The sequence below is a fragment of the Streptosporangium sp. NPDC049644 genome (assembly GCF_040675205.1).
Lineage (GTDB): Bacteria > Actinomycetota > Actinomycetes > Streptosporangiales > Streptosporangiaceae > Streptosporangium > Streptosporangium fukuiense.
The window spans coordinates 1-56,922 of sequence record NZ_JBFAOJ010000054.1 but is presented as its reverse complement, the minus strand read 5'-3'; the positions used below and the strand labels follow the sequence as shown (position 1 = coordinate 56,922).

Here is a 56,922-nt window from a genome sequence, read left to right as displayed (position 1 = left end):
CAGGACATCGTCGAGTCGGCCTCCCGGTTCCTGGCGGACGCCTCGGCCCTGGAGATCATCCGCTGGGCGGCGGCGACCTTCGGCGACCGGCTCTGCCTGACCGCCTCCATGGCCGACGCCCTGCTGATCGACCTGGTCAGCCGGGTCAAGCCCGGCGTGGACGTGCTGTTCATCGACACCGGTTACCACTTCGCCGAGACGATCGGCACCCGTGACGCGGTCCAGCAGGTCTACGACGTGAACGTGATCAACGTGCAGCCGTCCCGGACCGTCGCGGAGCAGGAGCGCGACCTGGGGCCGCGCCTGTTCGGACGCAACCCCGACCTCTGCTGCTACCTGCGCAAGGTCGAGCCGCTCAACCGCGCGCTGGAGCCCTACCTGGCCTGGGTCTCCGGCATCCGCCGCGACGAGGCGGTCACCCGCGCCGGTGTCAAGGTCGTGGAGTGGGACGCCAAGCGCCAGATGGTCAAGATCAACCCGATCGCCGGCTGGACGCAGGACGACGTCGACAACTACATGGCCGACAACGGGGTGCTGATCAACCCGCTGCACTACGACAACTACCCCTCGATCGGCTGCGCCCCCTGCACCCGCCAGGTCGCCCCTGGGGAGGACCCGCGCAGCGGTCGCTGGGCCGGCATGGGCAAGACCGAGTGCGGGCTGCACGTATGACGTGGCGCTCCCCCGGCGCCGCTTCCGTGACACCGCTGATCGCGGTGGCGCACGGGTCCCGTGACCCACGCGCCGCCGCGACCGTGGAGGACCTGCTCGACCTGGTACGGATTGCGCGCCCGGAACTCCTCGTGCGCACCGCCTACCTCGACCACGCCGCCCCGACGCTCCCCGCGGCGCTGTCGGGTCTGACCGAGGCGGTGGTGCTGCCGCTGCTGCTCACCGAGGCCTACCACAGCCGGGTCGACATCCCCGGTGTGCTGGCCGAGGCGACGGCCCGCCGGCCCCTGCTGCGCGTGCACGCGGGCGCCACCTTGGGCCCGCACCCGCTGCTGGTCACCGCGCTGGAGCGGCGCCTGGCCGAGGCGGGGGTGGAGCCCGGCGAGCCCGGCACCGCCGTGGTGCTGGTCTCGGCCGGCTCCAGCGACCCGCGGGCCAACGCGACGATCGCCCGGATCGCCGGAGACTGGACGAGGCGGCGTGGCTGGCGGTCGGTGAGCGCCGCCTACGCCTCGGCCGCCGGTCCCACCCCGAAGGAGGCGGTGCTGCGCCTGCGGCGCTCCGGGGCCGCCAGGATCGTCATCGCCCCCTACCTGCTGGCCCCCGGCCACTTCGCCGACAAGATCCGCCGCGAGACCCTGGCCGCGGGCGCCGACGTCGTCGCCGACGTGCTGGGTGCCGCCCCGGAGCTCGCGGCGGTACTGCTCGAACGCTACGACCGGGCCGCGCACCGGCGAAGGGCGCTCGCCACCGCCTGATCCCGCCTGATCCCGCCGGGTCAGGAGGGGCTCGGGGACACGGTGGCCTCGCCCTCGCAGCGCAGCAGGACCATCTTCCCGGTTCTCGGGTCCACCTGGCGCACGTTGTCCCGGCAGACGGGGAAGATCACCTCCCGCACACTGAGCGACCACTTCAGCGGGAAGGGTTTCGCTTCGGTGAGCTGTGCCTCCCAGCCCTCGAAGTAGTCGTCCATCCCTTCGAGCAGCGTGTTCATCGTCTTGCCCGTGCTGTCGATCTCGCCGGGCAGTACGGCCGCGGACACCACCCGCTCACCGGTCACCGGACTCTTCTGTTTCCTGATCGTCGTGGCGCTCCGGTCCTCCTGGGAGATCACCATGGGGAATCCGTCGGGGCCGGTTCCGCAGAGCTGCCTTCTGGGCGGGCCGTCGTCGATCCAGACGACCGCCCGCCGCAGCGGTCCTGAACAGTAGACGTTCACCGTCATCGAACCGCTTCCGGACCCGAGCCGTAGTTCCTCACGTGTCCCGCCGGTCCCGAAATTGCGGGTCATCACCTCACGCACGGGATACGGTTCTCCCAACGGCTGTGACGTGGTCGGCATGTCGGCGGACGGCCGGGCCATGACTCCGGTCCAGACATCGGTGCCGTTCGCGGTGCCCCTGCCGGGGAGGACGTTGAGTGCCACCGCCACGGTGAGGGCGGCCGCGCCGGCCGCGCCCCAGCGGCGGCGCCTGATCGTGCGGACCCGCCGGTGGACGTCGGCGACGGCCACGCCCCCGTTGTGATCCTCACCCCTGTCCCCGGCCAGGATCTCGCGCAGTTCGGACTCGGTGATCGTCATCTCAGCTCCCCGTGGTGATCGCGGCGGTCGCGGGATCGACCCGCAGTCTGCGCAGTGCCCGGCTGGCCTGGCTGCGCACGGTCGGCACCGAGCACCCGAGGATCTCGGCGATCTGCTGGTCGGGCAGGTCTGCGAAGTAACGCAGCACGATCACGGCCCGCTGCCTGCCGGGAAGCCCGGCCAGGACCTGCCTGACCGCCTCCCGGCCGGCCACCGCGTCCTCGGCGGCCTTGTCCGGTGTCTCGGGGAGGTCCGCGCTCGGCACCTCCCCCCGCCACCTGCGCCGCCACCAGCTGGCATGGGTGTTGGCCAGGATGCGGTAGACGTAGGGATCCGGATCGTCGCCCACTCTCCGCCAGGCGAGCCACGCCTTGGCCAGGGCCGTCTGCAGCAGGTCCTCCGCCGTGCCCCAGTCGCGGCACAGCAGGTAGGCGGTCCGCAGCAGGCGGGCCGAGCACTGCTCCACGTAGCGCTCGAAGTCGGCCCGGTCTCGCATCGGGGGGTCCTCACTGCTCGGTGTATGTCATCGAGCACTACGCTCTGGACGCCCCGAGACGTTGCACGCGTCCGGAAACTCACCCGCCGGGGCGCGGGAAGGGATCCCCGACGGGGACGGAGGCGGCCGGGCGCACGGCCACGCGGCGCGGCGGGCCCCAGGGTGGCGCTGAGTGGCGCGGTCCGGGTACGGAGCGGCCCGAGGCGCGCTCGGTCGTGCCGCGGCCCGGGAGTGACCCGGCGCCGGGCGGCGCGGGCAGATGAGAGACCGCTGAGAGACCGCGCGAGTGGGGGGACGTCCGTCAGTGGCCGGGCAGCCGGGGAGGGCGAGGAGGACGGGGAGGGTGCGCTGAGCTCCAGGGCTGGGGGGGCGGGTGGATCTGGTGGCGGTGTGCCTCACCGGGCAGTTCGCCGCGCATCTGGTCCCACTGCTCCCGCCAGGCGGCCCACTTCTTCTTGAGGGGCTTGGCCCGCGAGTCTCCGACCACCTTGATGTCCCCCATGAGGACATAGGCCTTGACCCGGACGATCGGCACGTTCGTGCCCGGGGGCGCCTCGATCACCTGGACCTTCTTGTCCCCCATGATGGCGATGCCGTCGAGCTCGACGTCCACGCCGTCCGGGACGATGATCTTCACATCGCCCATGATCGCGGTGGCCATGATGTCGACCACTCCGGTGCGGACCTCGGCCTGGCGCAGGTCCAGCACGACGTCGCCCATCACGGCGACGGCGCCGAGCGGCTTGTCGATCCGCCAGGTGCCACGCCGCTTGGAGCTGCCCATCACCGCCACGAACCAGCGGCGCGCCGCGCCGCCCCGCTCGGCCTCGGCCGGAGGGTAGGCGGGGGCGGGCACCGGATGGCCACCTGGCAGGTCCGCGGTGAGCACGGCCAGTTCGGCCTGGGTGAGGGCGGTGTAGGCCGCCTCGGTGCGCTCGGTCAGCTCACCGAGGGTCAGCCGTCCCTCGACGGAGGCGACCCGCAGCCATTCGACGGCGGCCTCCCGCTCGGCGTCCGAGACCCGCATTTCCCCAGGATCATTCATGACTCACAACATATCGCGAGTTGTCTGAATAGAGGATCCCCAGAAGGTAGGAAGCATGGTGCGTCCGCACCTGCCGGCGCCCCCTCACCGGGCACCCCGTCCACCATACGGCGACGCGGGGCACCGTGCCGGGCGTCACGGCCGCTGTACGGCCTCCTCCCCGAGGCAGGCAATAGGATCCGTAGGCATGTACCGAGAACTCCTGGACGCGGTGACGGGTAACGACGCCGAGCGGGTCGAGCGGCTGCTGCAGAACGGGACGAGCGCCGACCCCGGCGGCGCGGAAGAGCCCACCGCCCTGTACCTGGCATCGGGCGCGGGGCGCGTGGCCATCGTGCGCGCACTGCTGTCCCACGGAGCCGACCCCAACCGGATCAGCGGCGGACAGGACGCGGGGCTGCCGCTGTGCGCCGCCTCGGCCTGGGACCGCGTCGAGACCGTGGAGGCGCTGCTGGCCGCCGGGGCCGACGTGTCCGGGCGGGAGTCCGACGGGTGGACCGCCCTGCTCTGGGCCGCCGCCAACGGGCGGGCCGACGCCGTCCGTACGCTGCTCGCGGCCGGGGCGGACGCCGAGGACGCCAACGAGGGTGGCGACACCGCGCTCACCCTGGCCACCCGGCGCGGCGCCCTGGGCGTCGTGCGCACGCTGCTGGAGGCCGGCGCCGAGGCCGACCGGCCCGACGGCGACGGCGACACGCCGCTGTCCATCGCCTACGACTGGCTCGGCACCCAGCTGGAGAGCGCGCTTCTCGAGCAGCTCACCGAGCAGGCCCCCGAGGGCTCGCAGTTCGTCGTGGGCCGCAGCCGGGCCACGGACGGCACCGACCTGGTGACCGTCGCGGCGGCCGGCCCGGACGGGACCCGGGTGGCCGAGCTCACCTGCCAGCGCGGGCACGCGGCCGTCGCGACCCTGCTGGAGGACGCGACGGGCGAGCGGTTGCCCTTCGACGAGATGGTCGAGCGGGCGATGCCCTACCGCGACATCGACGAGGAGGCCGAGACCTGGTGGACCGTGGCGAGCTCGCTGAGCCGGCGCGGCGACGGCGAGACCTTCGACGCGGCGGCGCGACTGTGCGCGAGCGAGGATCCGCGCAAGCGGGAGTTCGCCGTCGACGTGCTCGCCGAGTTCGGCTTCACCGAGGACGAGAAGCCCTTCCTGGAGGAGACGCTGCCGATCCTGCGGCGGATGGCGGCCACCGAGGGCGACGAGCGGGTGCTGCGCTCGGTGCTCGGCGCGCTCGGTCACCACGCCGACCCGCGCGCCCTGCCCGAGGTGCTGGAGATCGTCACCTCCGACGGCTGGACCCGCACCCAGGCCGACCCCGCCGCGCTGGCCGCCGTCCTGCCGTCCGGCCACGCCGAGGGGCTCGCACTGCTCATCTCGATGACCGAGGACCCCGACGCGGAGGTACGCGACTGGGCGACCATGGGCCTGGCGGGTCTGGCACAGGACAGTGAGCCGATCCGCGACGCGCTGGCCGCCAGGCTCGACGACGAGGATCTGAACACTGTCGCCGAGGCCACCCGCGGCCTTGCCACCCGGGGGGACGCCCGCGCCCAGCGGGGCGCCGACCGCGTGCTCGCCGAGAGCGACGAGGACGACGACTACGTCCGCGACCTGGTCAAGAACCTCTGAGCCATGAGCCGTGCGCGCGACTCCGCACGGCCGGCGCCGGAGCGGAGGACGCGTACGGCGGGAGGCCGTTTCGGGAGGCCGTCCCCGCCAACTCCACGCGAAAGTCGGACATAGCACCACAATTAAGTGCGCCAATACTCCGGAGGGATGTTGAGATAGGCACAGGAGCCGGCGACGGGCCGGATGAGTTCACCGGAGGCCCCACGTGACCCATGACGTCTTCAACCAGGCAGATCCGCTCACCGGGCACGACGTGTCCGCCGACGCCGCCCTCATGGACGGCGTGGACCGGGAGGGCGCGGGATGGGCCACGGGGGAACTGCGCAGGCTCGGTCTCCTCGCCGGTTCCGAGCAGGCCCAGGAGTGGGGACGGCTGGCGAACGAGCATCCGCCCGTGCTGCGCACCCATGACAGGTACGGGCGGCGGATCGACGAGGTGGAGTTCCACCCCGCCTGGCATGAGCTGATGACCGTCGCCGTCGGCAACGGCATGCACGCCACCCCGTGGACGAGCGCCAGGCCGGGCGCGCACGTGGCCCGCGCCGCCAAGTTCTATCTCTGGAGCCAGGTCGAGGCGGGGCACGGCTGCCCGATCTCGATGACCTACGCGTCGATCGCCGCGCTGCGCCACAGCCCGGTGCTCGCCGCCGAGTGGGAGCCGCTGCTGGCCTCGCGGAGCTACGACTTCGGGCTGCGCCCGCCGCTGGGCAAGCGCGGCGTGCTCGCCGGGATGGCGATGACCGAGAAGCAGGGTGGCTCAGACGTGCGGGCCGGCACCACCCGCGCCGAGCCGCTGAGCGACGGAAGCTACCTGCTGACCGGGCACAAGTGGTTCAACTCCGCCCCGATGTGCGACGTGTTCCTGGTTCTCGCCCAGGCCCCCGGCGGGCTGTCGTGCTTCCTGCTCCCCCGGATCCTGCCGGACGGCACCCGCAACGCCGTCCGGCTGATGCGGCTGAAGGACAAGCTGGGCAACCGGTCCAACGCCAGCGCCGAGGTGGAGTACCACGGCGCGACGGCCCATCTGGTGGGCGAGGAGGGCCGGGGCGTGCGGACCATCCTGGAGATGGTCAACATGACCCGGCTGGACTGCGTGATCGGCTCCGCGGCCGGCATGCGGTACGGCGTCACGCAGGCGGTCCACCACGCCGGGCACCGCGCCGCGTTCGGCAGGAAGCTCGCCGACCAGCCGCTGATGCGCAACGTGCTGGCCGACCTGTCCCTGGAGTCGGAGGCGGCGACCGTCCTGATGACGCGGCTGGCCGGCGCCACCGACCGGGCCATCGCCGGGGACCGGGCCGAGGCCGCGCTGCGCCGCACCGCGCTGGCCGTGAGCAAGTACTGGATCTGCAAGCGCGCTCCGGTGCACGCGGCCGAGGCGCTGGAGTGCCTGGGCGGCAACGGCTACGTCGAGGAGTCGCAGATGCCCCGGCTGTTCCGCGAGTCGCCGCTCAACGGCATCTGGGAGGGCTCTGGGAACGTCGCGGCACTGGACGTGCTGCGCGCCCTGGGGCGCGAGCCCGAGGCGCAGGAGGCGTTCTTCGCCGAGGTCTCGCTCGCCTCCGGCGCCGACCGTCACCTGGACGCCGCCGTCGACCGTCTGCGCAAGTCCCTGGACGACACGACGGACATCGAGGCCCGCGCCCGGCGCGTCGCCGAGGACATGGCCCTGGTACTGCAGGGGTCGCTGCTCGTCCGGCTGGCGCCGACGGCCGTCGCCGACGCCTTCTGCGTCTCCCGGCTGTCCGGCGACGCGGGCCGCGCCTTCGGCACGCTTCCCCCCGGCCTGGACCTGGACGTCCTCGTCGAGCGCGCCTCCTACTGACCCGCCTCCGGCGTGCGTCGCGGGGCCGTTCGGGCATTGCCTCCGGGGAGGCGAGTAGGGTCGGTCCTGGTTGACTCTTCATGATCGAAAGGATGATCGCCATGGCGACGACACGTACCGCGACGACCCAGTGGAAGGGCTCGCTGATGGAGGGCGCGGGCAGCGTCTCCCTCGACTCCTCCGGGGTGGGCACGTTCGACGTGTCCTGGCCCTCGCGCGCCGAGCAGGCAAACGGCAAGACCTCTCCGGAGGAGCTCATCGCGGCCGCGCACTCCTCGTGCTTCTCGATGGCCCTGTCCCACGGGCTGGCCCAGGCGGGCACCCCGCCGCAGACCGTGGAGACCAAGGCCGACGTGACCTTCCAGCCAGGTGAGGGCATCACCGGGATCGTCATCTCGGTCCGCGCCCAGGTCGACGGCCTGACCGCCGAGCAGTTCCAGGAGGCGGCCGAGAAGGCCAAGGCGAACTGCCCGGTGAGCAAGGCCCTCGCGGGCACCACGATCAGCCTCAACGCCGAACTGCTGAGCTGATCACGGCCGACCGTCCACGGTCGTGTCCGGTCACGACCCACCGGCCATGATCGGGCTGATCGCGGCCGGCCCGCTCACCGGGTGGTCACCGCCCGGTTGATCACCGCGTCCGCGTGACCACGCGTGCCCCACGGGCACGCGTGGTCACGAAACGGCCACGGACCGCGTACGGACGACACGCCGAGAGACTAGGACAAAGCTCCTCAACACCGCCATAAGGTGACAAGGGCGAGAACACCCTGCACAAGGGGGCCCGACCAGAGGAGAATAGGGTCACATGCGCGAAGTCTGGCCAGGAGAGTCCTATCCGCTTGGCGGCACCTGGGATGGTGTGGGCGCCAACTTCTCCCTGTTCTCCGAAGCCGCCGAACGAGTCGAGCTCTGTCTTTTCGGAGACGACGGGCACGAGGAGCGCGTCGAGCTGACCGAGGTCGACGGGTTCGTCTGGCACGGCTACCTCCCGGGGATCATGCCGGGACAGCGGTACGGCTACCGCGTCCACGGTCCCTACAACCCCTCCCATGGGAACCGGTGCAACCCCTCCAAGCTGCTCCTCGATCCCTACGCCAAGGCCGTCGAGGGCGACCTGAGATGGAACGAGGCGCTCTTCTCCTACCGATTCACCGACCCCGGCAGTCGCAACGACACCGACACCGCCCCCTTCATGCCGAAGAACGTGGTGGTCAACCCGTTCTTCGAGTGGGGAAACGACAGGCCGCCCCGGACCCCGTACCACCAGACCGTGATCTACGAGGCGCATGTCCGCGGGCTCACCATGCGCCACCCCTCGGTGCCCGCAGAAAAGCGCGGCACCTACGCGGGACTGGGCCACCCCGCGGTCATCGACCACCTGCTGGGCCTGGGCGTCACCGCGGTGGAGCTGATGCCGGTGCACCAGTACGTGCCCGAGCACGCGATGGTCGCCAGGGGCCTGACCAACTACTGGGGTTACAACACGATCGCCTACCTGGCCCCGCACGCCGCCTACTCCGCCTCGGGCCAGCGCGGCGAGCAGGTGCAGGAGTTCAAGGCGATGGTACGGGCGCTGCACGAGGCGGGGATCGAGGTCATCCTCGACGTGGTCTACAACCACACCGCCGAGGGTGACCACATGGGGCCCACGCTGAGCTTCCGCGGCATCGACAACAGGGCGTACTACCGCCTGCACGACGGCGACCGGCGCTACTACCTCGACTACACCGGCTGCGGGAACTCCCTCAACGTCCGCTCGCCGCACGCCCTCCAGCTGATCATGGACTCGCTGCGCTACTGGGTCCTGGAGATGCACGTGGACGGCTTCAGGTTCGACCTGGCCTCCGCCCTCGCCCGCGAGCTGCACGACGTCGACCGGCTGAGCGCCTTCTTCGACCTGATCCAGCAGGACCCGGTGATCTCCCAGGTGAAACTGATCGCCGAACCGTGGGACGTGGGGCCCGGCGGCTACCAGGTCGGCAACTTCCCGCCGCTCTGGATGGAGTGGAACGGCAAGTACCGCGACAGCGTCCGCGACTTCTGGCGCGGCAGCGGGTCCGCGCTGCCCGAGTTCGCCTCCCGGCTGACCGGCTCCGCCGACCTCTACGCCACCTCGGGACGCCGCCCCGTGGCCTCCATCAACTTCGTCACCTGCCACGACGGGTTCACCCTGACCGACCTGGTCTCCTACGACCACAAGCACAACGAGGCCAACAAGGAGAACAACCGCGACGGCACCGACGACAACCGGTCGTGGAACTGCGGGGTCGAGGGTCCCGCGGAGGACCCGGAGATCGTGAGCCTGCGCAGGCGCCAGCGCCGCAACTTCCTGGTCACCCTGTTCATCTCCCAGGGCGTGCCGATGCTGCTGGCCGGTGACGAGTTCGGCCGGACCCAGGGCGGCAACAACAACGCCTACTGCCAGGACAACGAGATCTCCTGGGTCGACTGGTCACTGGCCTCCGAGGAGGCGGGCCTCCTCGACTTCGTCAGGAGCCTCTCCAGGCTGCGGCGCGAGCATCCCGTGTTCCAGCGGCGCCGCTTCTTCCACGGCCACAAGGCCGACGACGGCACCCGCGACATCGTCTGGCTCACCCCGGCGGGAGAGGAGATGTCGGCGAGCGACTGGCACACCGGCTACGCCAAGTCACTGGCCGTCTTCCTGAACGGCGACGCCATCACCGAGCCGGGCACCCGCGGCGAGCGGATCACGGACGACTCGTTCCTGCTCCTGATCAACGCCCACCACGAGGAGATGATCTTCACCCTCCCCGGGGCGAAGTACGGCAAGCGGTGGCGGCGGGTGCTGGACACCGCCGAGGAGGGGGCGGAGCTCCTCTCGTCCTCGCAGGAGTCCTGGCCGGCCGAGAGCGTGGTGGAGGTGACCGCCCGCTCGGTGCAGATCCTGCACTGCGAGCGGGCGTAGGGCCGGCCGCTCGCGGCCTTCAGGCCCCTGACGCGATCGCGGCGGTGAGCAGGACGAGCACGAACGTCGCCACACCGGCCGCGCCGTGCAGCACGACCGCCACCATGGGGAAGCGCTGCTCGGCGCCGCGGGCGTGGCGTCCGCCGCCCAGCCAGCGGGTGAACATGGTGAAGCCCAGCAGCGCGGAGAGCGCGAGGACTCCGAAGGACAGCCAGGCGAAGGTCGGCTCCAGGGTGCGTACGTACACGATCCAGCTGGCCAGGGCGGACACCGCCAGGGCCGGATGGGCGAAGATGAGCAGCGCGGGAAAGCGGGTGACCTTGGTCGCCTGCTGGCGGAGCCCTCCCCCGGAGAGCCACAGGTACAGCAGGTAGATCCCGACCATCGCGGTGATCAACCATGTCACGATCGTGACCAGCCCCACACAGCCCTCCCGTGTCTCCCGGAACGAATCATGTACCGGGAGCCGTCCCGAGTCACCCCAGCCCTCGGATCCAGTATCGAACGCCCCGGGAGAACTCACAGGTCGTTTCCATGCGAAGGTAGGAGAATGCGCCTCATTCACCCCGAGACCTCGGCCGAGGTCGACCTCGTCCGCGCCTATGCCTACCCGGCCGGTCCCTGCCTGCGGATCAACATGGTCGCCAGCGCCGACGGCGGCACCTGGGTGCGGGGGCTGTCGGGCGGGCTGTCCGGCAGGGGTGACCGCCAGGTCTTCTGGACGTTGCGCGGGCTGGCCGACGTCGTCCTGGCCGGTGCGGCGACCGTGCGGGCCGAGGGGTACGGCCCGGCACGGCCCAGGCCGTCGTGGCAGGGGCTGCGCGAGGGCCGCCCGGCCGCCCCGCCGGTGGCGGTGATCACTCGCGGGCTCGACCTCGACCTGTCGGGCCCCCTGTTCACCGAGGCGGAACCGTACGCCCGGACCATCGTCATCACCTGTGAGGCCGCCCCCAAGGAGCGCCGCGAGGAGGCCGCCGGGCGCGCCGAGGTGATCGTGGCCGGGGGCGAGCGGGTGGATCCGGTGCTGGCGCTGGAGGCGCTCCGCGAGCGCGGCCTGAGCCGGGTGCTCTGCGAGGGCGGCCCGAAGACCAATGCCCAGCTGGCCGCCGCGGACCTGGTCGACGAGCTCTGTCTCACGGTGAGCCCGCTGCTGATCGGCGGGGACGCCGCCCGTGCCCTCGACGGCCCTCCCTCCCTCACCCACCTGCGCCTGGCCCACGTGCTGGAGGACGAGGGGTTTCTCTTCACCCGGTATGTCCGGCGAGACGAGAAGGCCGGAGCCCTCTAACGCCGGAGGTCCCGGCGTTCCATGATTCGTGTGGACATACCTCTAGAGAAACGATATATCTCGACCATGGAACGATCATCCTCCTCCGGTGACGAATTGCGCGCCTCACTCGAGGCCCGCCGGGACCTCGGACCGGAATACGAAGACTCCCTCGTCGAGGGTTTCCTGGAGAAGATGGACCGGGAGATCGACAAGCGGGTGGACGACCGGCTCGCCGCCCGCAAGGAGAGCCCCGCGGTCCGTCCCTCCGTGGACGCCGGGCAGCGGCTGGCGCTGGCGATCGTCTCCCTGGCGACCGGGATACCCGCGACGATCGGGCTGGCCTTCTCCGGCCTGGGCGACTCGATCCTCGCGTTCATCCTGGTGCTCGTGTGGGTCGGCATCATCAGCGTGAACATGTCGTTCGCCCTGGCACGGCGGCGCCAGGGCTGACCGTCCGCCTCCCGCTTCCACTTCCATGTCAAGCAAGCGTACGCTTGGGCAAGTTTCCGGTACGGCTGACGCGGGAGTGACGAGTGGACGAGTACCGCAATCTGATCGGCGGCCGCCTGGTGGCCGCGGCCGACGGCCGCACGCTGGACTCCGTCAACCCCGCCACCGGCGAGGTCTGGGCCCGCGTCCCGGCGAGCGGCAGGGCCGACGCGGAGGCCGCCGTCGCGGCGGCGCGCGCGGCCTTCCCCTCCTGGTCCGCCATGCCCGCACTCGGCCGGGCGCACTTCCTGCGCGGGGTGTCGGAAGTCTTCGCCCGGCACGCCGAGGAACTGGCCAGGATCGAGACCACGGACAACGGGCGCATCCTGCGGGACACCCTGAAGAAGGACCTGCCCGGCATGACCCACCTGTGGCAGATCGCCGCCGGGCAGGTGCTCGACGCGGTCAAGGGCGAGACGGTGATCCTCGGCCCGGACAGCCTGGGTCTCACCCGGCGCGAGCCGTACGGGGTGGCGCTCTGCGTCATCCCGTGGAACTCCCCCGTCTCGACGTTCTCCGCCAAGGCGGCCTACGCGCTGGCCGCGGGGAACACCGTGATCGTCAAGCCCGCCGAGCAGGCCTGCGCCTCGGTGCTGCGCCTGGGCGAGCTGCTGGCCGAGGTGCTCCCGCCCGGCGTGCTCAACATCGTCAGCGGCCTCGGCGAGGACGTCGGCGACCCGCTGGTCAGGCACCGCGGGGTCAACAAGATCAGCCTCACCGGCTCCACCCAGACCGGGCAGGCGATCACCCGGGCCTCGGCCGACCACCTCAAGCCGCTGACCTTCGAGCTGGGCGGCAAGTCACCGAACATCGTGTTCTCCGACGCCGACCTGGACGCCGCCGCCCAGGGGGTGACCGTCAACTCGGTCTACACCGGCAACGCCGGACAGGTCTGCGTGGCCGGGTCCCGCATCCTGATCCACCGGCCGGTCTGGGACGAGATGATCGGGCGGATCACCGCGATCGCCTCGCACGTCCGGCTGGGCGACCCGCTCGACATGGCCACCACGATGGGCCCGATCGTCTCGGCCGGGCAGTACGAGCGGGTCGCCTCCTACCTGGAGATCGCCGAGAAGGAGGGCGCCGAGCTGGTGTTCGGCGGCCAGACGGGGGCCGACGTGGTCCCGTCCATGCCCGGTGGCTACTGGGTGGCCCCCACCCTCTTCACCACCTCCGACAACGCGCTGCGCGTCTGCCAGGAAGAGATCTTCGGCCCGGTGGCCGTGGCCATCCCCTTCGACACCGAGCAGGAGGCTCTGACGATCTCCAACGACTCCCCCTACGGACTCGCCGCCGGCGTGTGGACCCGCGACCTCGGCCGCGCCCACAGGTTCGTCCGCGACCTGCAGAGCGGCACCGTCTGGGTCAACACCTTCCGCCAGATGCCCCCGGGACTGCCCTTCGGCGGCGTCAAGGACTCCGGGTACGGGCACGACGCCGTACTGGAGTACACCAGGGAGAAGGCCGCGATCATCCACATCTGACGGGCGAGCCCCGCCCTTTACCAGAAACCGAATATGGTTCTAGAGTCTGGGGCATGGGAATCGCGATCACCGAGGAGCACCTGGCGCTGGCCGTCTCCGTGCACGGCTTCGCCGGACGGAACATCACGGCGCGCGGCATGGAGCACGAGCCGTTCCGCGCCGCGCTGGCCGCGCAGGGCCTGCTCGGGCTTCATCTGCCCGAGACGTGCGGAGGGCAGGGCGGCGGCCTGCGGGAGCTGGTGGTCGCCCTGGAGGCGCTCGGCGAGCACTGCACGCCGGGCTCCCACCTGCCCACGGTCCTGGCCTCGGCCGTCATCGCCCGCGCCGCCCACGCGCCGTCCCCCCACCACGACCTGCTGCGCGCGCTGGCGGACGGCACGCTGACCGCCGCGATCGCCCTGCCCGGCGGTGCCCGTACGGCCACGACGAGCGCGGCGGACGCGACCGGACCGGCCGCCGTGACCGTGCTCGGCTCCGCTGATGCCGGGGTGTTCGTGGTCCCGCTTCCCGACGGCCGGTGGGCCGCGCTCGACCCCGGGGACTGCTCGGCCAAGGCGGCCGACGGCATCGACCTGACGCGGCCGCTGGCGGCGGTGACGGTGACGGCCGTACCCCAGGAGCGTGTGCTGGGCGGCGTGACCTCCCGCCTCGTCTCGGACCTGGCCGCCGTCCTGCTCGGGGCGGAGGCCTGCGGGGTGGCGGCGTGGGCGGTGTCCACCGCCGCCGAGTACGCCCGGGTACGGGAGCAGTTCGGACGCCCGATCGGCCAGTTCCAGGGGGTGAAGCACAGGTGCGCGGCCATGCTCGTCGCCCTCGAACAGGCCCGCGCCGCCGTCTGGGACGCCGCCCGTGCCCTCGACGGGGCCGCTCAGGGGGCCGGTGTCGATCCGGAGGACGAGGTCGCGCTGGCGGCGGGGGTGGCCGGGGTGCTCGCCGCGGACGCCGCCGTGCGGTGCGCGGCGGACACGATCCAGGTGCTGGGCGGCATCGGCTACACCTTCGAGCACGACGCCCACCTCTACTACCGCCGCGCGCTCTGCCTGCGGGCGCTGAGCGGCGACGCCGGGGAGTGGGCCGAGCGGGTGGCCAGGATGGCGGCGGCCGGAGCGCGGCGGCCGATGGAACCGGACCTGCCCGAGGAGGCCGAGGAACTGCGGCACCGGATCAGGGCGGAGGCCGCGTCACTGGCCGCCGAGGAGCGGGAGGTCAGGCACGGTCGCATCGCCTCCGAGGGGTGGATCATGCCGTACCTGCCCAGGCCGTGGGGGCGCGGAGCCTCCCCGCTGGAGCAGGTGGTCATCCACCAGGAGTTCAGGGATGTCAAGCGCCCCAATCTCGGCATCGCCGCCTGGGCGGTCCCCTCCATCGTCCGCCACGGCACCCCTGAACAGCAGGAACGCTTCCTGCCCGGCACGTTCACCCGCGAGATCACCTGGTGCCAGCTCTTCAGCGAACCCGGTGCGGGCTCCGACCTCGCCTCACTGTCCACCAGGGCCGTACGGGTGGAGGGCGGCTGGTCGCTGAACGGCCAGAAGATCTGGACCTCCCTCGCGCAGTGGGCGCAGTGGGGGATCTGCCTGGCCAGAACCGACCCGGACGCCCCCAAGCACGAGGGCATCACCTACTTCCTGGTCGACATGTCCTCACCCGGCGTCACCGTCCGCCCGCTGAAGGAGATCAACGGCGACGAGATCTTCAACGAGGTCTTCCTGGACGACGTCTTCGTCCCCGACGACCTGGTCGTCGGCCAGGTCGACGCGGGCTGGCGGGTCGCCCGCGACACCCTTTCCCACGAGCGCGTCGCCCTGGGTGACTCCTGGGGGCCCGGCTCCCGGCACACCGACATGGTCGCCCTGATCGACACCCTGGGCGGGCCCGGGGCACTCCGCCCCTCCGCCCTGGAGGAGGCGGGCCGCCTGTGGGCGTCGGGGCAGGCCATCTCCGCCCTGGGCCTGCGTGTGACGCTCTCCCAGCTGGCCGGGAGCGACTCCGGTACCGCCTCCAGCGTCCGCAAGCTGCTGGGGATGCGCCACTCCCAGGCCGTGTCGGAGTTCTGCTGGTCCATCGCGCCGGACTCGCCGTACTGGAACCGCATGATCCTCGCCACCCGCGCCTTCACCATCGGTGGCGGCACCACGGAGGTCCAGCTCAACATCATCGCCGAGCGCGCGCTCGGCCTCCCCCGTGACCCCTGAGTCCGGGGCCGCCGTTCACCGGAAGCCGCGGGCAGGTCCGCCCCGGAGCCGCCACGGCGGCGGGACCGGGCACTCGACGGGGCGGACCTTGTGACCACCTGCCTCATGCCCACCGGGCCCAGGCGCTGGCGCGCCACCCGGACGGCGGCATTCCGGCCGGCCCGCGGAACGTGGGCGACCGGGCAGGTGATCCCACCCCTCAACGGGAAGGTGAATCACCCTCCACTCTTTTAAAGACGCCAAAACGGTCATCAAAGGATGCTTCGCCCGTCAAGATTTTTCCGAACGGGACCACCCCGGGCCTTGTCCCGCCACACACCACGGCGACCGCATAGGCTGATGTGATGGACAAGGTGGTAAAGAGCGACGCCGAATGGCGCGTCCAGCTCTCTCCCGAGGAGTTCCGCGTGCTTCGCCAGGCCGGGACCGAGCGGCCCTTCACCGGGGAGTACGTCGACACCAAGACCGTGGGCGTCTACAGCTGCCGGGCCTGCGGCACCGAGCTGTTCCGGTCCGACACCAAGTTCGACAGCCACTGCGGCTGGCCGAGCTTCTACGAGCCGTCGAAGTCCGACGCGGTGACGCTGATCGAGGACCGCTCGATGGGCATGGTCCGCGTCGAGGTCCGGTGTGCGACCTGCGACTCGCATCTCGGCCACGTGTTCCACGGCGAGGGCTACGGCACGCCCACCGACGACCGCTACTGCATCAACTCCGTCTCGCTGAGGCTGGAGCCCACCGAATAGACCTGCGCGTCGCGATCCGGCCGGTCCGCGACGCGCGGGGACAGCCACATCGGTCCATCCCGGAGGTTAGCGAGGCGCGGGAAGGGGCAGAGCGACCTCACGCAGTGTATTCACATATCTCCGTAGCGTGTCTGCCCAAGGAGCCCCCGTGCATCTCCGCCACAAGTGGGAGATCGTTGAGACCATCGGCCGGGTGATCACCCAGCGCTGTTCGATCTGCGGCAGGACCAGGGTCCGGGTGACCCGGCCCGAGCACCGCGCGGACTACCGCTTCGGCTTGGGGTAGGTGACGCGGCAGTCGGGGTCGTCAGGGCCCAGCACGTTGGCCAGGACCGGGTTGCCGTTCTCGCCGAACTCGGCCTGGACGAAGACCACGGGGCTGGGCATGCCGAGCTCTCCGACGAGATAGTCGACACCCGCCTCGCACAGCTTGATCGCCTGCTTCGAGTTGTCCGCCGATTCCGGCAGGTCTGTATATATCCGCAGATAGCCACCGACCATCCGGATATCCCTGACCCGCTTGGTCACCTTGCGGCTCTCGAAGTAGGCCAACGCCTTCTTGTCGGTGTGCTTGGAAGGCCCCGACGCCTCGGCCTCACCGGCCTTCTGACGCTTCTTTTCCGCCTTGGAGGACTTCGCGTCCTCCTTGCCCTTCCCGTCCAGCTCGGCGGCCACCACCGCGCCCGCCACGGGGTCCCCCTGCGGCACCGCGACGGGCGGGCCGCTGGAGACCGGCGCCTGAGCCACCCCGCTCCCCGGAGCCGTCTCCCCGGAAGACCACACCCCGCTCACCGCGAACGCCACCACCAGCGCGGCGGCACCCACAGAGATCTCAGGAAGCCACGAGCGGGACTTCTTTCGCCGGCGTCCCCGAGTACGCCGCCTGGACCGTGCCAGACCTTCACCCCTTTTCACCCTCGGCCTCACATAGACAGGTGATCTCCCACGAGTATGACAAAGGCAAGGGATGGCAAAGAGACCCCGCGCGGGATTATTTTCGGCGGGCCGTCACAGCGGCCACATCCCTCATCTCACGGAACAGGGGTCCCGCCGCCGGAAACCGGACTCCGCGGCGACGGGTCCTCGGAGGCTACGGCAGCGCGGCGATCAGCTCGCTGGGCGGCTTGCGGACACCGGTGTAGAAGGGGATCTCCACCCGGGTGTGCCGCCGCGCCTCCGCGCCGCGCAGGGTGCGCATCAGGTCGACGATGCGGTGCAGTTCGTCGGCCTCGAACGCCAGCATCCACTCGTAGTCGTTCAGCGAGAAACAGGCCACCGTGTTGGCGCGCACGTCCGGATAGTCGCGAGCCATCCTGCCGTGCTCGGCGAGCATCCGGCGGCGGTCCGCGTCGTCCAGCAGGTACCACTCCAGGGAGCGCACGAACGGGTAGACGCTCACGTACGCGCGGGGCTCCTCCTCGGCCAGGAAGGCCGGGATGTGCGACTTGTTGAACTCGGCCGGACGGTGCAGCGCCATGGCCGACCAGACCGGCTCGGACAGCCGCCCCAGGCCGGTACGGCGGAAGCGGGAGTAGGTCTCCTGCAGGTCCTCAGAGGTCGGAGCGTGCCACCAGAACATGAAGTCGGCGTCGGCGCGGAAACCCGCCACGTCGTACAGGCCGCGGGTGACCACGTCCTTGCGCTCCATCTGGGCCAGAAGCTCCTCGACCTCGTCGGCCATGCCCTCACGGTGCCCCGGGCAGCGCTCGCTCAGTTTGAAGACCGACCACATCGTGTAGCGGATCACCTGGTTCAGGTCTCGTGCCTTGGGCCGCGGGTTCCCGTCCGTCGTCCTCACCCCTTCGTCAGCGAATCGGTTCTGTCCTGCCATTCTCCCGTGGGGTCCAGGTGGTCGAGAATCCGGGCTGCCGCAGTGCGGGCCGTGGAGACGCAGGCGGGGATGCCAAGGCCGTCGTAGGCGGCGCCGCACAGCGCCAGCCCCGGCGAAACGGCGGCGGCCGCCCGGATGCGCGCCACCCGGTCGAGGTGCCCAACCTCGTACTGTGGCAGGCCACCGCCCCAGCGGGTCACCCGCGAGTCGCGAGGCAGCGCGCGCACGCCCATGACCTCGACCATCTCAGCCATCGCCAGCGCGACCAGTTCCGCGTCGTCGCGCTGAAGCACCGCCTCCTCGCCGAGCCTGCCGATCGAGCAGCGCAGCAGGACCAGGTTGGGGTCCGCCTCCGCCAGGTGCGGCCACTTGACCGAGCTGAACGTGGCGGCCTTGATCGGACGCCCGTCGACGGCCGGAACCAGGTAGCCGCTGCCGGACGGCGGCCGGGGAAACGCCTCCCGCGGATAGGCGAGGGTGACGACGGCCATGCTGGCGTACTCGATCCTGGCCAGCTCCGCGGCCGCCCGGGGCACCTCCTCGGCGAGCAGCCTGCTCGCCGCCGGGGCGGGAACGGCGATGATCACCGCGTCGGCCTCGATCGTCTCCGGCTCCCTGGCGGGTCCGGCCACCAGCTTCCAGCCGCCCTCGGTCCGCCGCAGCTCCCTGACCATGACGCCGGTCCTGATCTCGGCCCCGGAGGCGGCGGCGACGGCCTCGGGGAGGCTGCCCATCCCCCGGCTCAGAGTGGTGAAGACCGGCCCCGCGTCCTTCGGGGCGTCCGCGGCGATCTCCCCGGCGGCGGCGAGCAGCGACCGCTCGGTCCTGGCCGCGATGGCGACCCTCGGCATGGTCGCGTCCAGGGAGAGCCGCTCGGTCCTGCCCGCGTAGACACCGCCGAGCAGCGGCTCGACGAGCCGGTCGACCACCTCGTCGCCCATCCTGGCCCGGATGTAGGCCGCCACCGACACGTCGGTGCTGACCCGCGTCGCCGGAAGGATCCGGTCCAGCGCCGCCCTGGCCAGCCCTCCGGGGGAGAGGATGCCCGACCTCGCCAGCGCGAGCAGGTCGGACGGCACGCCCATGACCTGCCCCTTGGGCATGGGCCGCAGCGCGCCCCGGGTCAGGATGGCCGCCTGGGTGGTGCCGGGAAGCCGCAACTCCTCGCCCAGCCCGACCATCCTGGCCAGTTCCTTGCCCTCGGGCCGCCGGGCGAGCATCGCCTCGGCCCCCACGTCCACCGCGACGCCCGCCACCTCGGTGGCGTGCAGCTTGCCCCCGACCCGCGAGGCGCCTTCGAGGACGGTCACCCGCAGGTTCTCGCCGCCCTGACGCAGGTGCCACGCGGCGGCCAGGCCGGCGATCCCGCCGCCGACGACCACCACATGTCTCCGGTTGCCTTCCATGACTCCTGACCGTACCGGTCCGCCTCCCCGGTCCCGCCGCCCACCTCGGCGCCCCGCCCTCCCCGTGACCCGACGGCGCGCAGAACGTGACGCCATCGTGACTGCCGCTCACCGAACTCCGCCACCGCACCCGCCGTCATGAGATTCATGAGCAGATTCCGGTACGGTCCGCGCCTGGCGGTCCTCTTGACGGGCCTGACGCTTCTGGTGTCCGCCTGCGGCGGGGGTTCCCTTCAGTCTACGTCCTACGAGGGAGCGGCACCCGCGGCCGACACGCAGGCGGGCGGCCAGGACCGCGTGGCGGTTCCCCAGGGCCCGAGCAAGGCCGAGGGCGGCTCCCCGCAGACCGGCCAGGTGAGGATCGTCCCGCAGGACCGGGCGATCGTCTACACGGCGGAGATGACGGTCCGGGCGAAGGAGGTCACCGCGGCGGCCGACCGGGCCCGGCAGATCGTCACCTCCGTGGGCGGCTACCTGGCCATGGAGAACTCCGACGCCCGCTCCGACGGCGAGGGCTCCGCGACGCTGGTCTTCAAGATCCCGCCGGGGAACTACCCGGGCACGCTCGACCGCCTGGGCAGGGAGCTGGGCACCCGCGAGTCGCTCCGGCAGAACACCGAGGACGTCACCGAGCAGGTGGCCGACGTGGAGAGCCGTTTGAAGTCGGCCAAGGCCGCGCTCGACTCCCTGCGCACGCTGCTGAAGCGGGCCAACACCATCGGTGAGGTGCTCAAGGTGGAGCGTGAGGTCTCCAACCGCGAGAGCGAACTGGAGTCCCTGCAGGCCAGGCAGAAGACCCTGGCCTCGCAGACCAGTGCGGCGACGCTGACGCTGAACCTGGTGGGCCCGGCGGCCGTGGTGCAGAAGAAGGAGGACGACGAGCCCGCCGGCTTCCTCGGCGGTCTGCGGACGGGCTGGCAGGCTTTCGTCGTCGCCGTCAAGCACGGCCTGACGCTCCTGGGCGTGCTGCTCCCCTGGCTGATCGTGATCGTCCCGGCCTGGCTGCTGACCGCCTTCCTGCTCCGCCTCAGGCGGAACGGGGAGCGGCCGCTCGCCGTGGGCTCCGAGGACCCGGAGCCCGACCCCGACGAGGAGCCTCTCCCCGTGAGTGATCCGCGGGGAGACGACGAGCCCGAGGGAGCGGACGGGCGTCCCTAGTCCCGGGCGAGCGGTGACGGTGCGCCGGCGCCGGGGGCGGTCAGCGGGCGGAGGCCTCGTGGACGAAGTCGGTGAGGCGGGCCAGCTGGTCGGGGTCGGTGCCCGGCAGCACGCCGTGCCCCAGGTTGAACACGTGTCCCTCGGCCTTGGCCGCGCGGGTGAGGATGTCGCCCGCGCGGCGCTCCACGACCTCCCACGGGGCGAGCAGGATCGCCGGGTCCAGATTGCCCTGCAGCGCCTTGCCCGGGCCGACCCTCCGGGCGGCCTCGTCGAGCGGTACCCGCCAGTCGACGCCCACCACGTCGGCCCCCGCCTCGCCGAGCAGGCCGAGCAGCTCTCCGGTGCCGACGCCGAAGTGGATGCGCGGCACGTCCAGACCGGCCAGGCCGTCGAAGATCCGGCTGGTGTAGGGGAGGACGAACTCCCGGTAGTCGTCGGGCGACACCGCGCCGACCCAGGAGTCGAAGAGCTGGACGGCGGAGGCTCCCGCGGCGAGCTGCACGCGCAGGAACCCCAGGGTGATCTCGGTCAGCCGATCCATGAGGGCGTGCCAGAGGCCCGGCTCGCCGTACATCATGGCCTTGGTGTGGTCGTGGTTCTTGGAAGGGCCGCCCTCGATGAGGTAGGAGGCCAGGGTGAAGGGAGCACCCGCGAAACCGATGAGCGGGGTCGCGCCCAGCTCCTTGGTCAGCGCCTGGACGGCCTCGGTGATGTAGGAGACGTCGCCCGGCTCGATCGGGCGCAGCGCCTCGGCCGCCCTGGCGTCCCTGATCGGCTCGGCCACCACCGGGCCGATGCCGGGCTTGATGTCGAGGTCGACGCCGATCGCCTTGAGCGGGACGACGATGTCACTGAAGAGGATGGCCGCGTCCACGCCGTAGCGGCGGACCGGCTGCATCGTGATCTCCACGACCAGGTCGGGGGTGGCGCAGGCCGTGAGCATCGGCACCCCCTCGCGGAGCGCCCGGTACTCGGGCAGCGAGCGGCCCGCCTGGCGCATGAACCACACCGGTGTGTGGGATACGGGCCGGCGGCGGCAGGCGCGCAGGAAAGCGGAGTCGGCGGGCTCGGAAGTCACCCCACCAGGGTGCCATGCCCGGTGACCGGTCGGCTCACCACGGTCGCTGGCCGGCGAAATCAGCCCGAAATCACCAGTTATTCAATGAGATTGCACCTCACACCACCCTGGCACCGTCAAGTGATGACAACGATAATGTCTTACCGGTTTCGAGAGCTTCGTCCACTGAAATCCGATGTTGTCGCCAGCCGGATGGCCCGCACGGCACGAAGCGATCATGTTTCCGGGTACAGTTCCTCCCATCGGTGATCCTGGGTCGGCCCCCGGCTGGTCCAAATGTTCGCCAAGTCACCGCGCGGCATCGATTCCTGCACCACTTTGGGGACACGCCGAGCACGCTGCGCGGAAATGTCGGCGCGACGTGCCAACGTCGGACCACGACCCGACGAAAGGCCCGTGCGATGTCCACCATGTGGAGTTCACCCGAACGTCGCGGTGAGCACCGTGCCTCCTGCGCCCGCGTGCGGGTTCCCGAACGACAATCCCGCCCCGCCGATCACGGCCGGCCCGAACACCCGGAACGGACCGGCACCGAACGCGGTCACGCGTTCCTCCCCCAAGTCTCCCACGGCGAGGTCATCCCAGCCCTGCACAGGCCGCCGGCAGCGTCTTGATCGGTTCCAATGGCTCCTACACATACCCCAGTGGTCCCCATGCGATCAGTTTCGACCTACGCTTCCGATATGACCGTCGGTGACGCGCCGCCCGCTCCCGCCGCCTTCAGGCGTGCGGTGGCGAGCATGCGCCCCGCGGAGGTCAGACCCGAGATCGAGCTGGAGGACATTCCGGCGCCGCAGCGCCTGGCCCCCTACTCGGCCGCGATCGGCGCGTCGGTGTACCGCGACGACGACGAGCTCGCGATCGGCCGCCTCATCGTGCTCTTCGACCCGGACGGCCAGCGCGGCTGGGACGGCCAGTTCCGGCTCGTCGCCTACGTGCGGGCCGACATGGAGCCTGAGATCACCGAAGACCCGCTGCTCGGCCCCGTCGCGTGGAGCTGGCTCACCGAGTCGCTCGACGCGCACGGCGCCGGCTACGCCGCCGCCGGAGGCACCGTCACCAGAGCGGTCTCCGAGGGCTTCGGCAACAAGGCCGAAGACCCGGTGACCACCGAGCTGGAACTACGTGCGTCCTGGTCACCGCTGCAGGAAGACCTCTCCGGCCATGTCGCCGCCTGGTGCGATCTGATGTGCCTTGCCGCGGGCATACCACCCCTGCCACCCGATGTGGCGGCGCTGCCGCCGCGCCGTCGCGAGGATCCGGAGCCCTTCAGAACGTGACCGATGAGACGACCGTAATTCCACTGCTGGAGCCTCGTGAGGGAATCCCACCCGTCATCGAGGACTCCGCCTCCCTCGCGCGCGTGGTGCGCGCCTTCGCCGAGGGCACCGGCCCCGTCGCCGTCGACGCCGAACGCGCCTCGGGCTACCGCTACAGCGGCCGCGCCTACCTGGTACAGCTGCGCCGCGTCGGCGCGGGCAGCGCCCTGATCGACCCCATCCGCTGCCCCGACCTGTCCGAGCTCGACGCGGCACTGGACGGCGCGGAGGTGGTGCTCCACGCCGCCTCTCAGGACCTGCCGTGTCTCGCGGAGGTGGGCTTCCACCCGCGGGAACTGTTCGACACCGAGCTGGCCGGCCGGCTGCTCGGCTACGAGCGGGTCGGTCTCGGGCTGATGGTGGAGAACGTCCTGGGTTTCAGGCTGGAGAAGGGGCACTCGGCCGCCGACTGGTCGACCCGCCCGCTCCCCGAGGACTGGCTGCGCTACGCCGCGCTCGACGTCGAGGTCCTGATCGAGCTCCGCGACGTCCTGTACGAGGAGCTGAGGTCCAGCGGCAAGCTGGCGTGGGCGCAGGAGGAGTTCGCCTCCGTGCTCGCGCACAAGGCGCCCGCCCCGCGCTCCGACCCGTGGCGGCGCACCTCCGGAATCCACAAGGTCCGCTCGCTGCGCGGGCTGGCGGTGGTACGGGAACTGTGGACGCTCCGCGACGGGCTCGCCCGCGAGTCCGACGTCGCCCCCGGCCGTGTGCTGCCCGACTCGGCGATCGTCACCGCCGCCCTGGAGTTGCCCCGCACCACCAAGGCGCTCACCGAGATCCCTCCCTTCACCGGCCGCAGTGCCCGGCGGCACCTGCGCGACTGGCTGGCCGCGATCGGCACCGCCCGCTCGCTGCCCGACTCGGAGCTGCCGCAGCCCAGCACCCCCGGCGACGGGCCCCCGCCGGCCAACCGGTGGATGGACCGCGATCCGGTGGCCGCCCGGCGGTTGGCCGCGGCCAGGACCGTGGTCGCCGCGCTCGCCGACGAGCACCACATGCCCGCGGAGAACCTGATCCAGCCGGACGCCGTACGCCGCCTGACCTGGGAACCGCCGGCCGTCATCGACGACGGGACCGTCGCCGCCCGGCTGCGCGAGCTGGGCGCCCGCGAGTGGCAGATCGGGCTGACCGCCCACCCGATCGCCAAGGCCCTGCTCCGCCTGGAGCTCAAGGGCCAGGTCTGACGAACCGACCGACGCCCTTTACAAAGTAGATCATTGGGGCGACGCCGGTCCCTGTGCGGGAACAGGTCCCGCACAGGGAGACGGAACGCTCAGCAGGTCGCGAGCATGCTCTGCAGGGCGCTCTTCTCCGAGCTCTGCAGCGTCAGCTTCCAGTAGTACTTCACCTGGATCCACGCCCTGGCGTAGGTGCACCTGAACGAGCTCAGCGGCGGCTGCCACGTCGACGGGTCCTGGTCGCCCTTGGCCTGGTTGACGTTGTCGGTCACCGCCCACAGCTCGGGCCCGCCGAGGTCGTTGGCGTAGGACTGCCGCTGCGCGCTGGTCCAGGCGTAGGCGCCGGAGCGCCAGGCCTCGGCGAGCGGCACCATGTGGTCGATGTCGACGTCGCCGGCGGCGGTCCAGGTCGCACCGTCGAACGGGGAGTACCAGCTGCCGGAGGTCGGTGCGCAGCTGGAGTTGACGACCACTCCGACACCGTCCCTCTTGAGCACCGTCTCCCGGGTGTTGCAGGTGCCACTGATCGTTATCCAGTGGTTGAACAACGACCGGTCATAGGAGGACTGGTTGGTCTCCGCGGCGACGGTGAGCGTCGCGAGCCTGCTGGCGGCGGTGGCCGCCGAAGGAATGTTCGGCGGGGTCGCCGAAGCCGTTCCGGCTGTCAGGGAAAAAGTGATGAGAATTGCCGTTAGGGCAGCGAAAGCCGCGGTGACGACTCGTTTCACGAGTGGCCCCTTCTGTCGCTCCACCTCGGCCAGCCGGGGGGTCTGGGCGCCGCGAGGGGAGGACAGGGGGAACGTCTCAAGTCATGACAAATACGCAAATGTCATGGTTTGACGACGAGTCAGGATGCGCTTGGTCGGATACTGCGTCAATCCATGGTCAGGCGCACTTGATCTGCAATGACATGAATTATGGTGATTTGGATACCTGGCTTTTTCGCGCGAACACCCGGCGAAGTTCCGGTGACCGGTGGACTTCCTTTTGGGGCAGGACCCGGGCCGCCGGCTTCCCCGGACGCGCCCCCCGCCCCCCTCCGCCCCTGACGGGCGCTTGCAGCAGGTGCGGCGACTGTCGTACCGTGGCACGGAAAGCGCTTTCCATAGGAGGTCGGAGAAGATGTCCCCGCAAAGCATCGGCATCGTGATGAACGGTGTCACCGGTCGCATGGGCTACCGCCAGCACCTGGTCCGATCGGTCCTGGCGATCAACGAGCAGGGCGGTGTGACACTGTCGGACGGCGGCCAGGTCCTGCTCAGGCCGGTCCTGGTCGGCCGGTCCGCCGAGAAGCTGCAGAGACTCTCGGCGGAGCACGGCATCGCCGACTGGACCACGGACCTCGACACCGCCCTCGCCGACGACGACAATCTGATCTACTTCGACTCTCAGGTCACCCAGGCCCGGGTGAAGTCGGTGCTCAAGGCGATCGAGGCGGGCAAGCACGTCTACGCGGAGAAACCGACGGCCGAGACGTCCCAGGACGCGCTGGCACTGGCCGAGGCCGCGACCGCCAGGGGCGTGAAGAACGGCGTCGTGCAGGACAAGCTCTTCCTGCCGGGCCTGCTCAAGCTCAGGCGCCTGATCGACGGCGGCTTCTTCGGCCGCGTCCTTTCGGTCCGCGGCGAGTTCGGCTACTGGGTGTTCGAGGGCGACTGGCAGGCCGCCCAGCGCCCATCGTGGAACTACCGCGTTGAGGACGGCGGCGGCATCGTCCTCGACATGTTCCCGCACTGGGCGTACGTGCTGGAGAACCTGTTCGGCCGGATCACCTCCGTCTACGCCCAGGCCGTCACCCACATCCCCGAGCGGGTGGACGAGCGGGGCGAGACCTACCGGGCCACCGCCGACGACGCCGCCTACGGGGTGTTCGAGCTGGAGGGCGGGGTCATCGCGCAGATCAACTCCTCCTGGAACGTCAGGGTGAACCGCGACGAGCTGGTGGAGTTCCAGGTGGACGGCACGCACGGCAGTGCCGTCGCGGGCCTGCGCGACTGCCGCGTCCAGCACCGTGCCGCCACTCCCAAACCGGTCTGGAACCCCGACCTGCCCGCGGGCGCCCGCTTCAGGGACGGCTGGCAGGAGGTGCCCGACAACGAGGAGTTCGACAACGGGTTCAAGGTCCAGTGGGAGCGGTTCGTCCGCCACGTGGTCGAGGACGCGCCGTTCCCCTACGACTTCGCCTCCGGCGCGCGCGGTGTCCGCATCGCCGAGCTGGGCCTGCGCTCCTCCGCGGAGGGCCGCCGCCTGCCGGTGGAGCCGTGATGAGGATCGCCCTCCCGGGCGGGGAGCACGTCCTGCGCGAGCCGGTCACCTGGGTCAGGCCCGGGGGGCCCGCCCGGAGCCGCACCGTCTACGCCGCCGCCCACGTGGTCGCCGACCCGCTCGGCGACAACACCCCGGGCTCCCGGGCCGCCGTCGACTGGGACGCCACCCTGCGCTTCCGCCACCATCTGTGGTCCCACGGGCTGCGGGTCGCCGACGCCATGGACACCGCGCAGCGCAACATGGGCCTTGACTGGGCGGCCACCCGCGAGCTGATCCGGCGCAGCGCCACCGAGGCGAAGGCCTTCGGCGACCCGGCGGCGCTGGTGGCCTGTGGCGCGGGCACCGACCAGGCGCCGGACGCCCGGACCCTGCGGGAGGTCGTGGCGGCCTACGCCGAGCAGATCGAGACCGTGCGGGACGCGGGCGCCGGGGTCGTCGTGATGGCGAGCCGGCAACTGGCCGCGATCGCGCGGGGCCCGGAGGACTACCACCGGGTCTACGGCGAGCTGCTCTCCCAGGCCGATCGCCCGGTGATCCTGCACTGGCTGGGCGAGATGTTCGACCCGCTGCTGGCGGGCTACTGGGGCTCGCGGGACGTCGCCGAGGCCACCGCGTCGTTCCTGTCGCTGATCCACGACCACGCGGCGAGGGTGGACGGGGTCAAGGTCTCGCTGCTGGACGCCGAGCACGAGATCGGGCTGCGTGAGGCGCTGCCCGAAGGCGTCAAACTCTACACCGGCGACGACTTCAACTACCCCTCGCTGATCAGGTCGGGCAGCCACGCGCTGCTGGGCATCTTCGACGCGATCGCCCCCGCCGCCGCCTCGGCCCTGCACGCACTCGACGCGGGCGACCTCGGACGGTACGACGAGATCATGGGCCCCACGGTCCCGCTCTCCCGGAAGATCTTCGAAGCCCCGACGTACAACTACAAGACGGGCATCGTCTTCCTGGCCTGGCTCAACGGCCACCAGGACGCCTTCAGCATGGTCAACGGCGCCCAGGCGGCCCGCTCCCTGCCCCACCTGGCCGAGGTGTTCCGCCTGGCCGACAGGGCCGGTCTGCTGGCCGACCCCGAGCTGGCGGTCTTCCGGATGCGCTCCCTGCTGGCGGTGAACGGCCGGTGAGGGCACGGGCGAAGAGCCGTTTCTCGCTGAACCAGTGGACCACGAGGCGCTGGTCGGTGGCCGAGGCCGTCGACGGGTGCGTGCGGCACGGTGTCGAGGCCATCGGCCTGTGGCGCCAGGACGTCGCCGCGCAGGGCCTGAAGGAGACCGTCGAACTCGTCGCGGACTCCGGGCTGCGGGTCTCGTCGCTCTGCCGGGGCGGCTTCCTCACCTCCGGCGATGCGCAGGCCCTGGACGACAACCGCAGGGCGATCGACGAGGCCGCCGAGCTGGACGCCGCCTGCCTGGTCATGGTGGTCGGCGGCCTGCCGGGCGTGGTGCCCGGCAGGCCGCTGGGCGCGATCTCCCGCGACCTGCCCGCCGCGCGGGAGCGGGTCGCCGAGGCGCTGGCCGTGCTGGCCCCGTACGCGGGCGAGCGCGGGGTGAGACTGGCCCTCGAACCGCTGCACCCGATGTACTGCGCCGACCGGGCCGTGCTGTCCACCCTGGGCCAGGCCCTCGACCTGGCCGAGCAGCACCCTCCCGAGCAGGTGGGCGTCGTCGTCGACACCTTCCACGTGTGGTGGGATCCGAACGTCCTGGAGCAGATCGCCAGGGCCTCGGGGCGGATCGCGAGCTACCAGGTGTGCGACTTCCTGTCTCCGCTCCCCGCCGACGTGCTGCTCGGCCGGGGAGTGATGGGCGAAGGCGTGATCGACTTCGCACCACTGACCGAGGCGGTGGCCGCGGCGGGCTACTCGGGGGACATCGAGGTGGAGATCTTCAACGCCGACGTGTGGGCCGCCGACCCGGACGAGATCCTGGCCAGGGTGCGGTCCTCGTTCGCCGAGCTCGTCGGAGAGTGACACGCGGGCCCGCGGAACGGAATCCGAGACGACAGGAGCGTTCCAATCGAAGGAAACCGCGTTCGCGGGGCCCGGATTACCGCTTCACGGTGAAGTGACCTGGCGGCTGCTCGTACGGTAGGGGTATGACGACCGCAGAAAGCGAAGCCAGCCCCGCCATACAGCGGCCGCCGGAACATGTCCTTGCCGTACTGGAAGCGATCAGGGAGTGGGAGGCCGCCAACCCCGACTCGGCCCCTTCCGGCCAGGGGGAGGCGATCCTCTGGGCCCTGGGCCGGCGTGAGCAGGCGCCGATCAGCGGCCGCCCGGCGTCGGGGTCCCCGCCCACCCTCGCCGAGGCCCGTGCGGAGATCGACGCCGCCGAGCGGGTTCCGCGCGAGGGCCGGGTCGTCCCCGCCGACGGGGTCATCAGCACCCTGAACTGGCTGATCGGCGTCAAGGACGGGTTGCCGATCCCCGGCCGCCGATCCTCGGAAGGCTGGGGACACCTGGTCGGCGGCCGCGGCGTGATCCTGCGCACCGAGGCCGAGATAGGCCGGATCGCCGAGCTGGCCCATGCGGGCCGGCCGAACGCGGCGGGCGAGTGGGAGAAGGAATGGTGCTCCGGGACCATCGCCGTGTGCGAGTGGGTGCTCGGCACCCGCAGGAAGTCACCGGTCCGTAACACGCCGCGCCCCATCCACGGGCCGACCGGACTCAACCTCGGCATGGAGGAGAGCGCGGCCGAGGACGTGTCGCGACAGCTCGGCCGGGGCCGCCAGCACTCCCCCGGCTACGGAGACGGAGTCATCCGGACGATCCGCTGGTTGCGCGGTCAGATCATCGTCCCGCCGGTCAACGAGCAGGGAAGACCGATCTCCGGCGTCCGCTGACCGCCTGTCCCGATCCCCCCGGCTCCCCCTTTCGAGCTTCCCCCACGACGCGGCGGGCCCGGACCCCGCAGGGGCCGGGCCCGCCGCCATGACGTGGCGGCGGAGGTGGGCAGGCCGAGGCGGCCTCACCCCAGAGCGCGGGTGCTCTCGCGGAGGATCACCTCGCCGGTCACGACCTGGGCCCCGGTCCCCTCGTCCGGGGCGAGGGCCATCTCCAGCGCGCGGGCCCCCATCTCCGCGAGCGGCAGCCGCACCGTGGACAGCGAGGGAACCAGGTCGCGCAGGGTGGAGATGTCGTCGAAACCCGCCACCGAGACGTCCTCGGGGACGCGGATGCCCCGGTCCCTGAAGGCGGCCAGGGCACCTACCGCCATCACGTCGGTGACGGCGAAGACACAGGTGACCCCGGACACCTGGGTGGCCGCCGCGTAGCCGCCCTCCCTGTCGAAGGAGCTGTGCAGGACAAGCGGCGCGGGCAGGCCGAGCTCTTCGAGCGCGCCGGCGAACCCGGCCACCCGGTCCATGGGGGCGATCAGCCGGTCGGGCCCGGCGAGGACGGCGAAGCTCCGGTGCCCCAGCCCGGCGAGGGCGCGGGCCAGCGTGGCGGCGCCCAGGCGGTTGTCCGGCACCACCGTGTCGACCCCGAGCAGATCCTGGCCCACGCAGGCCACCCGGCCGCCGGTCTCCCGGTAGCGGTCGAGCTCCTCGCGGAGCCGCCGGGTCAGCTGCTCGTCGGCGACCCGGGAGCCGACCAGCAGCACCGCGCGGACCCGCTGCGCGTTCAGCGTCGAGACATAGGCGATCTCCCGCTGGGGGTCGCGGTGCGTGGTGCCGATCATGACCATCAGCCCCTGGTTCTCCGCGACCCGCATGGCCCCGTCGGCGATCGCGGCGAAGTAGGGGTCGGTGAGATCGTGAACGACCAGGCCGATCACGTTGCTGGCCCCCCTGGCGAGGGTCTGCGCGGCCACGTTGGTGCGGTATCCCAGCTGGGCGGCGGCCAGCTCCACCTTGACCCGCAGGGATGCGCCCACCTGTCTGGTGCTGCCGTTGAGCACCCGTGACGCCGTGGCGAGCGAGACGCCCGCGTGCCGGGCGACATCCTCAAGCGTGACCACCGACAACCTCCCGGAAAGCGTTTTCCAAAGTCTGTCAGAGTTGTCGCCGTCCCGCATCCGGGCTGTGCCGCACCGGACCGCGCACCTTGGGGAACAACTTACCCACCTCGCACGGGACCGGCCGCACCAAGCGTTGTTACCCGCGAGTAGCATAGGGGGGAAGCCATCCAGCAACGAGGAGCGAACCCCGTGCCTTCGTCTCGTGACGTCGTATTCGTCGACGGTGTGCGCACACCCTTCGGCAGGTCGGGCCCCAAGGGCCTGTACGCCGAGACACGCGCCGACGACCTGGTGATCCGCGTCATCCGCGAGCTGATCCGGCGTAACCCGAATCTGCCTCCCGAGCGCGTCGACGAGGTGGCCATCGCGGCCACCACGCAGATCGGCGACCAGGGCCTGACTCTCGGCCGCTCCGCCGCGATACTGGCCGGGCTGCCCAAGAGCGTGCCCGGCTATTCGATCGACCGCATGTGCGCCGGCGCGATGACCGCGGTGACCTCGGTCGCCGGAGGCATCGCCTTCGGTGCCTACGACGTCGCCATCGCCGGCGGCGTCGAGCACATGGGCCGCCACCCCATGGGCGAGGGCGTCGATCCCAACCCTCGTTTCCTGGCCGAGCAACTCGTGGACGGCTCCGCCCTCGTCATGGGCATGACCGCCGAGAACCTGCACGACCGCTACCCCTCCATCACCAAGGAGCGCGCGGACGCCTTCGCCCTCGCCTCCCAGGAGAAGGTCGCCAAGGCCTACGCCGACGGCCGGATCCAGCCGGACCTGGTCCCGATGGCGACCAGGTCCGCCGAGAAGGGCTGGGGGCTGGCAGGCGCCGACGAGGCTCCCCGCCCCGGCACCACGCTGGAGGGGCTGGCCGCACTGAAGACCCCGTTCCGCCCGCACGGCCGGGTCACCGCGGGCAACGCCTCCGGTATCAACGACGGCGCCACCGGCTGTGTGGTGGCCGCCGCCGACGTCGCCGAGGAGCTCGGCCTCGCCCCGAAGATGCGCCTGGTCTCCTATGCCTTCGCCGGCGTGGACCCGGAGGTCATGGGGGTCGGGCCGATCCCGTCCACGGAAAGGGCGCTGCGCCTGGCCGGGCTCTCCATCTCCGACATGGGACTGTTCGAGATCAACGAGGCCTTCGCCGTGCAGGTGCTGGCGTTCCTCGAGCACTTCGGCATCGCCGACGACGACGCCCGGGTGAACCCCTACGGCGGCGCCATCGCCTTCGGCCACCCGCTGGCCTCCTCCGGGGTGCGCCTGATGACGCAGCTCGCCCGCGAGTTCGGCGAGCGCCCCGACGTCCGCTACGGCATGACCACGATGTGCGTCGGCCTGGGCATGGGTGGAACGGTCATCTGGGAGAACCTCAGCTGGGAAGGTAACAAGTGACGGACATCAAGGAACTCTTCGCCGACGAGATCGTCACCCGCGCGACGGTTCGCGACGTGGAGCTGCCCCGGGGGGCGGGCACCATGGCCCTGATCACGCTGGACAACGGCTTCGACCACACCAAGCCGTCGACGTTCGGCCCCGGGGGGCTGGCCTCGCTGGGCGAGGCCCTGGACGCGATCGCCGGGCGCGGCGACCTGGCGGCCGTGGGCGTCGTCGGCAAACCGTTCGTCTTCGCCGTCGGCGCCGACCTCAAGGGCGCCGCGCTGGTCTCGGAACGGGACCAGGCGCTACAGATCGGCCGGCTGGGCCACGAGGTGTTCCGCCGCCTCGGCGAGCTGGACGTGCCGTCGTTCGCGTTCGTCAACGGCGCGGCCATGGGCGGCGGTCTGGAGATCGCACTGCACTGCACCTACCGGACCATCTCCGCCGGTGTGCCCGCCGTGGCGCTGCCGGAGTGCTTCCTCGGCCTGGTCCCCGGCTGGGGCGGCACCCAGCTGCTGCCCCGCCTGATCGGGCCGGCCGCGGCCGTCAAGCTCATCATCGACAACCCGCTCTCGCAGAACCGCATGATCAAGGGCAGGGAGGCGTTCGGGCTGGGCGTCGCCGACGCGATGTTCGAACCCGCCGACTTCCTTGAGGAGTCGCTGCGCTGGGCCTCGGCGGTGCTGCGCGGCGACGTCACCGTCTCCCGCGCCGACCACACCGCCGAGGACTGGTCCAAGACCGTCTCCGACGCCCGCTTCCTGCTCGACATGAAGCTGCACGGCGCCTCCCCCGCCCCGTACCGGGCGCTGGAGCTCCTCGAGCTGGCCCGCACCGCCACCCGCGACGAGGGCTTCGCCGCCGAGGACCAGGCACTGGCCGACCTCCTCATGGGCGACGAGCTCCGCGCCGGCCTGTACGCCTTCGACCTGGTGCAGCGCCGGGCCAAGAAGCCCGCCGGAGCCCCGGAGGCGGCACTGGCCCGCAAGGTCACCAAGGTCGGCGTCGTCGGCGCGGGCCTGATGGCCTCGCAGATGGCACTGCTGTTCGCCCGCCGCCTGGAGGTCCCGGTCGTGCTGACCGACCTGGACCAGGCCCGGCTGGACAAGGGCGTGGGCTACGTGCACGCCGAGATCGACAAGCTGCTGGCCAAGGGCCGCGTCTCCGGCGACCAGGCCAACCGGCTCAGGGCCCTGGTGACCGGCTCGCTGACCAAGGACGCGTTCGCCGACGCCGACTTCGTCATCGAGGCCGTGTTCGAGGACATGAAGGTCAAGCAGAAGGTGTTCGCCGAGGTGGAGGCGGTCGTCTCCGCCGAGTGCGTGCTGGCCACGAACACCTCCTCGCTCTCGCTGACCGAGATGGCCTCGGGGCTCCGGCACCCCGAGCGCGTCGTGGGCTTCCACTTCTTCAACCCGGTCGCGGTGATGCCGCTGCTGGAGATCGTCCGAGGGGAGCGGACGGACGACGCGACGCTCGCCACGGCCTTCGCCGTCGGCCGGTCGCTGAAGAAGTCGTCGGTGCTGGTCAAGGACGCGCCCGCGTTCGTGGTCAACCGCCTGCTGACCCGCTTCATGGGCGAGGTCATCGGCGCCGTTGACGAGGGTACCCCGCTGGAGCTCGCCGACCACGCGCTGGACGGGCTCGGCCTGCCGATGACCCCGTTCGCGCTGCTGCAGCTCGTCGGTCCGGCCGTGGCCCTGCACGTCGCCGAGACGATGCACGAGGCGTTCCCGTCCCGCTACGGGGTGTCGGAGAACCTGGCCCGGCTGGTCGCGGCGGGCAAGCCGGGTGTCTACGCGCCGGACTTCTCCCTGGACCCCGAGGCGGTGGCCCTCTTCGCCGGGGGCACCGCACCGTCCACGGCCGAACAGGTCCGGCTGCGGGCGCTGCGGGCCCTGGACGAGGAGATCCGTCTCATGCTCGACGAGGGTGTGGTCTCCGCTCCCCAGGACATCGACCTGTGCATGATCCTCGGTGCGGGGTGGCCGTTCCACCTGGGCGGCATCACCCCCTACCTCGACCGCGAGGGGATCTCCGAGGTGCGCTTCCTGCCGCCGGGCGTGGCCTCGGTGCCCGCCTGACGCACCCCTTTCCCGGTGTGGCCCCCCGTCTCGCGACCGTCGCGGGACGGGGGGCCGCGTTACCGGGTCGCTGCCCGCCGCCGCTCCGACAGCCTGCTGTGCCGGTAGCCGTAGCCGGCGTAGATCAGGAGTCCGAGCAACATCCACGCCCCGAACCTGATCCAGGTCTCCACCGGCAGGTTGAGCATCAGGTAGAGGCAGGCGAGCACCGACAGCAGCGGCACCAGCGGCACCAGCGGGGTACGGAAGGAGCGGGGCAGGTCGGGACGGGTGCGGCGGAGGACGACCACCGCGATCGAGACCACCGCGAACGCGAAGAGCGTGCCGATGTTGACCAGTTCGGCGATCGTGGACAGCGGCACCAGCCCGGCCAGGGCCGCGACGACGACCCCCATGATGATGGTGATGACGTACGGCGTGCGGTATTTCGGGTGGACCTTGGCCAGCCCGCTTGGCAGCAGTTCGTCGCGGCACATGGCGAACATCACCCGTGACATGCCCAGCATGAGGATCATCACGACGGCCGTCAGGCCGACCAGCGCGCCGGCGCTGATCAGCGCCGCGGCCCAGGTCTGGCCAACGGCCTTGAACGCGTCGGCCAGCGGCGCCGCCTCGCTGAGCTGACGGTAGGGCTGCATGCCGACCACGACCAGCGAGACCGCGACGTAGAGCACGGTGCAGACACCTAGTGAGGACAGGATGCCGATGGGCAGGTCCCGCTGCGGGTCGCGGGTCTCCTCGGCGGCGGTGGCGACCACGTCGAAGCCGATGTAGGCGAAGAACACGATCGCCGCGGCGCTGAAGATGCCCAGCACCCCGTACGCGACCGGGGTGATCCCGAACAGTACCTGGATCAGCGGCGCGGCCAGTCCCTCCACCGCGGGGGTCGCCTTGGACGGCGGGACGAACGGCGAGTAGTTGGCGCCCCTGACGAAGAACAGTCCCGCCACCACGACCAGCAGGATCACCGCGAGCTTGATCGTGACGATGATCAGGTTGAACCGGGACGACAGTTTGATCCCGAGGACCAGGATCCCGGTGAGCAGCAGCACGACCAGCGCGGCGGGCAGGTTGAACAGCGCCCCCTCCCCCGCGATCACGCCGGGCAGCGGGACCCCCAGGGCCGCCAGCAGTGAGGTCAGGTACCCCGACCAGCCGACCGCGACGACCGCGGCGCCGAGCATCATCTCCAGCGTCAGGTCCCAGCCGATGATCCAGGCGGGCAGTTCGCCCAGGGTGGCGAAGGCGAAGGTGTAGGCGGACCCGGCCACCGGGACCGTGGAGGCGAACTCGGCGTAGCAGAGCGCCGCCAGCGCGCAGACGATCCCGGCGGCCACGAAGGACAGCGCCACCGCGGGCCCCGCCGTCTCCCTGGCGACCCGGCCGGTGAGCACGAAGATGCCGGTGCCCACGATGACGCCGATACCGAAGACCGTGAGGTCCAGCGCGCTGAGATCCTTGCGCAACCGGTGTTCCGGTGCCTCGGTGTCCGAGATCGACTGCTCCACCGACTTGACGCGAAGAACACCCACGACCCCTCCTGATGCGCCGGTGGTCACCCTTGCCGACGCATCAGGTCATGCCCAGCGGATCACCGCCTGAACGGCGGAGCCGAGGATGTTCGGAAGAGGAGGCGGTCAGCCGGCCGGCTCGTTCTCCAGGGCCGGAGAGCGCTTCGCGATCGCCTCGGTGACCTGCCGGGCGATGTCCTGCGAGGTCAGACCGATCTCGCTGAGGATCTTCGCACGCTTGGCGTGGTCGAGGAAGCGCCGCGGGATGCCGTAGGTACGAACCGGGACGTCGATGTCGGCGTCGCGCAGCAGGCGGGCGACCGCGTCACCCACACCGCCCACCCTGCTGCTGTCCTCGACGACCACGACCAGCTTGTGGTCGCGGGCGGCCGCCACCAGGGCCTCGTCCAGCGGCTTGACCCAGCGCGGGTCGACCACCGTGGCGGAGATCCCCTGGGCGTCGAGCAGGTCGGCAGCCTCCAGGCACAGCTCGGCCATCGGCCCCACGGAGACGAACAGCACGTCGGCGTCGCCCCCGCGCAGCACGTCCATCTCGCCGAGGCGGCCGACCGCCTCGATCTCGACTGCCACCGGGCCCTTGGGGTAGCGCAGCACCGTCGGGCCGTCGTCGACCTTCACGGCCTCGGCCAGCAGTTCGCGCAGCCGGGGCTCGTCGCGGGGAACCGCGATCGACAGGCCGGGGACGACCTGCAGGATCGACAGGTCCCACATGCCGTTGTGGCTGGCGCCGTCGTCGCCGGTGACGCCCGCCCGGTCGAGCACGACCGTGACAGGGAGGCGGTGCAGGGCGACGTCCATCAGGAGCTGGTCGAAGGCCCGGTTCAGGAAGGTCGCGTAGACGGCCACCACCGGGTGCAGGCCGCCGAGCGCCAGGCCCGCGGCGCTGGTCAGGGCGTGCTGCTCGGCGATGCCGACGTCGTAGAGGCGGTCGGGATATGCCTCGGAGAACGGGATCAGGCCGGTCGGGCCGAGCATCGCGGCGGTGATCGCCACGATGTCCTGACGCTCGGCGCCCAGGCGCACCATCTCCTGGCCGAAGACGTTGGTCCAGCCGTGCGGTTTCGGCTTCTCCTCGCCGGTCAGCGGGTCGAAGACGCCCGGCGAGTGGAAGCAGTCCTCGTCGTGGTTCTCCGCCGGGGAGTAGCCGAAGCCCTTCTTGGTGAGCACATGCACGATGACCGGGCGGCGGAAGTCCCTGGCCCTGCGCAGCGCTGACTCCACCGCCTGCTCGTCGTGGCCGTCGACCAGCCCGATGTACTTCAGGCCGAGGTCCTCGAACATGACCTGCGGGGCCAGGACGTCCTTGAGACCCTTCTTGACGCCGTGCAGGGCGTCGTAGACGGGGGCCCCGACCACCGGCACCCTGTTCAGGCTGTCCTTGACGAAGTCGAGCATGTCCTCGTAGCGCTGGGTGGTGCGCAGTGAGGCCAGGTGGGAGGCGAGCCCGCCGATGGTCGGCGAGTAGGAGCGGCCGTTGTCGTTGACCACGATGATCAGTGGCAGGTCCTTGCGCGCCGCGATGTTGTTGAGCGCCTCCCAGGCCATGCCACCGGTGAGCGCCCCGTCTCCGATCACCGCGACGACCGTGCGCTCCTCCTCGCCCCGCAGCCGGTACGCCTTGGCCAGGCCGTCGGCGTACGACAGCGCGGTCGAGGCGTGGGAGTTCTCGATGACGTCGTGCTCGGACTCGGCCTGGCTGGGGTAGCCCGACAGGCCGCCCTCCTGGCGGAGCGTGTCGAACTGCCCGGCCCTGCCGGTGAGCATCTTGTGGACATAGGCCTGGTGACCGGTGTCCCACAGGATCCGGTCACGCGGCGACTCGAAGACCCGGTGCATCGCGATCGTCAGCTCGACGACACCCAGGTTGGGGCCGAGGTGGCCGCCGCTGCGAGCCGTGGAGGCGATCAGAAGGTCTCTGATCTCGCCTGCGAGCAGTGGCAGCTCGTCCACCGCCAGCAGCTTGAGGTCCCCTGGCCCCTTGACCGACTCCAGAAGACTTCCAGGCTGCCCGGTCCGCTCGCTCACGGAATCATCCCCTCTGTCCAGTCACCGTCACGACGAGTCTAGTTCGACTGAGGGGCGCAACCCTCAGGAGCGGCGATTCTGCACGTTTTATCCACACTTGCAATAATCTTTGCCCCACCATGAAAACTCTTCCCTTTAAGCAACTTTCACCTCTTGTTGCCGCCTCGTTGACGTTTGCCCTGGTAGCAGGGGTGGAAACGGCCAACGCCTCCACCTCACCGGACGTCGTGACCTCAGTCTCGCAGCAGGTCACGCCGCTCACCGGAACGACACCGGGTTCGACCGCGGCCACCGGCAGGCGGGCACTCCCCGGGGGCCGCACTGCCGCGACGTCCAGTCCTCTCTACCGCACCGGCACCCTGCCCACCATGAACTGCCAGGCCGGCCAGATCCGCGCGGGGAGCGCGGCCTCCTACCGGATCTTCGTGCAAAGGATGGTCAACTGCCTGAACCGGGCCTGGAAGACCCAGTTCAGGAAGACCAAACTGGCGTTCTCCCACCCCAAGCTACGTTTCTCCACCACCAAGGTGAACACTCCCTGCGGCCGGTGGCCCAGCAGCGCCGGCGGGCTGTACTGCTCCAGCAACCGCACCATCTACATCGGCGTCACCCGCGAGGTCCTGAAGAACCCCTACCCGGCCAACCACGCCCAGTTCATCGCCCACGAGTACGGCCATCACGTGCAGCAACTGGCGGGCATCATGGACTACTACGCCACCAGCGTCTGGCGCGCCAAGTCGGCGACCAAGCTGGCCTTCTCCCGCCGCCTCGAACTGCAGGCCGATTGCCTGGGCTCCGCCTTCCTGCGCCAGATCGCCGGCAACCTGCCGGTCGAGCAGGCTCAGTGGGAGGCGATGGTCAGCTGGGTCAGCGCCAACGGTCACAAGAACTGGCCCAAGAACGACCACGGCAAGGGCCGTAGCCAGGCCTACTGGATGGAGCGCGGCTTCAACTCCGGCTCCCCCTCCGGCTGCAACACCTGGACCGCCCCCACGGGCCGGGTCGCCTGACAGCCTGTCGGTCCCGAAGGAAGCAGCACGAAACCCACCCGGGCCCGCCGCACCTGACCGTACTCCCAGAGTGTGACCGCATAACAGCTTTACCCGGTGTTTTGCCTCCCATAGGGTTCAGGATCATGCGTACCCCCCTTATCACACTGCTCTCCGGCGTTCTGGCGAGCCTGCTGTTCGCCGGTACGGCGAGTGCGGTCCCCACCGAGCAGGTCAGGCCGGTACCCAAGGGCAAGACCGCCCTCGTCGCCAACCCGATCTACAAGTCGGGCAAGCTCGACGAGGAGAGCTGCCAGGAGCAGCCGGTCTACAACGACGACCTCGAATCGGCAGAGTCCTATCTCGACTTCGTCCTCGACTGCCTCAACAGGAGCTGGGAACACCAGTTCTCCAAGGCGGGACTCCCCTTCTCCAAGCCCGGGTTCGCGGTGACCCCGCGCATCGGCGTCCCGACCGGCTGCGGCAAGTTCCCCGACGGCGCCCAGGCGATCTACTGCCACAAGAACAATAAGATCACTTTTTACCTGAGCAAGGGCATCCTCGCCGATGTGACCGATCTCTTCCTGTTCCAGGTGATGGCCCACGAGTACGGCCACCACGTCCAGCATCTCTCCGGGATCTGGCGCGCCGTGTCCTCCGTGAAGTACAAGAGCAACAAGGAGGCCCTGGCCGCGATCCGCAAGGTCGAACTCCAGGCCGAGTGCCTGAGCGGAGTCTTCATCGGCAGCGTCTGGCGCTCCCTCGGCCGTCGCGAGTCGGACTTCAGGTACGTCATGAACGCCGCCTACAGCACGGCCAGCCACGGTAAGGCCGCCAACATCGCCTACTGGCTGACCCGAGGCTTCCGCCAGGAGGCCCCCGGCGCCTGCAACACCTTCTCCGCCCCCAAATCCAAGGTCTCCTGACCCCTCCATCCGGCAACCACCCGCCGCCGCCCCACGGGCGTGCGACGGGTGGTTGCTCTTTTCCATCCGTCGCACGCCATCCCCCACGGAGTGCGGTCCTCATCCCGGCCCGGCGCGGGCGCCTCCCCCGAAATGCGACCACGAGTGGCGACGCACTCGTGACATTGAGTAATCTGGCGACGCCGCCTGAGCACCTACCCGTGGGCGCCCTCCACGCCACGGAAGCAGGCCCGGTCCCCCCGCTGGTATGACGGCAAGGAGAAGACAAATTGGACACAACAGATATCCGCATGCGCGTCCTGGAGACCGACGTCGCCAAGCTCCGCCTGCAGAACGAGGAGAGCAAGGTGATCAACGCAGGAATCTTCGAGGTTCTGAACGACCTGCGAACGGTGACGACGGAACTCCGGGCGGAGATGACCGGGCTCCGTTCGGACATGGACGGCCTCCGCTCGGACATGGACGGCTTCCGTACCGACATGGACGGCTTCCGTACCGACATGGACGGCTTCCGTACGGAGCTGGACAAACTCCGGGTAGGGCAGGACGAGCTCCGCGCCGAGATGCGAACCGGTCACGCCGAGCTCCGCGAGGAGATCTCCGTGGTCAAGCGCTCCGTCGGCAACCTGGAGCTCTCGATGAAGCGTGTCGAAGGTGACGTCGCCGAACTCAAGGCGGGCCACATCGAGCTGCGCCACCTGGTCGCCGGTCTCGTCAAGTAACACCCGCGACACCGTCGGCACCCACGGCCCCGGGTGCCGACGGGGCGACATCTCGCGGTCCGGCGCGTTGCCGTTTCCCGTCTCGCCTTCGGGCGCGCGAGACCGCCGAGCGGGGGGTTCGCAAGAACCTCTCGGCCCGCTCACAGATGATCGTGTCGAAACCCGGCCCGGACAGGCCGGAAGCGGTCAGGATCCGGCGCGGGCGAGGACTTCCAGGGGGTCGGCGAGGACCTGGGAGAAGGCCAGTTCGGCGGCGCCGACCAGGGTGGCGTCATCGCCGAGGGCCGAGGTGCGCAGGCGCAGGTGCTCGCGGGACGGAGGCAGGGCGTCGAGGGCGAGACGGCTGCGGACCTGGGCGGCGGAGCCGAGGTAGATCTCCCTGAGCATGCCCCCGAACACCACCATCTCGGGGTTGAAGATATTGACGAGGTTGGCGACGCCCAGGCCGAGCCAGTCACCGACGCGGCTCAGCGCGGCCTGCGCGACGACGTCGCCCCGGTCTGCGGCGTCGACCACGGCGCGGACCGCGTCCCTGCCGACCTGGGGGCCGAAGCGGCCCGCGGCCTCAAGGAGGGCGCGCTCGCCGACCTCCGCCTCCAGGCAGCCGAGCGAGCCGCACCCGCAGAGACGGCCCTTGTCGGGGTTGACGATCATGTGCCCGACCTCGCCGCCGAAGCCCAGGTGGCCGCCGAGCAACTGGCCGTTGGCGATCACGCCGCCGCCGATGCCGACGTCGCCGTGGAGATAGACGAGGTCCCGGCAGCCGACGCCGACGCCCCGGGTCTGCTCGGCGAGGGCGGCGAGGTTGGCGTCGTTGCCGACCGTGATCGGCAGGCCGAAGGCCAGCCGGCGAGTCATCTCCTCGGCGAACGGCACGTCCTCCACGGTGGCCATGTTGGGCCCGAACCTGATGCCCCCGTCATCGCGGCCCACGCCGCCCGAGAAGGCCGCCGCCACCCCGACGCACACCGTGTCGGGCCGGGTCCTGCGGTGCATCTGCCGGGCGAAGGCGGCGAGCGGGCCGACGATCTCCTCCAGGGAGAAGGCTCCGCGCCTCCGTACCGTCTCGCGACGGTCGAGGATCGTGCCGCCCAGGCCGACGCGGGCGGCGACCATCCGGTCGACGCCCACGTCGAAGGCGAACACGTAGACCCGCGCCGACTCTGGACGGACCACCAGGGAGGGGCGCCCGGCCCGGCCGGTCTCCCTGGGAAGTTCCTCCCTGACCAGGCCGGCGGCGGTCAGGTCGGCGGTGAGGGCCATGATGGTGCTGCGGTTCAGGCCCATCCGGTTGGTGAGCTCCGCCCGCGAGGTGGGGCCGCTCAGATGGACGTGGCGGAGCAGGGCACCAAGGTTATGGCGCCTGATCTCCTCTTGGGAGGGGCCTGCCCGCATGACTAGGGGTTCCTTCGGTGGATCGGAGTCGCTGATCACCTTAGACCAGTGGCGGCCGCCCGCTTGCGGGAGAGCGCGTCCACCACTGCGGCCAGCAGCAGGACCGATCCGGTGACGATGAACTTGACTCCGGAGCTGTAGCCCATCAGACCCATGCCGTTCTCGATGACCGCGACCACCGCACCGCCGAGAATGGCGTCGAGCACCCGGCCCTTGCCGCCGAACAGGCTGGTGCCGCCGATGACCGCGGCACCGACCGCGTACAGCAGCACGTTGCTGCCGCCGGTGTTGGGGTCGACGGAACTGGCCCTGGAGGCGGCGATGACGCCGCCGATCGCGGCCATGGAGGAACAGATCACGAAAGCGCTGATCTTCATCCGGTCGACGTTGATGCCCGCCCGGCGTGCGGCCTCGACGTTGCCGCCGACCGCGTACAGGTGACGTCCGTACGCCGTGCGGCGCAGCACGAACGTCAGGACCAGCAGCAGTACCACGATGATGGGCACCACGAGCGGCACGCCCGCCAGCGAGACGACCGCCGCGTTGCGGCTCCGCTCGATGTTGAGGAAGTAGACGGCGAGCCCGCCGAGCAGCGCGAGGGCGCCCACCCGGACCGCGATCAGTGAGACCGGATCGGCGGTCAGCTCCCGGCTGGCGCGCTTGCGGGCGCGCAGCAACTGGAGGCCGGCGTATCCGGCGACCCCCACGGCCAGCAGGATCCAGCCCAGCGCGGGCGGGAGGTTCTTGTTGGCGATCGCCAGGATGGTCTCGTCCCGGATGGCGATGATGGTGCCGCCCTTGACCAGCAGCAGCACGAGCCCCTGGAAGGCCAGGAAGGCGGCGAGCGTCACCACGAACGAGGGGATGCCGAGTTTCGCGACGATGGAGCCGATTCCGGTGCCGATCACCACGCCGGTGAGGATGGCCGCGCCCACCGCCACGTACCAGGGCATCCCCTGGCTGCTGAGCAGGATCGCGAGCACCGCGGCGCAGACACCGCTGGCGAAGCCCGCCGACAGGTCGATCTCGCCGAGGAGCAGCACGAAGACCAGGCCCATGGCGATCACCGTGACCGCGGCGCCCTGGGTGAACAGGTTGGCGAAGTTTCCAGCGGTCAGGAAGGACGGCCGGAGGATGGCGAAGATGGTGCAGAGCACCACGAGACCGAACACCGCCGGCAGCGCGCCCATGTCGCCGCCGCGGACCCGCTCGGCGTAGCCGCGAACGTTGCTCCTGATCGAAGGGACCTCGGGTACGCGCTTCGGGGAAATCGTGGCGGTCATACGGTGGCTCCGTTGGTGAGGCCGAGGTCCCCGCTGCGGCCGGAGGTGATCAGTTCGACGACCTGCGCGTGGGTCACGTCCGAGGTCTTGACCTGGGCCGCCATCCGGCCCAGGTAGAGGGTGGCGATCCGGTCCGACACGGCGAACACGTCGTTCATGTTGTGCGAGATCAGCACGACGGCCAGGCCCTGGTCGGCCAGGCGCCGGACCAGTTCGAGCACCTGCGCGGTCTGGGCGACGCCGAGCGCCGCGGTCGGCTCGTCGAGGATGACCACCTTGCTGTTCCACAGCACGGCCTTGGCGATGGCCACCGTCTGGCGCTGGCCGCCGGAGAGGCTGGCGACGAGCTGGCGGATGGACTTGACGGTCCTGACCGACAGGCTCTCCAGGGTCTTGGCGGCCATCGCCTCCATCGTGTCCTCGTCGAGGACGATGCCGCGCCGGTGCTCACGGCCCAGGAACATGTTCTGGACGATGTCGAGGTTGTCGCAGAGCGCGAGGTCCTGGTAGACGATCTCGATGCCCAGCTCGGCCGCGTCGCGCGGGCTGCCGATCCGGACGGGCCTGCCGTCGAAGAAGTACTCGCCGGAGTCGATCGGATGGATGCCGCCGACGCACTTGACGAGTGTGGACTTGCCTGCGCCGTTGTCGCCGACCAGCGCGGTCACCTCTCCCGCGTAGGCGGAGAAGGCGACGTCGTGCAGGACCTGTACGGGACCGAAGCTCTTGTCGATCCCGCGGAGTTCCAGTGCGGGGGTCATGGGGTTGTGCTCCCTGTGTTCATTTCGCGCGGTGAAGCTCGCGCGGCTCGGGCGCCTGCGGGCGGTGTCCTGCCCCATAGCCGGAATGGACGACTCACCTGCCGCGTCCCTCCGGCGTCACAGTGCGAATACGCCGCGATGGAGCGCTGGGGACGGACGGCCGGGGCGGCCGTCCGTCCCCAGCACGCCCTACTGGATTCCGGCCTCGGTGCACTTGTCGGCGAACTCACCGGTGCACAGCTCGTCCTTGGTCACGAAGCCGTCGGCGACGACGTCCTTGACGCTGTCGAAGAAGATCGGCTGCGGGTCGAGGAGAACGGCGGGCACGTCGGCGCCGCTCTCGGTGTCCTTGACCGTACCGGTCGCCGCGGGCTTCTCGCCCTTGGCCAGGCCGATGGCCAGCGCGGACGCCGCGTCGGCCTCCTTCTTGATCGCCTTGTAGACCGTCATGCACTGGTCACCGGCGAGAATGTTCTGCAGGCCCTGCACCGTGGCGTCCTGACCGGTGACCGGGACCTTGCCGTTCAGACTGTTCTTCTTCAGGACCGAGATGGCCGCGTTGCCGAGGCCGTCGTTGGCGGCCAGGACACCGGCGATCTTCGGCTGCTCGGTGAGCATCTGCTCGAAGATCGTGCCCGCCTGGGTGTTGTCCCAGTCGGGAACCGACTGGTCGGGGCCCTTGACGTAGTCCCCCGAGTCGTACTTGGCCTTGAGCACGCCGTCGTAGCCGTTCTTGAACAGCGTGGCGTTGTTGTCGGTGGGCGAGCCGTTGAGCTCGGCGATGATGGGCTTCTTGGCCTGCTTATCTGACAGGCACTTCACCAGGCCCTCGCCCTGCAGGGTGCCGACCTTGGTGTTGTCGAAGCTGACGTAGTAGGACGCGCCGCCGTTGAGAGTGAGGCGGTCGTAGTCGATGGTGGCCACACCCTGCGCCTTGGCCTTGTCGAGTACGGCCTTGCCGGTGCCGCTGTCAAGGTTGACGATCATCAGAACCGTGGCGCCGTTGGTGATCATCTGGTCGGCGATGGTCTGGAACTGGGTCTTGTCACCCTGGGCGTTCTGGATGTCGTAGGCGACGCCCGCGGCCTTGAACGCCTCCTCCAGGTACTTGCGGTCCGCGGTCTCCCAGCGGGCGGAGGACTTGCTGTCGGGGAGGATGACGCCGACCTTGCCCGCCACGGCAGCCGAACTCTCCGCGGGGGACGCGCCGCTCGACGCGCTGGTGTCGGCGTCTTCGCTCCCGCAAGCGGCGAGGCCAAGGGTCATCGCCGCGGCGGCGGCGGTAAGGCTGAGGATCCCCTTGCGCATGGTGCACGGGTCCTTTCTTCGAAAGTGGGGGGTACGACGGAGGTGCGGCATGCCGAATTCGCGGGTACGGCTCCACCGGGTCTCGGCTTGCCGTTCCGTTGAATGTTGTTTGCGGCAACGTATTCCGCCACCGGCCAGGAGCGCCAGACCTTCCATGGGTAAAGTTTGTTGTGGCCGGTAACAATCCAGAAACGCGTCATTAACCCCCGTGGCCCCGCCCTGCCACCTCGCCTGGGATCACGGCCCCCACCTGCCGCTTCTGGGCGGTGACCGGGAGAACGAAAAAACCGCCCGGCGGGATGATGTCCCGCCGGGCGGTTCCTGTCTGGGGTGTCCCCCGATGTGAGCGGGGCCTGCGTGCGGCCCCGCCCCTCCTGCTCAGCTCTTGGCGAGCAGGGAGCGCAAGACGTACTGCATGATGCCCCCGTGCCGGTAGTAGTCGGCCTCTCCGGGAGTGTCGATGCGCACGACGGCCTGGAATTCCTTGTCGTCGGCCCTGACCGTCACGGTCCGCGGGATGCCGCCCCCGTTGAGGGCCTCGACACCGACGACCTCGAAGGTCTCCTCACCGGTCAGGCCCAGCGACTGCGCCGTCTCCCCCTCGGGGAACTGCAGCGGCAGCACGCCCATGCCGATCAGGTTGGAACGGTGGATGCGCTCGTAGGACTCGGCGATGACGACGCGGACGCCGAGCAGCGCGGTGCCCTTGGCCGCCCAGTCGCGCGAGGAACCCGAGCCGTACTCCTTACCGGCCAGCACGACGAGCGGGATCCCCGCGGCCTGGTAGTTCGCGGAGGCGTCGTAGATGAAGGCCTGCGGCCCGCCCGGAACGGTGAAGTCGCGGGTGTACCCACCCTCCACGCCGTCGAGCAGCAGGTTCTTCAGCCGGATGTTGGCGAAGGTGCCGCGGATCATGACCTCGTGGTTGCCCCGGCGCGAGCCGTAGGAGTTGAAGTCCTTGACCGCGACACCGTGCCCCTTGAGGTAGTCGGCCGCCGGGGTGCCGACCTTGATCGCGCCCGCCGGGGAGATGTGGTCGGTGGTGACCGAGTCGCCCAGCTTCGCGAGCACCCTGGCCCCGGAGATGTCGGTCACCGGCTCCGGCTCGGGCGGCATGCCCTCGAAGTAGGGGGCCTTGCGGACGTAGGTCGAGTCCGGGTCCCACTCGAAGGTGTTACCGGTCGGGATCGGCAGCGAGCGCCAGGTCTCGTCGCCCTTGAACACGTCGGCGTAGTCGTGCAGGAACATCTCCTGGTCGATCGAGGAGGCGACGACCGCCGCGATCTCCTCGGGCGCCGGCCAGATGTCGGCGAGGAAGACCGGCTCACCGTCCGTGCCGATGCCCAGCGGCTCGGTGTTCAGGTCGATGTCCATGGTGCCCGCGAGGGCGTAGGCGACCACCAGCGGCGGCGAGGCCAGGTAGTTCATCTTGACGTCGGGGTTGATCCGGCCCTCGAAGTTACGGTTGCCGGACAGCACCGCGGTGACCGCGAGGTCGTTCTCCTGGATCGCGGCGGAGATCTCCTCCTGCAGCGGGCCCGAGTTGCCGATGCAGGTGGTGCAGCCGTAGCCGACCAGGTTGAAGCCGATCTTGTCGAGGTAGGGCTGCAGGCCCGAGCGCTCGAAGTAGCCGGTGACGACCTGCGAGCCGGGGGCCAGGGAGGTCTTGACCCACGGCTTGCGGGTCAGGCCCTTCTCCACCGCGTTCCTGGCGAGCAGCGCGGCGCCCATCATGACGTACGGGTTGGAGGTGTTGGTACAGCTGGTGATCGCGGCGATGGTCACCACGCCGTGGTCGATCTCGAAGGAGGTGCCGTCCGCCAGGGTGACCGGCACGACCCTGTGCGGGCGCCTGCCGTTGTGACCGGCGGCGTGCGGCTTGTCACCGCTGCCGTCGTGGGAGATCGCCGGGGAGTCCGAGGCGGGGAACGACTCGTCGGACGCCTCGTCGAGCGGGCCCTGGATGCTCGACACGTAGTCCTTGACGGACGCGCGCCAGGCGCTCTTGGCGTCGGACAGCGCGATGCGGTCCTGGGGACGCTTGGGACCCGCGATCGACGGGACGACCGTGGCCAGGTCCAGTTCGATGTACTCGGAGAAGATCGGCTCCTCGGCCTCCGGGTCGAGCCACAGCCCCTGGGCCTTGGCATAGGCCTCGACCAGGGCGACCTGCTCGGCGGGGCGGCCGGTCAGCGTGAGGTAGTCGATCGTCTGGCCGTCGATCGGGAAGATCGCGCAGGTCGAGCCGAACTCGGGGCTCATGTTGCCGATCGTGGCCCGGTTGGCCAGCGGCACGCTGGAGACGCCCTCGCCGTAGAACTCCACGAACTTGCCGACGACGCCGTGCTTGCGGAGCATCTCGGTGATCGTGAGCACCAGGTCGGTGGCGGTGGCACCGGCCGGGAGCTTGCCGGTCAGCTTGAAACCGACCACCCGCGGGATCAGCATCGAGATCGGCTGGCCGAGCATCGCGGCCTCGGCCTCGATGCCGCCGACGCCCCAGCCCAGGACGCCGATGCCGTTCTCCATCGTGGTGTGGGAGTCGGTGCCGACGCAGGTGTCAGGGTATGCGGTCAACACCGCCTTGCCGTCCTTTTCGACGCTTCGCGTCATCACCACCCGGGCCAGGTGCTCGATGTTGACCTGGTGCACGATGCCGGTGCCCGGCGGGACGACCTTGAACTCGTCGAAGGCGGTCTGCCCCCAGCGCAGGAACTGGTAGCGCTCGCGGTTGCGCTCGTACTCCCGCTCGACGTTGCGCTGGAAGGATTCGGGCCCGCCGAAGAAGTCGACGATGACCGAGTGGTCGATGACCATCTCGGCCGGAGCGAGCGGGTTGATCCTGGCGGGGTCGCCGCCGAGGTCGCGGACGGCCTCGCGCATGGTCGCCAGGTCGACGACGCACGGGACGCCGGTGAAGTCCTGCATGATCACGCGGGCCGGCGTGAACTGGATCTCCACGTTCGGCGCGGCGGACGGGTCCCACTGGCCGACCGCGCGGATGTGGTCGGCGGTGATGTTCGCGCCGTCCTCCGTGCGGAGCAGGTTCTCAAGAAGGATCTTCAGGCTGTACGGGAGACGCCCCGACCCCTCCACGGCGTCAAGCCGGTAGATCTCATATCCCGCGTCACCGACGCGGAGCGTGTCACGGCTGCCGAAGCTGTTCGAGGACACGGTTCGCCTCCCTCATCACCCTGATGTCTGTCGCGCCGGCACATAGGCGCGATTGAATCCTGCCGCACCGCCGGAGCACCCCGGACTGTTAGGTACACCTAACCTCTGAGCCGCCCGCGGACTGCAACGAGTGTCTCGACATCAAGATATCCCTCCGGGTATCTCGACATCAAATTACCCCCCAGTATGATCACTGCGGGACGAGGCGGAGGTACAGCAGTCCGAGAACGATGACGGAAAGTACCGGGGCGAGAAACTTCTGCTCGAAAGCACGGCCCGTCTTGATACCGATCTTCCACGGCAGCAGCCATTTCTGCCGCATCGGCCAGAGCACGGGACAGCCCTTCTCGGTGCAGCAGTCACCCACGACGTGGGTCAGGCATCCGATCGCGACCGCCAGCCCCAGCCAGGCGTAGCCCACACCGTCGCTGCGGAACACCACGAACAGCCCCGCCGTCATGCCGACGTTGAGCATCGCCGAGGCGAACTTCTTGCCCGGGATGCCGATCCCGATCGCCCGCAGCGCCAGGCCGATGAGCAGGACCACCAGGATGTCGCGGCCGATCGGATAGGCGCCGGCCAGGTAGTGCGCGCCGAAGCCCATGGCGGCCGCGAACACGAGCGAGTGGGTGGCGTTGCGGTGCCCGCCGGCGAGCCATGACACCGCCTTGCTCAGACCCCAGGTGACCGGCCCGAACGTCTGCGCGATCGTCGCGCTCGGGTGGTCGAGGTCGGGCAGCATCGCGGCACCGGCACAGATGATGGCCCCGGCGACGAACTCGGCCGGGTTGAGCGCGTTGACCATGACGCCGGTCTCCATGAACTTCGACGTCTCGGTCAGCAGGGGCAGCGCGGCCAGTCCGGGCGCCACCCCCAGCCAGGCGATCGCGCCCGTCAACGCGTGCGTATGCCCCATCATCGCTCAGACACCACCATCAAGATCACGCCGGGAGACTGTACGGCAAAGACCCCTCCGAGTGGAGGACCGTGCCATTTTGCGCGATCGGCGTGTCGCGTGGGCGAGAGGATCCCGGCACGTGAGCACCGGTCGCCTCCACCCACTTCCAGGATCATTCGAGGGCGACGCTCGTCCGCTTCGATCTCCCCGTCCCTTCACGAGAAGTGCCTGCCATCGGCATCTTCCTACGAATGAGGAACGGATGGAACCGCCGATCGGTGCCCGGGACGGCCTACCGGAGCACCCAACCGGGAAGATCGCCTTCACCCTGGCGGCCTCACCTCGGGATCTACGCCGAGCACCCTCCGGATCGCCTCCACGGAGGCCGGAGACGGGCCGGGAAAGGTCGATGAGCAGACGGCGGCCTGCGGAAACGACAGACGGGACCGTTCCGCGCCGAAAGCACCCCCCAGCCCTTCCGGCGCGGAACGAATCCCGTCTACGTCCTTTGTAACGTGCAGGTCTCAGTACTTGTTCCAGAATCCGGCAAGAATTACGTGATCTGCCTCACTTACACGCTGAGCACTCGCGCGGTGACCGTGGGCCGCCCCCAAGAGCAGAGGCATATTTCATGACAAGAGTTGCTATCAGAATGTTCTCGATATATCTTTGAGCCATCAAGAGCGATCAAAAGACGATCGCGATATGGAGGTACGACATGACGGCAGCGAACGCGGCGAGCGGCCCCTGGGCCGGCTTCGGCCCCCAGGAGGTCAGGCGCGAGATGAAGCGCGTGGTCAGGGAGGCACGGCGGCAGCTGGCCGCCGGATGGCACGAGGGCGGGCCGCAGCACGGGCCGCACCAGCACCACGAGGGCGGGCCGCACGAGCACCGGCACCGCGGGCACCGCGGCCCCTTCCCCGGCGGCGGGTTCCCCTGGGACTTCGGCAGAGGCGGTCGAGGCGGCGGCCGGGGGGGCAGAGGCCCATTCGGTGCAGGGCCGCCGTTCGGGCGCGGGCGCAAGGCCAAGCGCGGCGACGTCCGCGCGGCGATCCTCGCCCTGCTCACCGAGTCCCCGCGGAACGGCTACCAGATCATCCAGGAGATCGAGCGGCGCAGCGAGGGTGGCTGGAAGCCCAGCCCGGGAGCGGTCTACCCGGCGTTGCAGCAACTCACCGACGAGGGCCTGGTCCTGGCCGAGGAGAACGAGGGACGCAAGACCTTCGAGCTCACCGAGGCCGGCCGCGCCTACGTGGCCGAGCACTCCGAGGAGGTGCGCGCGCCGTGGGAGGAGATGACGCCCGACATCGACGACAGCACCTGGGAGCTGATGGACACCGCCCGCCAGTCGGGGTTCGCCATGCTCCAGATCCTGCAGACCGGCAGCGAGTCGCAGATCCGGCAGGCGAAGCAGACGCTGGCCGAGACGCGCCGCAAGCTCTACCAGATCCTGGCCGACGGCGACACCGGCGAGGAGTGACCCGACGATGACGCCCCGAGACGACCTCCGCATCGGAGACGCCGAACGTGACGTGGCGATGGAGGCCCTGCGCGAGCACTACGCCGAGGGCCGCCTGACCCGCGAGGAGCTCGACGAGCGCCTCGAGCTGACCCTGTCCGCTCGGACGGGCGGCGACCTCGCCGTGGTGTGCGCGGACCTGCCCGGTCTGCCCGGCCCGCACGACCCCGGGCCGGAGAGGTTCGAGGACACCGGGAACCCGGGAGACCGCGGGTGGCACGCGCACGCCTGGGGCGTCCACCGTCCCGGGTTCCGGCCCGGACCCCGGTTCCGTCACCGCGCGGCCTGGAGTCGCCACCACCCGGGACGCCGGGGCGGGCCTCTGTTCGCTCCCGCGGTGATCCTGCTGCTGGTGGTGGGAGTGGCGATGGCCGGGGCCGGGGTGCTGAAGCTCCTCCTCCTCGCCTGGCTGGCGGTGGCCGTGCCGGGCCTGCTCCACCACAGGCGGTGGCACTCCCGGGCACGGGCCCGCCGGTTCAGCCCTCCAGGCGCTTTCTGAGCCCCTGGAGGCCGGGCAGGTAGACGGAGTCGCGGAGCATCGCGATGCTCGCCTCCGCCTCGGCCTCGTCCGCCTCGAAGACGCCCGTCCACTCGACGAAGGCCCGGTTCCCGTCGGTGACGGGCGTCACGGTGATCGTCCCGATGTAGTCCTTCAGGCCGAAGACGGACTCAAGGATCGCGTAGACCTGCCTGCGCGCGGCATCGTCCAGGGCGACGAGCCGCTCACGGACCATGACCTGGCCGTCGACCTCGATCCGCCGGACGCAGCCCACCTCGGTGGAGGCCCGGCCGTCCTCGATGACGGCCGGAGGTATCCCGTCGAACCAGCCGTCCATGTGCTCGAAGTCCCTGATCAGCGCCCACACGTCGTCGGCCGATGCGTTGATCACCGTACTGATCGTCACCTGTGGCATCTCCGCCCCTCCCGTCGCTCGCCATCAGCGTGCACACACCAAGTGACTTGAGCAAGCGCTAGGCTAAAATCGCGGGGATTCCGAAGCCACCGCACCGCCCGCCCTCTCGGGGCTAACCCATCTCCTCGAGCCTGCGCCCCTTGCTCTCCCTCACCTTGAACAGCACGAAGACGAAGGAGAGCGCGGCGAAGCAGGCATAGCCCATGTAGGCCCCCGACAGGTTCCACGCGGACAGCGCGGGGAAGGAGACGGTGATCAGCCAGTTGGCCAGCCACTGGGCGGCGGCGGCCACCGAGAGCGCGATCGCCCTGATCCGGTTGGGGAAGATCTCCCCCAGCAGCACCCAGACCACCACACCCCACGACAGCGCGTAGAACAGCACGAAGACGTTCGCGGCGACCAGCGCGATCGCGCCCTGCGCCGCGGGCAGCCTGACGGCGCCACCGCTCTGGAACCCCGCACCGAACGCCCACGCGGCGGTCGCGAGCGCCGTCGCCATGCCCGCCGAGCCGATCAGCAACAGCGGCCTGCGGCCGAGCCTGTCGACCAGCGCGATGGCGACGAACGTGCCGACGATGTTGATGATCGAGGTGGAGAAACTGATCAGCAGCGAGTCGCTCTGGTTGATGCCGACCGACTGCCACAGCGACGCCGAGTAGTAGAAGATGACGTTGATACCGACGAACTGCTGGAAGACGGAGAGCAGGATGCCGATCCAGACGATCGGCAGCAACCCGAGCCGGGGACCGCGCAGGTCACGCAGGCGGGGCCGGTGCTCGCCGCGCAACAGGACCCGGATCTCCGCGATCCGGGCGTCCAGGTCGCCCTCCTCGCCCTCGACCTCCGCGAGCACCTCGCGCGCCGCGGCCGACTTTCCGACCGCGATGAGGAAACGCGGCGACTCGGGAATGATCGTCGCGAAGAGCAGGTAGAGCAGGGCGGGGAGCACGCAGGCGCCGAGCATCCACTGCCATGCCTCCAACCCGAGCAGCCTGTTGTTGACGTTGCCCCCGGCCCGCTCCGCGACCACGTAGTTGACCAGCTGGGAGACGGCGATGCCCAGCACGATGGCGAGCTGCTGGAAGGAGCCCAGGCGTCCCCGGTAGGCGGGCGGCGCGACCTCCGCGATGTAGGCGGGGCCGATCACCGAGGCCATGCCGATGCCGACTCCGGCGAGCACCCGCCAGAAGCCCAGGTCCCAGATCGCCAGCGGCAGGGCCTGCCCGACGGAACTCGCCGCGAACAGGCTCGCGGCCACCTGCATCGTCCTGGTCCGCCCCCAGCGGTCGGCCAGCCCTCCGGCGATCCACGCCCCCACCGCCGAACCCAGCAGCGCGACCGCCACGACGAGACCGATCTGGACCGGGCCGACCTCGAAGTACCGCTGGATTCCGGTCACGGCCCCGTTGACGACGGCGCTGTCGTACCCGAAGAGGAAACCGCCCACCGCCGCCGCCGCCGCGATGAAGACGACGTGCCCGATGTTCTCACCGGGGCCCCCCGAAGGGGTGGTGCCGGTCATGAGGGTCCCTTCACCCAACCGGGCAGCACGGCGCCCCACAGTGCCCGGTCGCCAGGTCTTCGAAGACTAGGGACCGGGAGGGAGACACCGGTCGCCGCGACCCGGAGAATGTCCTCCTTCTTCATCGGGCTTTGTCGAAAAATCACAGATGGAAATCGACGTGCCGGAGCGGCGAGAACCGTCTCGCGCTCGCGCGGGGCACTCGCGGCGCGCCGGCGCCCGCGCCCCGAGGAGGGGCGCGGTGCCCGGCCTACACGTGAGGCAGGACCTCCTCGGCGATGAGGTTCAGGTGGTCTAGGTCGGCCAGGTCAAGCACCTGCAGGTAGATCCGCTCGACGCCCAGTTCGGCGAAGCGGCCGATCTTCTCGGTCACCTCGGCGGGTGTGCCCGCCAGACCCGTCGCGCGCAGCACGCCGAGGTCCTGCTCGATGACCCCGGCCCGCCGCGCGATCTCCGCGTCGTCGGAGCCGACACAGATGGTCTGCGCGACCGAGAGCACGACCGGCTCCCTGCCCTCCGCCTCGCATGCCCTGCCGACCCGGTCAAAGGCCTTCGCGGTGTCGTCCAGGGTACGAAACGGCACGTTGTACTCGTCGGCGAACCTGGCGACCAGGCGCGGGGTGCGCGTGGCGCCGACGCCGCCGATGATGATCGGCGGCCTGGGGCTCTGCGCGGGCTTGGGCAGCGCGGGCGAGTCCGCCAACCGGTAGTGGGCGCCTTCAAAGGAGAACGTCTCGCCCGCCGGTGTGGTCCAGAGCCCGATCAGGATCTCCAGCTGCTCCTCGAAGCGGCCGAACCGCTCGCCGACCGGCGGGAAGGGGATGCCGTACGCGACGTGCTCGGCGTCGAACCAGCCGGTGCCCAGGCCCAGCTCGACCCGGCCGCCGCTCATCTGGTCGACCTGGGCCACGCTGATCGCCAGCGGTCCCGGCAGCCGGAAGGTGGCCGGGGTGACCAGGGTGCCCAGGCGAATCGTGGAGGTGTCCCTGGCCAGGCCCGCCAGGGTCGTCCAGGCATCGGTGGAGCCGACGCCGGGGTCGCCCGCCCCGATCCGCATGTAGTGGTCGGAACGGAAGAAGGCGTCGAACCCCAGCCGCTCCGCGGCCAGCGCGACCATCAGCAGCTCGTCGTAGGTGGCACCCTGCTGCGGTTCTGTGAAGATCCTCAACTTCATGACGACCATTATCCGGGCACTCCGGACGGCATCCGCAGAAAGCCCACGCCGCGGCCGGAACGCTTGCTAACGTTCTGCCCTTCGAGGCAACGGGTAGCGGGTCAGACACTCAAAGTGATCACCCCTGTCGTTGAGGAAGGGGGATCACATGCCCGTGGCGACCGACCGCCCGGACGCTCGCCGGGCCCGCGAGCCCGGCACCCCGCCCCGGCCTCTCGTGGTGCTCGCCTCCATCGCGCTCGCCGCGGGAACCGGTGGCGCGATCTGGTTGCTGCCCCCCAGGGCACAGGGCGAGTGGGCCGTCGTCGGCAGGCGTGCCGGGGCGGGCGCGCCGCCCTCGGAGACCGCTCCCCGGCCCGCGGCCGAGCCGGCGCCCACACCGGCCGTCGTCCGCCCGTCGGGCTTCGTGGCGTTCGTGGACGCGGTCCACGAACCGCGCTTCAACCTCTCCAAGGCGGCCAGGAAGAGCCGTGTGCGCTGGTTCACGCTCGGCCACCTCACCGCCGGGCGCAGCGGCTGCGTCCCCAGGTGGGGCGGACTCCAGGGGCAGAGACGTAATCCGGTCGCCAACCGGCTCGGCCCCCTGCGCGCCGCCGGTGGGGACGCGGGCCTCGCCTTCGGTGGCCCCGCCGGACGCGAACTCGCCACCGCCTGCGCGGACCTCGGCCGGCTCACCGCCGCTTACCGCCGGGCGATCGACGCCTTCGACGCCAGGTACATCGACTTCGAGGTCCACGCCCCGGCCGGTGACGCCGCCGTGCGGCGGCGGGCCAGGGCGATCGCGACCCTGCAGCGGCAGGCCGCCCGCGAGGGCCGCCCCCTCACGGTCAGCTTCACCCTCCCGGTCACCGGGACCGGCCTGACCCTCGGCGACCAGGAGTTGCTCCGGGCCACCCGGGCGGAAGGCGTCGAGATCGCCACCGTCAACCTGCTCGCCCCCGTTGGCACCTCCCCCGGTTCCGGGAGCCGCCTGCACCCGATCGCCTCCGCCGTCCGCGCCGCGCACCCGCAGATAGCCCGCTCCCTGGGGGAGAGCGCCGCCTGGAACCGGATCGCCCTGACACCCGTGCTGGCCAGGTCCGGCGACCTCACCCGGCTCGACGCCCGCAGACTCGCCGCCTTCATCAGCCGCAACAACCTGGCCTGGCTCTCCGCCAGGGGTGCGGCCCTCGCCCCCGGCGTCACCCGGTTCCTCACCGGCGCGGCACGCTAGACAATCACTCCCCCCTGGGGTTATCTATGGGTTATAACCCTTCCATAACCCCCAGAGGAAGATGCGATGCCGAAGATCAACGTCTACCTGCCGGACGAACTGGCCGAGGCGGTCAGGAGAGCCGGTGTGCCGGTCTCCGCCGTGTGCCAGCGGGCACTGGAACAGGCCGTACGGCGGGTCGCCTCCATCCGCGAGACGGCGCTCAGCGCCCCCGACCTCGACGACCTGGCGGCGCGCTTCCCGCACTTCACCCCGCGGGCCCGGTCCGTGATCAAGCTGTCGGTGGAGCAGGCTCGAGCCCTGGGCGCGGCCGAGGTCGGCACCGAGCACCTGCTGGGCGGCATGCTCGCCGAGGGGGGCAACCTAGCGCTCCAGGTCCTGGGCGCCCTGGAGATCGACCCCGAGGAGGTGCGGCGCCGGTTGGACCGGCCGGGCGTCGATGCCCCGGCCGCGACCGGCGGCGAGGCCGAACTCGCCTTCGGGGCGTCCGCGGCGGCGGCCCTGGAGATGACCGTCACCGAGGCCACCTCGCTCGGCCACAACTACATCGGCTGCGAACACCTGCTTCTCGGGCTGATCGCCGAACCGGAGGGAGCGGCCGGGCATGTCCTGCGGGAGCTGGGCGCCGAGCACCGGCTGACCCGCCGCGCGGTCTCGGCGGCCCTCGCCGGCTATGTCCACCTGCGCGCGCAGACCCAGGCCGCCCCTGCCGTCCCGGCCCCGCCCGCCGACGCGGCGAGCGCACTGTCGGCGGCCGTACGCGAGGAGCTCCGTCCCGTCCTGCGCAGGCTCGAACGGCTGGAGGAACACCTCGGCCTCCCGGACGAGGCGTAGCCGGTGAGCGCGGCCGTGCACGCGGTCGCAGCTGTGATCACACGCCTGGCCGTGGGCGTCCTCGTCGGCGTACTCGTGGGCATGGGCTCGGATGCGGTCACGGGTGTGGTCTCCGGCCTGGTCGCCGGCGGAGCGGCGGGAACGATCGTGCGCGCCGCAGCCGCGGCAGGCGGCACGCGCGGCGGCTCCCCCGTCCCGGCGAAGGACCGCGCCGGGACGCGATGAGACATCGTCCCGGCACGTTCCCCTGGTCACTCCTCGGCCGGCCCGCCGACCAGCAGTGCCGCACACTCCACGTAGTGGGTCATCAGGCCGCATCGAATTCACATCACCGCAGCCCAAAGCCAGGTACTCGCCGGCGGGTCGTGACGCGGTGTGGACCCGCCTGCGGAAGGCCGCCAAGGCCTGAGTGCGCGGCCTGGGGCTCGCCCATCACGCCTGTTGCAGCTCAGGGGATGTACACCTCGTAGTAGAAGCCCGCCAGATAGGGGCCACTCCCGCTGACCCAGTAACAGCCGACGAGCCCGGTGTACAGACCGCTCTGCGCGGCGTCCTCGAAGGCGAGGTCGCAGGCGGCCAGGGTCTGGTAAGGGCCCTGCCGGTACCAGTCCCGTGTCGGCCAGCCCCCGGCGGTCACGGCCGCGCCGGTCTGGGTGGCGGCGAAGGCGGGTGCGGTACCGGCCAGGACACCGGCGCCCAGCGCCACG

Annotated in this window: 52 protein-coding genes (1 of these 52 only partly in view); 29 read left to right on the top strand and 23 right to left on the bottom strand. The window is 70.5% G+C overall.

Annotated features, from left to right (window positions below; all coding sequences use genetic code 11):
- Positions 1–672: the 3' portion of a phosphoadenylyl-sulfate reductase gene (locus AB0J58_RS27160; protein ID WP_364220452.1), read on the top strand. Its footprint begins 57 nt before the window's first position; 672 of the gene's 729 nt are visible here — the last part of the coding sequence; the start codon falls outside the window, past its left edge; its stop codon occupies positions 670–672.
- Positions 669–1,430 carry a sirohydrochlorin chelatase gene (locus AB0J58_RS27155; RefSeq protein ID WP_364220449.1) on the top strand — a complete coding sequence of 254 codons (762 nt, stop codon included), beginning with the start codon at positions 669–671 and terminating at the stop codon, positions 1,428–1,430. The genes AB0J58_RS27160 and AB0J58_RS27155 overlap by 4 nt, the downstream gene beginning before the upstream one ends.
- Before the next feature lie 20 nt (positions 1,431–1,450).
- On the opposite strand, the gene AB0J58_RS27150 is transcribed toward AB0J58_RS27155, so the two are convergent.
- From AB0J58_RS27150 to AB0J58_RS27140, 3 genes are all read right to left on the bottom strand, one after another.
- Complete coding sequence (locus AB0J58_RS27150) at positions 1,451–2,254, bottom strand: hypothetical protein (protein ID WP_364220446.1); 804 nt, start codon at positions 2,252–2,254, stop codon at positions 1,451–1,453.
- A 1-nt stretch (position 2,255) separates the two neighbouring features.
- The gene (locus AB0J58_RS27145) at positions 2,256–2,750 is read right to left on the bottom strand and encodes a SigE family RNA polymerase sigma factor (RefSeq protein WP_364220443.1); all 495 of its coding nucleotides are present in this window, start codon (positions 2,748–2,750) and stop codon (positions 2,256–2,258) included.
- Between the two features lie 301 nt (positions 2,751–3,051).
- Positions 3,052–3,795: a DUF1707 domain-containing protein gene (locus AB0J58_RS27140; RefSeq protein WP_364220440.1), complete on the bottom strand. Its 744-nt coding sequence runs from the start codon at positions 3,793–3,795 to the stop codon at positions 3,052–3,054.
- A 187-nt stretch (positions 3,796–3,982) separates the two neighbouring features.
- On the opposite strand from AB0J58_RS27140, the gene AB0J58_RS27135 reads away from it, so the two are divergent.
- The 4 genes from AB0J58_RS27135 to glgX all read left to right on the top strand — a co-directional run bounded on the left by AB0J58_RS27135 (position 3,983) and on the right by glgX (position 10,184).
- Complete coding sequence (locus AB0J58_RS27135) at positions 3,983–5,431, top strand: ankyrin repeat domain-containing protein (RefSeq protein ID WP_364220437.1); 1,449 nt, start codon at positions 3,983–3,985, stop codon at positions 5,429–5,431.
- A gap of 205 nt (positions 5,432–5,636) precedes the next feature.
- Entirely contained in the window at positions 5,637–7,256 is a 1,620-nt protein-coding gene (locus AB0J58_RS27130; protein ID WP_364220434.1) for an isovaleryl-CoA dehydrogenase, read from the top strand.
- A 101-nt stretch (positions 7,257–7,357) separates the two neighbouring features.
- Complete coding sequence (locus AB0J58_RS27125; protein WP_343967483.1) at positions 7,358–7,786, top strand: OsmC family protein; 429 nt, start codon at positions 7,358–7,360, stop codon at positions 7,784–7,786.
- Positions 7,787–8,063: 277 nt separating this feature from the next.
- Positions 8,064–10,184, top strand: coding sequence for a glycogen debranching protein GlgX (glgX, locus tag AB0J58_RS27120; protein WP_364220430.1), 2,121 nt, complete (start codon positions 8,064–8,066; stop codon positions 10,182–10,184).
- Positions 10,185–10,203: 19 nt separating this feature from the next.
- Here glgX and AB0J58_RS27115 read toward each other — a convergent pair whose 3' ends face one another.
- Entirely contained in the window at positions 10,204–10,608 is a 405-nt protein-coding gene (locus AB0J58_RS27115; protein ID WP_364153234.1) for a hypothetical protein, read from the bottom strand.
- 126 nt (positions 10,609–10,734) lie between these two features.
- Between AB0J58_RS27115 and AB0J58_RS27110 the strand changes: the two genes are divergently transcribed.
- From AB0J58_RS27110 to AB0J58_RS27085, 6 genes are all read left to right on the top strand, one after another.
- Positions 10,735–11,472, top strand: a complete 738-nt coding sequence (locus tag AB0J58_RS27110) for a pyrimidine reductase family protein (protein ID WP_364220427.1) — start codon at positions 10,735–10,737, stop codon at positions 11,470–11,472.
- A gap of 66 nt (positions 11,473–11,538) precedes the next feature.
- A complete protein-coding gene (locus tag AB0J58_RS27105) occupies positions 11,539–11,904 on the top strand; it encodes a hypothetical protein (RefSeq protein ID WP_343967492.1) in 366 nt (121 codons plus the stop codon).
- 83 nt (positions 11,905–11,987) lie between these two features.
- Positions 11,988–13,427 carry an aldehyde dehydrogenase family protein gene (locus AB0J58_RS27100; protein WP_364220424.1) on the top strand — a complete coding sequence of 480 codons (1,440 nt, stop codon included), beginning with the start codon at positions 11,988–11,990 and terminating at the stop codon, positions 13,425–13,427.
- 53 nt (positions 13,428–13,480) lie between these two features.
- Positions 13,481–15,622 (top strand): acyl-CoA dehydrogenase, encoded by a 2,142-nt coding sequence (locus AB0J58_RS27095; protein WP_364220421.1) that lies wholly within the window; start codon positions 13,481–13,483, stop codon positions 15,620–15,622.
- A 344-nt stretch (positions 15,623–15,966) separates the two neighbouring features.
- The gene (gene msrB, locus AB0J58_RS27090; RefSeq protein WP_364220418.1) at positions 15,967–16,368 is read left to right on the top strand and encodes a peptide-methionine (R)-S-oxide reductase MsrB; all 402 of its coding nucleotides are present in this window, start codon (positions 15,967–15,969) and stop codon (positions 16,366–16,368) included.
- 148 nt (positions 16,369–16,516) lie between these two features.
- Complete coding sequence (locus AB0J58_RS27085; protein ID WP_343967500.1) at positions 16,517–16,654, top strand: hypothetical protein; 138 nt, start codon at positions 16,517–16,519, stop codon at positions 16,652–16,654.
- Here AB0J58_RS27085 and AB0J58_RS27080 read toward each other — a convergent pair.
- The 3 genes from AB0J58_RS27080 to hemG form a co-directional block, all read right to left on the bottom strand.
- A complete protein-coding gene (locus AB0J58_RS27080) occupies positions 16,633–17,193 on the bottom strand; it encodes a hypothetical protein (protein ID WP_343967502.1) in 561 nt (186 codons plus the stop codon). The genes AB0J58_RS27085 and AB0J58_RS27080 overlap by 22 nt on opposite strands.
- A 265-nt stretch (positions 17,194–17,458) precedes the next feature.
- Positions 17,459–18,100 carry a hydrogen peroxide-dependent heme synthase gene (hemQ, locus tag AB0J58_RS27075; RefSeq protein WP_245651655.1) on the bottom strand — a complete coding sequence of 214 codons (642 nt, stop codon included), beginning with the start codon at positions 18,098–18,100 and terminating at the stop codon, positions 17,459–17,461.
- A 62-nt stretch (positions 18,101–18,162) separates the two neighbouring features.
- A complete protein-coding gene (gene hemG, locus AB0J58_RS27070; protein WP_364220414.1) occupies positions 18,163–19,605 on the bottom strand; it encodes a protoporphyrinogen oxidase in 1,443 nt (480 codons plus the stop codon).
- A gap of 147 nt (positions 19,606–19,752) precedes the next feature.
- Here hemG and AB0J58_RS27065 point away from each other — a divergent pair, with 147 nt between their 5' ends.
- Entirely contained in the window at positions 19,753–20,763 is a 1,011-nt protein-coding gene (locus AB0J58_RS27065; RefSeq protein WP_364220411.1) for a DUF4349 domain-containing protein, read from the top strand.
- Positions 20,764–20,803: 40 nt separating this feature from the next.
- Here the strand turns inward: AB0J58_RS27065 and hemE are convergent, their stop codons facing one another.
- Positions 20,804–21,841 (bottom strand): uroporphyrinogen decarboxylase, encoded by a 1,038-nt coding sequence (hemE, locus tag AB0J58_RS27060; protein WP_364220408.1) that lies wholly within the window; start codon positions 21,839–21,841, stop codon positions 20,804–20,806.
- A gap of 419 nt (positions 21,842–22,260) precedes the next feature.
- Entirely contained in the window at positions 22,261–22,386 is a 126-nt protein-coding gene (locus tag AB0J58_RS27055; RefSeq protein WP_343967510.1) for a hypothetical protein, read from the bottom strand.
- A gap of 138 nt (positions 22,387–22,524) precedes the next feature.
- Here AB0J58_RS27055 and AB0J58_RS27050 point away from each other — a divergent pair, with 138 nt between their 5' ends.
- Together AB0J58_RS27050 and AB0J58_RS27045 are read left to right on the top strand one after the other, a co-directional pair.
- Positions 22,525–23,121, top strand: coding sequence for a DUF3000 domain-containing protein (locus tag AB0J58_RS27050; protein ID WP_343967512.1), 597 nt, complete (start codon positions 22,525–22,527; stop codon positions 23,119–23,121).
- Positions 23,118–24,344: a ribonuclease D gene (locus AB0J58_RS27045; protein WP_364220405.1), complete on the top strand. Its 1,227-nt coding sequence runs from the start codon at positions 23,118–23,120 to the stop codon at positions 24,342–24,344. Before AB0J58_RS27050 ends, AB0J58_RS27045 begins: the two co-directional genes overlap by 4 nt.
- Before the next feature lie 89 nt (positions 24,345–24,433).
- Here the strand turns inward: AB0J58_RS27045 and AB0J58_RS27040 are convergent, their stop codons facing one another.
- On the bottom strand, positions 24,434–25,066 hold the full coding sequence (locus AB0J58_RS27040; RefSeq protein ID WP_343967516.1) for an HNH endonuclease family protein: 633 nt from the start codon (positions 25,064–25,066) through the stop codon (positions 24,434–24,436).
- Positions 25,067–25,460: 394 nt separating this feature from the next.
- Between AB0J58_RS27040 and AB0J58_RS27035 the strand changes: the two genes are divergently transcribed.
- The 4 genes from AB0J58_RS27035 (at position 25,461) to AB0J58_RS27020 (ending at position 29,450) form a co-directional block, all read left to right on the top strand.
- Positions 25,461–26,603, top strand: coding sequence for a Gfo/Idh/MocA family oxidoreductase (locus tag AB0J58_RS27035; protein WP_364220402.1), 1,143 nt, complete (start codon positions 25,461–25,463; stop codon positions 26,601–26,603).
- Positions 26,603–27,733, top strand: coding sequence for a dihydrodipicolinate synthase family protein (locus tag AB0J58_RS27030; protein WP_364220399.1), 1,131 nt, complete (start codon positions 26,603–26,605; stop codon positions 27,731–27,733). The genes AB0J58_RS27035 and AB0J58_RS27030 overlap by 1 nt, the downstream gene beginning before the upstream one ends.
- A complete protein-coding gene (locus AB0J58_RS27025) occupies positions 27,730–28,578 on the top strand; it encodes a sugar phosphate isomerase/epimerase (protein WP_364220396.1) in 849 nt (282 codons plus the stop codon). Before AB0J58_RS27030 ends, AB0J58_RS27025 begins: the two co-directional genes overlap by 4 nt.
- Positions 28,579–28,703: 125 nt before the next feature.
- Complete coding sequence (locus AB0J58_RS27020; RefSeq protein ID WP_364153203.1) at positions 28,704–29,450, top strand: hypothetical protein; 747 nt, start codon at positions 28,704–28,706, stop codon at positions 29,448–29,450.
- Positions 29,451–29,575: 125 nt separating this feature from the next.
- On the opposite strand, the gene AB0J58_RS27015 is transcribed toward AB0J58_RS27020, so the two are convergent.
- Positions 29,576–30,568, bottom strand: a complete 993-nt coding sequence (locus AB0J58_RS27015) for a LacI family DNA-binding transcriptional regulator (protein WP_364220393.1) — start codon at positions 30,566–30,568, stop codon at positions 29,576–29,578.
- A gap of 189 nt (positions 30,569–30,757) precedes the next feature.
- Here AB0J58_RS27015 and AB0J58_RS27010 point away from each other — a divergent pair, with 189 nt between their 5' ends.
- Both AB0J58_RS27010 and AB0J58_RS27005 read left to right on the top strand, forming a co-directional pair.
- Positions 30,758–31,957, top strand: a complete 1,200-nt coding sequence (locus AB0J58_RS27010; protein WP_343967528.1) for a thiolase family protein — start codon at positions 30,758–30,760, stop codon at positions 31,955–31,957.
- Complete coding sequence (locus AB0J58_RS27005) at positions 31,954–34,026, top strand: 3-hydroxyacyl-CoA dehydrogenase NAD-binding domain-containing protein (protein ID WP_364220390.1); 2,073 nt, start codon at positions 31,954–31,956, stop codon at positions 34,024–34,026. Before AB0J58_RS27010 ends, AB0J58_RS27005 begins: the two co-directional genes overlap by 4 nt.
- A 59-nt stretch (positions 34,027–34,085) precedes the next feature.
- Here AB0J58_RS27005 and AB0J58_RS27000 read toward each other — a convergent pair whose 3' ends face one another.
- Together AB0J58_RS27000 and dxs are read right to left on the bottom strand one after the other, a co-directional pair.
- The gene (locus AB0J58_RS27000; RefSeq protein ID WP_364220387.1) at positions 34,086–35,558 is read right to left on the bottom strand and encodes an amino acid permease; all 1,473 of its coding nucleotides are present in this window, start codon (positions 35,556–35,558) and stop codon (positions 34,086–34,088) included.
- A gap of 105 nt (positions 35,559–35,663) precedes the next feature.
- Positions 35,664–37,583, bottom strand: a complete 1,920-nt coding sequence (gene dxs / locus AB0J58_RS26995) for a 1-deoxy-D-xylulose-5-phosphate synthase (protein ID WP_364220384.1) — start codon at positions 37,581–37,583, stop codon at positions 35,664–35,666.
- A 191-nt stretch (positions 37,584–37,774) separates the two neighbouring features.
- Here dxs and AB0J58_RS26990 point away from each other — a divergent pair, with 191 nt between their 5' ends.
- The 3 genes from AB0J58_RS26990 to AB0J58_RS26980 all read left to right on the top strand — a co-directional run bounded on the left by AB0J58_RS26990 (position 37,775) and on the right by AB0J58_RS26980 (position 40,220).
- Complete coding sequence (locus AB0J58_RS26990) at positions 37,775–38,593, top strand: neutral zinc metallopeptidase (protein WP_364220381.1); 819 nt, start codon at positions 37,775–37,777, stop codon at positions 38,591–38,593.
- 125 nt (positions 38,594–38,718) lie between these two features.
- Complete coding sequence (locus AB0J58_RS26985) at positions 38,719–39,498, top strand: neutral zinc metallopeptidase (RefSeq protein ID WP_364220378.1); 780 nt, start codon at positions 38,719–38,721, stop codon at positions 39,496–39,498.
- A 269-nt stretch (positions 39,499–39,767) separates the two neighbouring features.
- Positions 39,768–40,220 carry a hypothetical protein gene (locus AB0J58_RS26980; RefSeq protein WP_364220375.1) on the top strand — a complete coding sequence of 151 codons (453 nt, stop codon included), beginning with the start codon at positions 39,768–39,770 and terminating at the stop codon, positions 40,218–40,220.
- 186 nt (positions 40,221–40,406) lie between these two features.
- Here AB0J58_RS26980 and AB0J58_RS26975 read toward each other — a convergent pair whose 3' ends face one another.
- The 6 genes from AB0J58_RS26975 to AB0J58_RS26950 form a co-directional block, all read right to left on the bottom strand.
- Positions 40,407–41,615 carry an ROK family transcriptional regulator gene (locus tag AB0J58_RS26975; RefSeq protein WP_343967545.1) on the bottom strand — a complete coding sequence of 403 codons (1,209 nt, stop codon included), beginning with the start codon at positions 41,613–41,615 and terminating at the stop codon, positions 40,407–40,409.
- Positions 41,616–41,650: 35 nt separating this feature from the next.
- On the bottom strand, positions 41,651–42,898 hold the full coding sequence (locus AB0J58_RS26970) for an ABC transporter permease (protein ID WP_364220372.1): 1,248 nt from the start codon (positions 42,896–42,898) through the stop codon (positions 41,651–41,653).
- Positions 42,895–43,659 (bottom strand): ATP-binding cassette domain-containing protein, encoded by a 765-nt coding sequence (locus AB0J58_RS26965; RefSeq protein ID WP_030914731.1) that lies wholly within the window; start codon positions 43,657–43,659, stop codon positions 42,895–42,897. Before AB0J58_RS26965 ends, AB0J58_RS26970 begins: the two co-directional genes overlap by 4 nt.
- Before the next feature lie 189 nt (positions 43,660–43,848).
- Positions 43,849–44,967, bottom strand: a complete 1,119-nt coding sequence (locus AB0J58_RS26960) for a substrate-binding domain-containing protein (RefSeq protein WP_343967551.1) — start codon at positions 44,965–44,967, stop codon at positions 43,849–43,851.
- A gap of 378 nt (positions 44,968–45,345) precedes the next feature.
- Complete coding sequence (gene acnA / locus AB0J58_RS26955; protein WP_364220368.1) at positions 45,346–48,141, bottom strand: aconitate hydratase AcnA; 2,796 nt, start codon at positions 48,139–48,141, stop codon at positions 45,346–45,348.
- 190 nt (positions 48,142–48,331) lie between these two features.
- On the bottom strand, positions 48,332–49,060 hold the full coding sequence (locus AB0J58_RS26950) for a metal-dependent hydrolase (protein WP_343967555.1): 729 nt from the start codon (positions 49,058–49,060) through the stop codon (positions 48,332–48,334).
- Positions 49,061–49,757: 697 nt separating this feature from the next.
- Here AB0J58_RS26950 and AB0J58_RS26945 point away from each other — a divergent pair.
- Positions 49,758–50,519, top strand: a complete 762-nt coding sequence (locus tag AB0J58_RS26945) for a PadR family transcriptional regulator (protein WP_364220365.1) — start codon at positions 49,758–49,760, stop codon at positions 50,517–50,519.
- A 7-nt stretch (positions 50,520–50,526) separates the two neighbouring features.
- Positions 50,527–51,057, top strand: coding sequence for a DUF1707 domain-containing protein (locus tag AB0J58_RS26940; RefSeq protein WP_364220362.1), 531 nt, complete (start codon positions 50,527–50,529; stop codon positions 51,055–51,057).
- Here AB0J58_RS26940 and AB0J58_RS26935 read toward each other — a convergent pair.
- The 3 genes from AB0J58_RS26935 to AB0J58_RS26925 all read right to left on the bottom strand — a co-directional run bounded on the left by AB0J58_RS26935 (position 51,035) and on the right by AB0J58_RS26925 (position 54,168).
- A complete protein-coding gene (locus AB0J58_RS26935; protein ID WP_364220359.1) occupies positions 51,035–51,448 on the bottom strand; it encodes an SRPBCC family protein in 414 nt (137 codons plus the stop codon). The two genes, AB0J58_RS26940 and AB0J58_RS26935, sit on opposite strands and share 23 nt — an antisense overlap.
- Positions 51,449–51,584: 136 nt before the next feature.
- Positions 51,585–52,994, bottom strand: coding sequence for a sugar porter family MFS transporter (locus tag AB0J58_RS26930; protein WP_364220356.1), 1,410 nt, complete (start codon positions 52,992–52,994; stop codon positions 51,585–51,587).
- Positions 52,995–53,244: 250 nt separating this feature from the next.
- Positions 53,245–54,168, bottom strand: coding sequence for an LLM class F420-dependent oxidoreductase (locus AB0J58_RS26925; protein WP_364220353.1), 924 nt, complete (start codon positions 54,166–54,168; stop codon positions 53,245–53,247).
- A 148-nt stretch (positions 54,169–54,316) separates the two neighbouring features.
- Here AB0J58_RS26925 and AB0J58_RS26920 point away from each other — a divergent pair, with 148 nt between their 5' ends.
- From AB0J58_RS26920 to AB0J58_RS26910, 3 genes are all read left to right on the top strand, one after another.
- Positions 54,317–55,381 (top strand): hypothetical protein, encoded by a 1,065-nt coding sequence (locus tag AB0J58_RS26920; protein WP_364220350.1) that lies wholly within the window; start codon positions 54,317–54,319, stop codon positions 55,379–55,381.
- A 66-nt stretch (positions 55,382–55,447) separates the two neighbouring features.
- A complete protein-coding gene (locus AB0J58_RS26915; protein WP_364220347.1) occupies positions 55,448–56,215 on the top strand; it encodes a Clp protease N-terminal domain-containing protein in 768 nt (255 codons plus the stop codon).
- A gap of 3 nt (positions 56,216–56,218) precedes the next feature.
- On the top strand, positions 56,219–56,440 hold the full coding sequence (locus AB0J58_RS26910; protein ID WP_364220344.1) for a hypothetical protein: 222 nt from the start codon (positions 56,219–56,221) through the stop codon (positions 56,438–56,440).
- Positions 56,441–56,663: 223 nt separating this feature from the next.
- Here AB0J58_RS26910 and AB0J58_RS26905 read toward each other — a convergent pair.
- The coding region (locus AB0J58_RS26905) for a hypothetical protein (RefSeq protein ID WP_364220341.1) at positions 56,664–56,922 on the bottom strand (259 nt) is incomplete at its 5' end.

Bases quoted from the DNA above. Each gene is read 5' to 3' on its own strand.
- AB0J58_RS27155 (WP_364220449.1), top strand. From the start codon at position 669: ATGACGTGGCGCTCCCCCGGCGCCGCTTCCGTGACACCGCTGATCGCG.
- AB0J58_RS27150 (WP_364220446.1), bottom strand. From the start codon at position 2,254: ATGACGATCACCGAGTCCGAACTGCGCGAGATCCTGGCCGGGGACAGG.
- AB0J58_RS27145 (WP_364220443.1), bottom strand. From the start codon at position 2,750: ATGCGAGACCGGGCCGACTTCGAGCGCTACGTGGAGCAGTGCTCGGCC.
- AB0J58_RS27140 (WP_364220440.1), bottom strand. From the start codon at position 3,795: ATGAATGATCCTGGGGAAATGCGGGTCTCGGACGCCGAGCGGGAGGCC.
- AB0J58_RS27135 (WP_364220437.1), top strand. From the start codon at position 3,983: ATGTACCGAGAACTCCTGGACGCGGTGACGGGTAACGACGCCGAGCGG.
- AB0J58_RS27125 (WP_343967483.1), top strand. From the start codon at position 7,358: ATGGCGACGACACGTACCGCGACGACCCAGTGGAAGGGCTCGCTGATG.
- glgX (WP_364220430.1), top strand. From the start codon at position 8,064: ATGCGCGAAGTCTGGCCAGGAGAGTCCTATCCGCTTGGCGGCACCTGG.
- AB0J58_RS27110 (WP_364220427.1), top strand. From the start codon at position 10,735: ATGCGCCTCATTCACCCCGAGACCTCGGCCGAGGTCGACCTCGTCCGC.
- AB0J58_RS27105 (WP_343967492.1), top strand. From the start codon at position 11,539: ATGGAACGATCATCCTCCTCCGGTGACGAATTGCGCGCCTCACTCGAG.
- AB0J58_RS27095 (WP_364220421.1), top strand. From the start codon at position 13,481: ATGGGAATCGCGATCACCGAGGAGCACCTGGCGCTGGCCGTCTCCGTG.
- msrB (WP_364220418.1), top strand. From the start codon at position 15,967: ATGGACAAGGTGGTAAAGAGCGACGCCGAATGGCGCGTCCAGCTCTCT.
- hemQ (WP_245651655.1), bottom strand. From the start codon at position 18,100: ATGTGGTCGGTCTTCAAACTGAGCGAGCGCTGCCCGGGGCACCGTGAG.
- hemG (WP_364220414.1), bottom strand. From the start codon at position 19,605: ATGGAAGGCAACCGGAGACATGTGGTGGTCGTCGGCGGCGGGATCGCC.
- AB0J58_RS27065 (WP_364220411.1), top strand. From the start codon at position 19,753: ATGAGCAGATTCCGGTACGGTCCGCGCCTGGCGGTCCTCTTGACGGGC.
- AB0J58_RS27050 (WP_343967512.1), top strand. From the start codon at position 22,525: ATGACCGTCGGTGACGCGCCGCCCGCTCCCGCCGCCTTCAGGCGTGCG.
- AB0J58_RS27035 (WP_364220402.1), top strand. From the start codon at position 25,461: ATGTCCCCGCAAAGCATCGGCATCGTGATGAACGGTGTCACCGGTCGC.
- AB0J58_RS27030 (WP_364220399.1), top strand. From the start codon at position 26,603: ATGAGGATCGCCCTCCCGGGCGGGGAGCACGTCCTGCGCGAGCCGGTC.
- AB0J58_RS27020 (WP_364153203.1), top strand. From the start codon at position 28,704: ATGACGACCGCAGAAAGCGAAGCCAGCCCCGCCATACAGCGGCCGCCG.
- AB0J58_RS26985 (WP_364220378.1), top strand. From the start codon at position 38,719: ATGCGTACCCCCCTTATCACACTGCTCTCCGGCGTTCTGGCGAGCCTG.
- AB0J58_RS26975 (WP_343967545.1), bottom strand. From the start codon at position 41,615: ATGCGGGCAGGCCCCTCCCAAGAGGAGATCAGGCGCCATAACCTTGGT.
- AB0J58_RS26970 (WP_364220372.1), bottom strand. From the start codon at position 42,898: ATGACCGCCACGATTTCCCCGAAGCGCGTACCCGAGGTCCCTTCGATC.
- AB0J58_RS26965 (WP_030914731.1), bottom strand. From the start codon at position 43,659: ATGACCCCCGCACTGGAACTCCGCGGGATCGACAAGAGCTTCGGTCCC.
- AB0J58_RS26960 (WP_343967551.1), bottom strand. From the start codon at position 44,967: ATGCGCAAGGGGATCCTCAGCCTTACCGCCGCCGCCGCGGCGATGACC.
- AB0J58_RS26950 (WP_343967555.1), bottom strand. From the start codon at position 49,060: ATGATGGGGCATACGCACGCGTTGACGGGCGCGATCGCCTGGCTGGGG.
- AB0J58_RS26945 (WP_364220365.1), top strand. From the start codon at position 49,758: ATGACGGCAGCGAACGCGGCGAGCGGCCCCTGGGCCGGCTTCGGCCCC.
- AB0J58_RS26940 (WP_364220362.1), top strand. From the start codon at position 50,527: ATGACGCCCCGAGACGACCTCCGCATCGGAGACGCCGAACGTGACGTG.
- AB0J58_RS26930 (WP_364220356.1), bottom strand. From the start codon at position 52,994: ATGACCGGCACCACCCCTTCGGGGGGCCCCGGTGAGAACATCGGGCAC.
- AB0J58_RS26925 (WP_364220353.1), bottom strand. From the start codon at position 54,168: ATGAAGTTGAGGATCTTCACAGAACCGCAGCAGGGTGCCACCTACGAC.
- AB0J58_RS26920 (WP_364220350.1), top strand. From the start codon at position 54,317: ATGCCCGTGGCGACCGACCGCCCGGACGCTCGCCGGGCCCGCGAGCCC.
- AB0J58_RS26915 (WP_364220347.1), top strand. From the start codon at position 55,448: ATGCCGAAGATCAACGTCTACCTGCCGGACGAACTGGCCGAGGCGGTC.